Genomic DNA, 54,631 nt, shown 5'->3' with positions numbered 1-54,631 from the left:
TTGCGGGTTTGCTTGCGCTTGCCAGCGTACTCGGCGTCGGCGAAGGTCATCTGCTTCATCGGGAAACTCGGTGGGTGGGGTCGCGGTATTTTGCCAAATCAGAAAGTCTTTTTCAGAGTTTCCCTAGCAGCTATTTAACGTTCTTTTGACTACTCTTGTGACAACAATGTGGCAGTTGGCTGTATCGGTTGAGCGAGTGTTCATTTAGTTGAAACGGAAATGAAATTATATAGCGCGGGATTTTTCCACAAACTGAGTGGTCAGATCGCCATTGGTGGGCCTGTTCTCCAGGTTTCAGGGCGTTGTCCCTGATGCGCTGCCGGGTTATCCGGAACTTCGGTGATGGCTTTTTAGTGTCAATTTTAAGGTGGCTTGCATTTTGAATCGAACTTCCCCGCTTAACGCGTCTTCCTCTTCTGACGAAATTGACCTGTTTGAACTGTTTCACTCGATTTGGCGGCAAAAAAAGCTGGTAGTGGGTTGCACGATTCTGGCGGGTGTATTGGGAGCAGGGTATGCATTTCTGGCGCCCAAGACCTATGAAGTGAGCAGCGTGCTGCGCCCGGCGGCCATCAACGAGCTGGATGCACTCAACCGCTCCGAAGTCTATAAGCTGCCACCGGCCGATGCGTTGTCCAAGGTGGGGGCTCAACTGGACTCTTACGAGGCGCGGCTGGGGTTCTTCAAATCCCATGAACAACTGTTCGCGGCGTTCCAAAAGCCGGGGCAAAGTCTTGAGCAGAGTTTTGAAGACTTCAACCGCAACTCGGTCAACCTGATTCTGCCGGACCCGAAAAAATCTGACTCGTTAAGCAGTTACATCCGCCTGGAACTCCAATACCCGGCCGACATCGACGGCGTAGCGATTCTTAACGGGTTTGTGGACTACGCCATCGCCGCTGAGCGTGATCAGGTGGGCGCTGACCTCAAAGTGATCGTCAATAACCGCCTCAACGAACTCAAGGGCAAGATTGACGCAGCGCGCGCCAATTACGAAACCGATAAAGAGTCCAAGATTGCCAAGCTGCTGGAAGCCGACCGCCTCAAGCGCGCGCAATTGCAGGATGAGCTCAGTGCTTTACGCCTGCAGATGAAAATGGAGCGCACCAACCGCCTGGCCGAACTGGCCGAGGCGATTGCCATCGCTAAATCGATGGGGATTCGTACCCCGACCACGCCTTCCTCCATGGCCGATGCCGGTCGAAGTGGCTCAGGCCAGGTGATGCGCACCGAAGTCAACAACCAGAAAATTCCGCTGTATTTCCTCGGCACCGAAGCCCTCGAGGCCGAACGCGTGGCCTTGCAGCAACGCACCAGTGACGACTTCACCAACCCACGGGTGGCCGAGATCGGTAAAGAGCTGCAAATGCTGGAAGCGAACCGTGAAGTCGAAGTGCTGCGCAAGCGTGGCAACGAGGATATCTTCCTGCAGGATGTAGAGCCGCTGCGTGCGGAAGTCGCGCGGTTGCGCGGGCTGAATATCGATATGAGCAATCTCAAACTGGTTACCATCGACCGTCGCGCCCAGGAACCGCTGGCGCCGATCAAGCCGAAAAAAGCCCTGGTGATTGCCTTGAGCCTAGTGGGCGGCCTGGTACTGGGCTTGCTGATTGCGCTGTTCCGGCACTTTATGTTGACGCCGCGCCCGGCGGTGGCGTACTCGGCGTTGGACGATGGCCGCTTCGCCCGCCGTGAGCGCAAGGACGACGAACTGCCGTTGTAACGCCCACCCCGCAAGGGCTTGTCCTACGGCAAGCCCGCCCCCCTCAAAACCCGTCACTCGACAGCTTTTCACAATTCTTAGTTAACCTTTGGTTACATATTGTGGCTAAATAACGGCCGATGGGCATGAATCGGCGGAAGTTCCAGCCGGCCGTGCCGACTATGTGAATTGTGATTTCAGGTGCTGCTTATCATCCTCGGCCGTCGTGGGCCCGCAGGAGCAGCCTGTTCTCTTCTGACGTGTGACGAAATCCCTTGAAACTCATCATTGTTGTTCTTTACGTTGCCTCCATCGCGTATGTACACCTGCGTGGCCGGGTGCGACACAAGCTGAGCCGCCAGCTCAGCGATCATTCGACCTTTCTGGCGCCGATCAACTGCTTTCTGTATCTGTTCTCCAAATTGCCCGGCCGGCCTTACCTGGCGACCAGTGACTTTCCCGACCTGAGCCCCTTGCAGGAACATTGGCAGGAAATCCGTGAGGAGGCCCAGAACCTGCTGCAAGCCGGGGAAATCAAGCGCTCGGACCAATACAACGACGTTGGTTTCAACTCCTTCTTCAAGTCGGGCTGGAAGCGCTTCTACCTGAAGTGGTACGGCGACAGTCACCCTTCGGCGATGAAACTGTGCCCGCGCACCACTCAATTGGTACAAAGCATCGGTTCGATCAAAGCAGCGATGTTCGCCGAGCTGCCCCCAGGCTCCAAGCTCGTGCGCCACCGTGATCCATATGCCGGTTCTTACCGCTATCACTTGGGGCTGGACACGCCGAACGATCCGGGCTGCTACATCAATGTGGATGGCGAGGCCTATTATTGGCGCGACGGTGAGCCGGTGATGTTCGATGAGACCTATATCCATTACGCCGAGAACACCACGCAGCACAACCGCATCATCTTGTTCTGCGACATTGAAAGGCCGATGAAATATCGCTGGGCGGCGGCTTTCAACCGTTGGTTCAGCCGTAATGTGATGGCGGCGGCGGGCTCGCCCAACGACGCGGGTGACAAGACCGGGGGCTTGAACCGCGCTTTCACGCGGTTGTACAAGATCCGCCTGCGCGGCAAAGAACTGAAAAAGCGCAACCGTACGCGTTACTACCTGGAAAAGTGGGCGATTTTCGCGGTGCTGGCGCTGATCTTCATCCTGATCTGACCCGCCAGGCGCCCCTCACTGCGGTGGGCGGGCGCCCAACTTGTCCCACATCTTGCGGGTGATTTTCTGCCGGTTGGCATAGCCCGCCCAGGGATCAGCCTTCAACCCCTGCACCCGTTGCAACAGATTGGCGACTGTCCACTGTTGCGCGCCGCGCAAGCCTTTCAATTCCTCGCGACTGATCGGTACCGACACCGGCAGCCCTGGTCGTGCCCGCACGGAGTAGGCCGCCACGGTGCTTGCGCCTCGGGCGTTGCGCAGGTAATCGATAAAGATCTTGCCTACCCGGTTTTTCGGCCCGGAGGTGGCGGTAAAGCGTTCGGGCAGTTGCTGAGTCATGAACTGCGCCAGGGCCTTGGCAAATGCCTTGACCGTGTCCCACCCGTCGCGTCGCGCCAACGGCACCACCAGGTGCAGCCCTTTGCCACCGCTGGTTTTAACGAAGGCATCCAGTCCCAGCTCATCCAATACGGACAACGTCAGTTGAGCCGCTTCCACCATGGTTTTCCACGGCAATGCAGGGTCCGGGTCGAGGTCGAGCACAAACAAGTCCGGGGTTTCGATTTTGTCCGAGGTGGAGCCCCAGGTATGCAACTCGATGGTGCCCATTTGCACGGCGCCTACCAGCGCCTGCACGCTGTCGATTTCCATCAGCCGCGCGTGACCTGGGTCCAGCGCCGGGTCCAGCTGCGTAATGTGGCGGATAGCCAGGTGCTCAGCGTGTTTCTGGAAAAACTGTTCGCCGTCGACGCCCTCAGGTGCCCTGAGCAGTGATACCGGGCGTCGCTGCAGAAAGGGCAGAATCCACGGGCTGATGCTCTCGTAGAACTGCGCCAGTTGTTGTTTCTGCGTGCCGCTCTGGGGGTCGATGACGCGGTCGGGGTGGCTGATTTTGACCCCGACTGGGTTCTTCGCGGGTGTTGCGAATTGGGCTTTGCGTGGCACCTCATGCACGATCTGCTCGGCTGGCTTATCGGTGCGCATCCCCACAAAAGCGGCCTGGCGCACCACGCCTTCGCGGGTCCATTCTGCAAACTGCACTTCACCGACCAGTGTCGGTTCCACCCAATGAACGCCGCGCGCCTGGGCGCTGGTCAACGGCTTTTGCAGCGGCGATGTGTTGCGCTCCAGGGGTTTCAACTGCCCGTAGATGGTCTTCAACGCGGCCTGATCGAACCCGGTGCCCACGCGGCCGGCATACACCAATCCGCTATCCTCGTTGACCGCCAGCAGCAACGCGCCGAACCCGCTGCGCGAGCCTTGAGGGCGGGTGTAGCCAACAATCACGAATTCCTGGCGCAAGCGGCATTTGAGTTTGACCCAATCGTTGCTGCGCCGCGATACATAGGGGCTGCCCACGCGTTTGCCAATCACGCCTTCCAAGGCCAAGTCGCAAGCACTTTCGAAGATATCCCTGTGGTTGGCAGCGAAGGCCTCGGAGAAGCGCAGCAGCTTGCTTCGGCTACCGCGCAGCGCGGCCTTGAGGGCTGCGCGACGCTGTTCCACTGGAGCTTCTCGCTGATCCTGGCCATTGAGGAAGGGCGCGTCGAACAGGTAATAGACGATATCGAGGCTGCGGCCGATATCGAAAGCATTCTGCAAAGCCTGGAAATCCGGGAGCCCGTCACTATTGAGGCTGACGACCTCGCCATCTAACCAGCTGTCCTTGAGCTTAAGAGCTTGCAGCGCCTTGGCTTGACGCGGCAGACGCTCGGTCCAGTCATGGCCGTTGCGGGTAAACAGGCGCACCTCGCCGTCGCGGATACGCGCCAGAATGCGGTAGCCATCGAACTTGATTTCATACTGCCAATCGCCTTCGGGCGCGCGCTCCACCAGCGTGGCCAATTGCGGGGTGAACTGCTCGGGAAGGGCGCTGGCGGAGGCCGCTTTTCTGCTACGAGCTTTGGCTTTGGGTTTCTCTGGCGGCGGTTGGCCCACTGAGGCGTCGCTGAGCACGCTGTCGGGCTGGGCCTGCACGATGTCGAACTCCGTGGCGGGGCGGGCCTGGGCGTCTTTCTCCTTGATCAGCAGCCATTGTTGCTTGTCGCCGCTGCCCTTGAGGCGAGTACGCACCAGCGTCCAATCGCCGCTGAGTTTTTCGCCGACCAGGGTGAACTTGAGTTTGCCGGCGGCATACGCCTGATGCGGGTCATCGTGAGGTTGCCAGACGCCGCGGTCCCACACGATCACGTCCCCGGCGCCGTACTGGCCTGCCGGGATGCTGCCTTCGAAGCTGCCATAGCTCAGCGGGTGGTCTTCAACGTGCACCGCGAGGCGCTTCTGGCTCGGGTCCAGGCTCGGGCCTTTAGGCACCGCCCAGCTCTTGAGGACGCCGTCCAGCTCCAAGCGGAAATCATAGTGAAGGTGGCGTGCGTCGTGCTTCTGGATCACAAACGACAGCGCCGATGCCTTGGCTTTTTTTCCGGCCGGCGCACTGCCCGACGGTTCGGCGGTGATCTGGAAGTCACGTTTGCGGTTGTATTCACTCAACGGTTTGGCCATGGGGGCTCCATCCTATGGCAGGTTCAAGAGGCTTTTTTCGAAGACTTTTTCGCCGCCGGTTTTTTCGCCGCAGGCTTACCGGCCAGGCTGCGTTTGAGCAGTTCGGTCAGGTCGATCACGTCTGCAGACTTACGCTCGTCCTCGCCTTCCTGGGATTCCACGTCCTCGATCTTGCCGGCTTTGGCTTTTTTCTCCACCAGAGCCATGATCTTTTCCTGAAAGCTGTCGCGGTATTCCTCGGGCTGCCAGTCAGCGCTCATGTCTTCCACCAGGCGTTTGGCCATGTCCAGCTCGCCCTTGGCCAGGCTGGGTTTGGTCACCTCGCTGCCCAGCTCCAGCTCATCCAGGCCGCGCACCTCGGCGGGCCATCGCAGCATCACCAGCACCAGCGCCGATTCCAGGGGCATCAATGCTGCCAGGTGTTGTTTGGTGTGCAGCACTACATTGGCCAGGGCCACCTTGCCGGTTTTTTTCAGGGTTTCGCGCAGCAGGGCATAGACCTTGCCGCCGCGTTTGTCCGGCGCCAGAAAGTACGGCGTGTCGATATTTTGCAGGGGGATCTGCTCGCTTGCGACGAAGGCGATGATCTCGATGGTCTGGGTCGACTTGGGGTGGGCCGAGCGGATCTCGTCTTCGCTGAGCACCACATAGCGGCCTTTCTCATAGGCCACTCCCTTGACGATGTTCTCTTTGGTGACTTCCTTGCCCGTGGTTTTGTTGATGCGCTTGTAGCCCACCGGGTCCATGCTGCGCTTGTCCAGCCAGTCGAAATCCACGCCCTGATGGGACGTGGCCGAGACCAGCGACACCGGGATATGAACCAAGCCGAAACTGATTGCGCCTTTCCAGATTGCCCGTGGCATAAGTGCGATTCCTTGAGAAGAAGCAGTGTTCTGGTGACTCGGCGGCGGCGCGAAAAGTTTCCCCGGGCGGATACGTGGACAGATCGTGTTACACCTGATCAGAAACAATTTAGTTACCAAAGGCGAACCCAGGGCGTAGGGTGCCATCGAAAGCACGTACAGCTCGTTTCAGAGAGGTTTGCTTATGATCAGTTGCAGGCGTTATCTCGCATTGCTGGTGTTGGGCCTGGCCCTGATACCCCTGGCCCAGGCGCAAGACCTGCCCGGGCGTAGCAATAGCAACAACAGCCCGATTCACCGCGCCAACCCCAACAGCATGCAAGGCACCCAGTCCAATGCCCCGGCGCCGCGCGGTATTCAGACTGTGCCGACTCCGCGTACGCCGACGCTGGAAAACGGCGGCATCGGCAACCGTTATCCGCAGCGCCAGGCCGCCCCCAGCCGCCCGGCCACTGAAACCAAAGCCCCCACGTATGATGCCAACGGCAATCGCCGGTAAGGACCTGTCTTATGTTGATACGCAAAACCCTGCTGGCTGCGCTGTGCGCATCGACCCTGTTGCCTTCGATTGCGGCGCATGCCGCCGGGGCTCAACAGTTCCCCAGTGAACAAGGCAGTATCACGGCCACGCCGATAGCCCAAGGGCTGGATCACCCATGGGCGGTGGCATTCCTGCCGGACCGGCAAGGCTTTCTGGTAACCGAGCGGCCGGGGCACCTGAGGGTCGTCAGTACAGACGGCAAGCTGTCAGCGCCGTTAAGCGGTGTGCCGCAGGTGTGGGCCAAGGGGCAGGGCGGTCTGCTGGATGTGGTGCTGTCCCCGGACTTCAAGCAAGACCGCATGGTGTATTTATCTTACGCCGAAGGCGGCGGCAAGGGCGGGACAGCCGGCACGGCGGTCGGGCGCGGACGTTTGGCCGCCGACCTGAGTGGCCTGACCGACTTTCAGGTGATCCTGCGCCAGGAACCCAAGCTCTCCACCGGTAACCACTTCGGTTCGCGCCTGGCGTTTGACCGTGACGGCTACCTGTTCGTGACCCTCGGCGAAAACAACGACCGACCCACCGCCCAGGATCTGGACAAATTGCAAGGCAAGGTCGTGCGCATCTATCCGGATGGCCGCGTGCCGGACGACAACCCGTTCGTCGGTCAGGAAGGTGTACGGCCGGAGATCTGGTCCTACGGCCAGCGCAACCCTCAAGGCCTGGCGCTGAATCCGTGGAGCGGCACGCTGTGGGAAAACGAGCACGGCCCCCGTGGCGGCGATGAGATCAATGTCATCGAACGCGGCAAGAACTACGGTTGGCCACTGGCAACCCATGGCATCAACTATTCGCTGACGCCGATTCCCGAAGCCAAAGGCAAGACTGTCGAAGGCACCGTCGCGCCGCGCCATGTGTGGGAAAAATCACCGGGTATCAGCGGCATGGCGTTCTACGACGCCGATCGCTTCAAGCCGTGGCAGCACAACGTATTTATTGGTGCGCTGGCCAGTCAGGAACTGATACGCCTGCAGTTCGAGGGCGATAAGGTGGTGCATGAGGAGCGCTTGCTCGGTGGCTTGAAAGCGCGAATTCGCGATGTGCGGCAAGGACCGGATGGCTATCTGTACGTGCTGACGGATGAGGAAGAGGGCGTGTTGTACCGGGTGGGGCTGAATCCGGATTGACAAGGTTGAGCCGTCGGTGGGAGCGGGGTAGCCCACTCCCACCTCTTTACGCGGGTGAGGTTTACAGGCCCAGCGCCGACAAGCCGGGATGTTCATCCGGCCGGCGACCCAGCGGCCAGTGGAACTTGCGCTCGCTTTCCTTGATCGGCATGTCGTTGATGCAGGCAAACCGATGGGCCATCAAGCCATTCTCGTCGAACTCCCAGTTCTCGTTGCCGTAAGAGCGGAACCAGTTACCGGAATCGTCGTGCCACTCATAGGCGTAACGCACGGCGATGCGGTTATCGGTAAACGCCCATAATTCCTTGATCAGTCGATAGTCCAGTTCCTTGGCCCATTTGCGTGTCAGAAAACCTTTGGCTTCTTCGCGGTTGTGAGCGAACTCGGCGCGGTTGCGCCATTGGGTGTCCAGGGTGTAGGCCAGGGAAACGCGTTCTGCGTCCCGGGAGTTCCAGCCGTCTTCGGCCAGGCGTACTTTCTCGATCGCCGACTCGCGGGTAAACGGCGGCAGGGGCGGGCGCGGTTGTTCTGTAGATGACATGCTGCGACTCCTTTAACTCATTAAGGTTTATTGAAAGTTGCTCAGCCTGTGCGTTCACAGTCCCAATAACGTTCGCGCCATGCATTGCGCATTATCGGCAGCCGTTGAATCGCCCATTACCAGGGCAACGGTAATGGCGCCATCGATCAAGATCAGCAGGTGCGCGGCCTGCCGCTGGGGTTCGGGGGTGCCATGTGCTTGACACAGTTCGAGTACGTAATCGAACAGTTTCTGTTTATGAGCTTTGGCCAGCAGGCGGACTGGGTTGTGCGGGTCGCCAGTCTCGCCGCTGGTGTTGATAAAGGCGCAGCCGCGGAAGTCCTCTGAGCCAAACCAGGCCTTGAGCGCGCTGAACAGCGCCAGCAGGCGCTCGCCGCTGTCGGCCTGGCGCTCCACTTCGCTGCGCAGCCATTGGAGCCAGCGCGCATCGCGGCGTTGTAGCGCGGCGATCACCAATTCGTCTTTATTAGCGAAGTAGCGATAAATACTTTTTCTCGAGACGCCGGCGGTTTTTACCAGAAAGTCCATACCGGTGGCGGCAATGCCATGGCGATAGATCAACTTCTCGGTGACGTCTAGGATAATGTCGCGGGTTTCGTTACTGATGATTTCGTTCATGGAGCGAACAGTAGAACGATCATTCTCCTTGGTCAATTAATTTTTTCCATCTGTCACTGCGAGACCTGAGCATCTTCATGGTGTAAGCTCGGGACCTCTTCGGATTCGACCCTTTGCGAGCCTTATGCCGTCGTTCTTCAAACGTTCCCTGTTGCCCAAACTGCGCGGTTTTCCACTTACTCCCGAGGCGATTGAGGTGCTGTCCGGCGCTGCGGCGTTTCGCCGTTGCCTGCTGGAGAAAATCCCCCAGGCCACGCGGCGTATCTACATCGTTGCGCTGTACTTGCAGCAGGACGAAGCAGGGCAGGAGATCTACGACGCCTTGCACGCCGCCAAGGCCGCACGGCCGGAGCTCGAGATCGTGGTGGTGGTCGACTGGCTGCGTGCCCAGCGCGGGCTGATCGGCGCCGGCAAGCAGCCGGGCAACAGCGCCTGGTACCAGGAAATGACTCAGCGTCACAGCACTGAGGTGCCGGTATACGGTGTGCCAGTGCAGACCCGCGAGCTGTTCGGTGTGCTGCACCTCAAGGGCTTCGTGATCGATGACACGGTGCTCTACAGCGGTGCCAGCCTGAACAATGTGTACCTGCACAAATTCGACAAGTACCGCTTCGACCGCTACCACCTGATCCACAGCCCGGCGCTCGCCGACTCCATGCAGCATCTGGTGGAACATGGGCTGGTGGCGTCCAAGGCCGTGCATCGCCTGGACCTGCCGAACCCGCCGACTACCCGCAGCCTGCGCAACGACATCGGCGACCTGCGCAGCCGCCTCAAGCACGCCACCTACGACACCACGGCGGGGCAGTTGCCCAATGGCCAGTTGTCGGTCAGCCCGTTGCTGGGCGTCGGCAAGAACAACCCCTTGAGCCGGGTGATCCTGGAACTGATCGCCAGCGCCCAGCAGCAACTGACTATCTGCACGCCGTACTTCAACCTGCCACTGCCCGTCACTCGGGAAATCAACCGTGCCCTGGCCCGTGGGGTGAAGATCGACATCATTGTCGGCGACAAGACCGCCAACGATTTCTACATTCCGCCCAGCGAGCCATTCAAGGTGATCGCAGCGCTGCCATACCTGTATGAAATCAGCCTGCGCCGCTTTGCCAAGCGCCATCAGCGCAACATCGACAGCGGCCAGTTAAACCTGCACCTGTGGCGCGACGGTGACAACACCTACCACCTCAAAGGTATGTGGATCGACGAGCGTTACACCTTGCTGACGGGCAACAACCTCAACCCCCGGGCGTTCCGGCTCGATTTGGAAAACGCTCTGTTGATCGACGATCCCCAGGGCCAATGGCTCGCGCCGCGCCAGGCTGAACTGGAGCAGATCTTTCAGCACACCACGCGGATCGAGGCTTACACGCAATTGCAGACGCTGCCGGATTATCCTGCAGCGGTCGGCAAATTCCTGCGCCGTGTGAGCCGGGTGCGGATTGAGCGTCTGCTGTATCGCATTTTGTAAGGCGCCTGAAACTATCGGCAATGCTCCATCGGGCGGTCGTCGGATCAGGCTTACATCCAGGCGGCCGACGCTGTTCTTACATAGCTGCTCACTGTTTTCAGAGCGAGCGTGGATATGTCGAAGATCGCGTCAGGTGCTTTTTACGAGGTGCCCAGTAGCTTTGTTCCCATGGCGGATCGTCCGTCCGCTTCAACGCCTTTGCCCACGCTGTCGCGAGCTCGACGCTCAACCGCTGATTCAAGCCCCGTACTCAGTTATCCCTGGACCCGCAAAGCGGTCCCCAGCAGTAACGGCGTGGCGGCTGCCGACACGCTGCTGGAACAACGCCTCACGTCAGCCACGCAAAGCGGCCACGGCATGGTCGAGGTGCCTGAGGGCAGCACGCTGACCCCTGCGCTGGCGGTGTACCGGCACTTGCTGAACCAACCGCCGTTGCAAACCTGGCTCAACGACCAGGGGCTGGAAACCGCCACGCTGACCCTGCATCACGACTTTATCGAAGGGTTCATCACCCGCGAGGGTGTGCGCAGTGCCGTCAGGTTTACCTACACCGACGCGTCGGGGTGGTTAGAGGCCTCGGCCAGTCTGCGCCCGCTGTTGCACCTGCTGGACCCCGGCGATAAAGGCCTGACCTTTATGGGTGAGGACGACGGGTGGGTGCCGTTGGCGGTGGTCGAGCAAGCGAAGACCCGCCATGGCTTTCACGTCGGCGATGTGGACAGCGCTTGGCGGGTGATCGGTCAGATCGAGCAGCGTCGCTACTTGGCGGACACACTGGAGGCGGCCCTGGGAGATTGGCCTGACGCCACGCCCATGCAATGGTCCGAACACCCCTGCGAAGTGAGCCCGGCGTTAACCTTGGGCGAAGCCAGCCAGGCCGCCCGCGAGCGTCTGCAGCGCCTGGTGGTGCAACCGGACATGACGGCGCTGCTCGAACGTGAAGGCTTTGACTGGCCCGGCAAGCCGTTTCGGATAACCGAGGGCAGGCTGGAGCGTCTGAGCCCAGTGGGAGGTTGGGTCGATCTCACCCGTTATGTCGAACAGCACCCCGCCCTGGAGGCAGAGCGCCAGGCGTTGGTCGGGCTCAGCGAACCCTTGGGCGGTGCGGTTTATTCCACTCCCCGCTATGACGTGCGCCAACTGGTCGAATACCTGGGGCTGGGCTCGATGGCAACTGCCGGCGAAACCCGCAATGTCATCCAGTGGTTGCGTACGTACTTGCCGCCGGCACCGCCACTCGGCGATTACAACGGCCTGATGCGCCGCGAGTGGGCCCCCGGCACCCTGACGCCCGAAGATCGCCTCGCCCTGAACGATCTGGCGCAAGCCCGCTTGGGCGGCAGCAGCGCCAGAGGTTTCAGTGCACTGGTGCACAGCACCCCACAGGCACTGCACACCGACCCCCAGGCCCATTTGACCGCGCTGCTTGAAAGCCCCGAGGCATTGGCGTTTGGCGAGCAATTGGCCAGAGCGCTGAATTGGTTTGGCGCGAGCGGCGCAGGCTATGAATTGCCCAAAACGGTGTGCCAACAGTTGGTGGTGGCGGCGATCAAGTTGCACGCCGGTATCGACGCTACGGACAAGCCTGGGCATGTGGCCGGGTATTCGGTGTACCAACCGGCGAACATGGGGCGCACATTCAATGCCGTGCGCCGCGACATCGAACAGCATCTGATCGCGCACAAGGGCGTCGACCCCAAGTTGGCCGTGCTGGCGGCACACCTGGGCTTGGCCCAGGCAGCACCGGAATTTCTGGTCAAAGATGTGCCGGGCACGGTGCACATCGGTACGCCGGCCTGGATGGAGTTGCGTCTGGGCTGTGCGATGGCCGATCAACATGCACCCGGCACGTCCCGGGCGATGAATGAAGAGCAGGTCACCCACCTCACCACGCTGGGCCCCACCAGCGATGCCCAGGCCGAGTTGATGCAATTGTCAGCGTTGAAAATCATGGCCGATTGGGGCGTGCTCAATGGAGTCGTCCGTTTGCGCAGCGATGGAGAATATTCTCGTACGGATATCCAGATCGCCTCCGAAGCGTTCTTCAAACAGCGCGAAGAGGCCAGCCTTGCCTTCACCGACGCGAGCGCCGAGCTGCCTACCCGCAGGACGCTGGCCATTAAGGAGCTGCTGCGGGTCTTTCCGGACACTACCCCGGCGGGTCTGGAGGCCATGACCGTACACATCGCCGAGGCTTCGGAGCGTCGCAACATGGCGTCGGGCGAACCCAGGACACGTCCGATCATTGAGGCGTATATGACCGGCGATCTGACACCGGGCAAGTGGGCGCTGAGCAGCGATTTACGTGGTACTTACCGAAGCGGCAGCACCCCTTATCAGCAGGGCCAGGCCCCGCAGGCTTCCCCTGAGGCACGCGCTCAGTTGGATCAACGTATTCGGCGCTTGCCCGCATTGGATGGGCTGCTCAAGAGCGCGGTCGACCGGCATCGGCACGCGTTGCAGAACGCCTATGCCACCCGCTTGAAGCTGATGCTTGCCGAGTTGCCGCTGGCGGATCGACAGGCGCTGGAACTCGGGACTGTCGAGCTGTTCACCTTACGCGGGGAAACCGGCACCACCCAGGCCCGCGAAACGGCGAGCAGCAGGCTGGCACAGCGCGGTCGCCAAGGCACGGTGATGCGCCTGGAGCATAACAACCAAGTCACGTATTACGAGCTGTTTGCCAACGGCAACGTCGTGCGACGCACCGACTTGCCACAGGATCTGATACTGGGGGGGCTGATCAAGCACGAGCGCTTTCCCACCCCGCATGGTCATGTGCACTTGCCAGTCAACCGTGGCACGCCGGTCCCGTTCGATGCCGACGCCTATACCCTGGGAACGGCACCGAGGTCGGACGTTGCCTCGGAGGCCATTATCATCGAGCAACTGGGCACGCCGTTCGCCGCCAGCGCTTTACCGGCCAGCTACACCCTGCAGAACTATGTGCCGAACACTTACGGCTCGCGCAAAACCGCGCGCATCGTGGAGGCGATCGCGCAGGGGAATTTCTACGAGTCTCCAGACGCCTTGCTGCAAAGGGCGACCGAACAAGTGCCGTTGGAACGCCGTCGCGAAGCACGCACCCGTGCGCACAATTTTTTGCTGGGCTTCGTGCCCTTTGTCGGTGCCTATCAGGAATTCAAAGCCGGCAATATCGGCAGCGGCTTGGCCAACCTGGCGGTGGACACCGTCGGGGTGGCCATCGGTGCAGCGGGCCCGGCGCGGGGGTTGATACGCTCAGCCAAAGCCCTGGCATTCAAGCCTTTGAAGGGGATTGCCAGGCGTTTGACCGCCGCGGTAAGCCCCATGGTGTCGACATCAGCCAGGGTCAAACCGGCGGCCACCTTCAGTGATCGCGCATTTGATTTTCTCAAGCATTCGGGGCTGTTCGCCAATGCCGCGCTGAATCCGCTGGATGGCTACCCGCAGATGATCCGGGCGGCGACCAAAGGCGTATTTAACGTGCACAAGCTGATCCTGCACGGAGCGAAGAGTTCGAGCAAAGTCGCTCCGCACTTGCTCACGGCCGAAGAAAAACTGCGCAGTTACTTGATTATCGCGGCCGGGCAGGTCGACCGGCAGGAGCCCGGCGCTCAGTCGCCCGTGGGGAGCCGCACAGGCGTATACCGAGGAGCCGAGGTTCAAAGCGTGCGCTACGGTGGTCACTGGTATGCCTTGGACCCGCTCAATGGGCGGCCGGTTGGCACGCCCCTGAGCGGGTTTGTCGCCGATGCCACCCCGTGAGTGCTGATCCTCAGTTCAGGCCCAGCTTGCCGCGCAGCATGGACAGGTCTTCAGCGAGGGTGTTGACCGGACCCACCAGCGCTTTACGGTCGCTGTCCTTGACCTTGTCGTAGGTCTCGAAGCCGCCGTCTTTGGTTTTGTACTTGGCCAGCACCTTGTCCACGGTGGCGAAGTTTTTATCGACTTTGGCCAGGAAGGCCTTGTCCTGCTTCTCGATCTGGCCGCGGAACAGGTCGACGATTTTTTTCGCGCCGTCGATATTGCCCTGGAAGTCATACAGGTCGGTGTGGCTGTAGCGATCTTCTTCGCCGGAGATCTTGGTGGCGGCGACTTCCTCCAACAGCGCGGCGGCACCGCCGACGACTTTTTCCGGCGGGAAGGTCAGGCCGTCCACGCGGGTCTTGAGGTCATTGACATCGGTGTTGAGCTTGGCGGTCAGCGTCTCCAGGCCCTGAGTCGAGTTCTGCGAGAACAGCGCGTACTCGATGCGGTGGAAGCCGGTGAAGTCTTCGGCGGTTACGCCTTTTTCGTGGTCGTCGACGCGGGAGTCGATGGAGGCGTCGAGGTCGCTGAACAACTCGGCAATCGGCTCGATGGACTCATAGTGCACGCGGGTAGGCGCATAGAGCTTCTTGGCGGTGGCCAGGTCGCCTTTGTTGATCGCGTCGGTAAAGGCCTGGGTCTGGGTCACCAGTTCACCGATCTCTTCGGTGACATAAATCTTGTAGTCCGACACCGGCCCGACCAGGTCCAGCGGTGCGGTGGCGGCGAAGGCGGCCAGGGGCGAGAGGGGCAGCAACAACGACAACGCGAGAGTCGACTTCTTCATGGGACAGTTTCCGCTGTGGGGGTGGGTTTCAGGTATTGGCAGAGGTGCGTGGGTGCGTGGCAGCCAGCAGCGTGCGGCCGAGGAAATCCTGGGGCCCGCTGACCCCCGGCAAGGTGAAGAAATACCCGCCGCCGACCGGCTTGAGGTATTCCTCCAGGGGTTCGCCGTTGAGTCGGGTCTGTACGCTGATAAAGCCTTTTTCCAGGTCGGCCTGGTAGCAGATGAACAGCAGCCCCATGTCCAACTGACCGTTCTTATTGACGCCGTTGGAGTAGTTGAAGGGCCGGCGCAGGATCAGGTTGGCCTGGGTCTGCGGGGTGCGCGGGTTGGCCAGGCGGATATGGGCATCGAGCTTGGTCAGCTTGCCTTCCGGGTCTTTGCTGTAGTCGGGCACCTGGGTTTCTTTGTGGCCGTCCATCGGCGCGCCGGTGGTTTTGATGCGGCCGATGATGCTTTCTTGTTCCTGCAGGGGCGTGCGGTCCCAGCGTTCGACGAAGTTGCGGATGATGCGCACCGCCTGGTAACTGCCATGGGCGGCCCAGGCCGGTTCATCGCTACCGGGCTGCACCCACACGATCTGGTTCATGGTTTGGTCGTTATTGGAGTCGGGGTTGGCCGAACCATCCCGGAAACCCAGGAAGTTACGCGCGCTCTGCGCCGGCTCGCCGGGGCGGGCAGGGGCCTGGGGCGGCACGCTGCCTTCCTGTTTCCAGCGCACCAGCAGCAAGTCCGGCAAGTTCTTCACGATGTCGCGCAGGGCGTGGATATTGGTGTCCGGCGTGTTGGAGCTGAATTGCAGGCTGAGGTCGCCATGGCACTGCGCCGGCTCCAGCGCATCGTTGGGAAACCCCACCATACGGATCAGACGCTTGGGCTTGGCGGCGGCGAGGCCGAAGCGTTCGTCGAACAGCGATTCACCCACCGACACAGTGATGGTCAGGTTATCCGGCGTGACCACTGGGCCCAGAATCCCGGAATCGGTGGGTGGCAATTTCGGGTCGACTTGGGCCACCGGGCCACCGGTCATCAGGAAATGGATACGCTCGTTCAGGGTGCGGAACAGGCGTTCCAGGTCTTGGCGATCGCTGGCCAATACATCGAAGGCCACCAGCATGCCGCAGGCCGGGCGCGGGGTGACGATGCCTGTCTGATGCTGGCCGTAAAAATCGTGATGGTCCTGGGTCTTGTCACTGCGCGGCGCGGTGGTGACTTGTTCCGCAGCGGCGGCCATGGCCGGGCAGGTCAAGCTGCTGCCGGCAATCGCCGCGCCAGTGGCGGCCATGCCCAGCAGGACACGGCGACGCTGAAGGTTAAGCTGTTCTGAATCACTCATGGGGCGGTTGTCTTCATTGCAGGCCGGATAGGCCGAGGGCGGGGTCGATTCCATCGAGTACGGCGGCCAGAGCCTTGGCCTTGTCAGCGATCTGCTTGCGCTGACCGTCGGTGACGCTGTCGTAGCGGCGGTACTGGCCGTCGACTTTCAAACTGTCCAACTGACTGTCGAATGCGCCGAGGGCGTTATCGACCTTGGGCAGCAGGTCGGCGGCGGATTTTTCCAGCAGTGGACGCATCAGCTCGACCACCTTGTGAGCGGCGGCCAGGTTGGCGGCGAAGCCATTCAGGTCCAAATGGCTGTAGCGTTCCTCCTCACCGCTGAGCGCCCGTACATCCGCCAGGCTGTTGAGGTTGCGCACCACGATGCCGACCAATTGCTCGGGCGGCAGCGACTGGGCCAGCAATTGCTGCTTGAGGGTGGTGACGTCACTGAGCAGGCGCTGCGCTACCGGCGCCAGGCCGTCGAGGCTGCGTTGCTGGAACAGGCTGTACTCAATGCGATGGAAGCCGCTGAAGGCTGGGTCTTGTTCGCGTTTTTCGAAATAATCGGCCCGCGCATTGATTGCATTATCGAGTTCAGCCATGCGTTGTGCGGCCGGGGCCAAACCCTGATAGGCCACGCGAGCGGTGGCATACAACGCCTGTGCCTGCGTCAGGTCGCCGGCGTCGATGGCCTGTTGCAGTGCGGTTACGGCCTTGATCAGCGCGCTGCCCTGGCTACTCAAGTACACCCGGAACTCCGACAGCGGGCCGATAAAGGCCACCATCGACGGCTTGGCTTTGGCCTGGGCTTCGGATTCGGCGGTTGGCGTTACATGCAAAGTGCCCCGTGGATTGCTCAGCAGGCCGCAAGTAATTGCGTAGTCGCCGGGTTGCAGGTTGGCATTGATCACCTGGCTCAAGCCGGGGGCGATGTTCTCGCGCTCCTCGACCACCAGCACGCCGTCGAGGATTTCCCATTCCACCGCCCGGTCGGAACGGTTGATGATCCGAAAACTCGCCGGCCCGGCGGGCACGGTCAGCGCATTGGGTTCGCAGGCGTGGGCATGGATGCTCACTGCAATTTCATTGCTGTGGGTCTGGCGCTTGGCGGCGGCCAGTTGCGAAGCGTAATAGAACAGGCCGCCGGCGGCGATCATCACGACCACCGAGCCGGCCACCGCCCAGCGCAGGGCTCGGGGTGGCGAGGCGGGTTGAGGCGTTGGGTTGGTCAAGAGACGGTCCTTACTGGCTGGAAACGGAAGAGGGCGCGGCGACCGGTTTGGCCGCAGCGGCGGGCAGGAAGAACATCACCAGCGCCACCACCAGGTAAATCAGATAGGCGCCCAGGGTGCTCACGGTCGGTGCTTCCTGATAACCGAACATGCCGGCGAGCACCGAGCCGAGCGGGCTGTCCATCGGCAAGGCAGTGCTGAAATCGAACAGCACGGTTTGCAGGTGATTCCACACCCCGGCTTCATGCAGGGCCTGCACCGAGTTGGCGAGGATGCCAGCGGCGACCACCAGGATAAACAGCCCGGTCCAGCGGAAAAACGCTGCCAGGTTCAGGCGCATGCTGCCGGTGTAAATCAGGAAACCCACAATGATCGCCAGTACCAGCCCGAGCAGTGCACCGATCGGCGCACCAGGGCCTTCGCTCTGCTGGAACACCGCCAGCAGGAAAAACACCGTCTCCAAACCTTCACGGGCCACGGCGAAAAACACCATGAGGATCAGCGCGGTGACCTGGTGTTTCGAGCCGGTCAGCGCCTGATCGAGGGAGGCATGCAACGAATGCTTGATGGAGCGGGCCACCTTGCGCATCCAGAACACCATGGAACTGAGAATGCCTACGGCGACGAGGCCGACGATGCCTTCAAACAGCTCCTGTTGTTTCTGCGGAAACTCGGCGCTCATCAATTCCAGACCACCGCCCACCAGCAGTGCCAGGGCCGCAGCGAGGAAAACCCCGATCCACACCGCCGGCATCCATTGACCACGACCGGTCTGCTGCAGGTAACTGGCGATGATGCCAACGATCAACGCTGCTTCGATGCCTTCGCGCAGCATGATGAGAAAGGGGACAAGCATCGCGCACCACAAGGTAACTAGATAGGAAGCTAAGTTGTAACATAATGATACTCATTGCTAAACAGCAAATATTGACATTAGCTGAACGCTCGCTGAACGGTGGTGACGAATCCTCGCGGCCCTTATGATGCAGGCCACCTCAACAGCTGTCGGATCGCCTGAAGCCTCATGTCCGAAAAAGACACCATCTCCCTGCACCTTGTGCGCGAAGCGCTGCTGCAAAGCTGCCCCCCCGGAGCGGCCAGTGCACAGGTGCTGACCAAGGTTGGCATCGACCCAGCGCTGCTGGCGCAGCCCGATGCACGGGTGTCGGCCACCACCTATGCACGGCTGTGGCGGCTGCTGGCCAGGCGCTCGGACGACGAGTTCTTCGGTATGGACCCACGCAAGCTCAAGTCAGGCAGCCTGGCGTTTCTGTGCCGCGCCTGCATGGCGCAACCCACATTGGCTGCCGGCCTGGAAACCGGCCTGGGGTTTCTCTCGCTGATGCTGGAGCATCTACCCGCGCAGCTGGTGCGCCAACAAAGCCTGGCAGAAATTGTCCTGCTGGAGCCCGAGACCGAGCCGCGTCGGGCGTTCACCTATTTCACCTACTGGATGATCGTGCACGGCGTCGCCTGTTGGCTGGCCGGGCGCCGCATTCCGATCCTGGCCATCGAACTGCGTTGCCCGCCGCCGGATTTCTGCGACGACTACCGCGTGATGTTCTCCGACAACCTGCGCTTCAACCGGCCACGCACGCGCATGATCTTCTCCGCCGACTGCCTGGACCTGCCGATCAAACGCAGCCCCCAGGAGCTTCAGCGCTTCCTCGCCCACGCTCCCGCGAACATCCTGGTCAAATACCGCGACCCCGAGAGCCTGGCCACCCGTATCAAACACGACCTGCGCCAACTGCCCCCCGACACCTGGCCGGAAACCGAAGCCCTGGCCGCCAGTCTGTGCATCTCCGCATCCACCTTGCGTCGTCGCCTGGCCGAGGAGGGGCAGACATACCAGGGCCTCAAAGACAGCGTGCGCAAGGAGTTGGCAATTGTCTGGCTGGCCGAACCGCAGATCAGCTTTGCTGAAATTGCCGTGCGGCTGGGCTTTGCGGATGTGAGTTCTTTCTATAAGGCGTTTCGCAAGTGGTCTGGGTCGAATCCGGGGCATTATCGGAGTTTGATACTTAACGATATTGGCTGAAGTTCAGCCGTACAAGGAGATAGGTAATGCGCACGTCATGGTTATGGTTGATTTGCTGCGCGCTTTTCCCGCTGAGCAGTTGGGCGCAGTTGGGGATCGGTGATTTCACGCTGGGCATGCCGCGCCAGCAGGTCATGGACATCCTGCATCGTCACTTCCCTTCGGTGGAGTTGGAACACAACCTCTCCTATCCGGTGCCTATGCCTTACTACCGCGCGCGCGAACCGTCCCGTCCGTATCTTTTAAAGGATGTACCGATCCATACCGTAGCGGCCTATTTCGACGAGGCAGACCGGCTCAAGCAACTGAGCATCAATTTCGATATCACCGACCCCGAACGAATCAAGCCGTTGATACCGCTTATGCACGAGGCACGGCTGGCGCCCGACACCCAAGGACGTCATGAACTCTTCAACAGTGATGGCGAGTTGACCTATTACGTGTCGCAACCCTATGGGTGGACAGTCGTGGAGATCGCCGACAGGGCCGCGTCGAAGGTTAATATTCCGATGCGTGCGCACGTAGACCAACAGATCAGGGCATTCAAGTAGCAAAGATGGGGGCGGACGTAGAGAAACGTTTAAAACTACATGTCCCCGCTTGCCTGCATCACTGTTAAATATTGTCTGGTAAGTTTCTGGAATATAAAGCTCAAGCTTCTTGCTTTATTGACGGCTTTTTTGTGCGCGCTAACAGTAGCGTCGTGATAACACCCAATAAGCCAATAAGGCAGAAGACTGCAACAATAACCAAAGTCGACGAAAAGCCGTATCTATCAACTAATCCTCCGAAGACAGTGTAGGAGGCGCCGATAATAACCGAATTGACTAAATTTGCAGCGGACAGGCATGAGGCTCGGATGCGGGAATCGACATTATCGTGAATATATGTTTCATATGACGTTTCATAGATGGCGGGGAGCGACATTATCAGGAGGAAACTTGCTGCTGAGGCATTCACGCCGATGTCCATTGATAAGATTAAAAGAAGTAGGGTGATAATAAATGTTGTGCTGAATGCAACAATGCCGAGAGAAAATCTTGAGCAAACATAACCCGCAACCATAAACACTACAGCCGATATGGCTTCTACTGCAGCATATATTCCAGCAATCAAAGTGACATCTAAGCCTTGCAGCGAGAAAAAAGGTTGGCCGTAGATAAATAAAGGTACGGTTGAAAGCTCAAATAAAGCGAACCCAATGAACAAGGGTATAAGGAAAGCGCCGTTTTTTGAGCGGAAAAAGCGTACCAGTGAATTGAAAACGCCTTCTGCTTCCCTATTGGGCACCCTACTTTTTGCACTGGGATTGAGGGAGGTGGAAAGAGGATTTTTTTCGGTCATGAATGAAACCATGATGGCTCCAATAAGTTTGGATATCGCAAAAATATATAAACGCAGTTCCACGACATAGCCTCTTGCAAGGCGCCGCCAAGAAGCATGGATAAGCCTAATGAAACTGCACCGATAGCACGGGCGCGGGATATTATCCTTGGGTATTCCTCTGTTCTATTTTCGGCCAGTAGATTGTCATATAACAACGCTCTGTCCGCACCGGAGCCCATAGCAATACTGGCGCCGAAGAGGCAAAAGATAAACGCGAAAGGAATAAAATCGGAGAACAATAAAAATCCAATTCCGCTTATGAATAATCCCAAAAAACCAAGTATTAGAGAGTGTTTACGTCCGTAGCGATCTGCAAGTAGACCGGATGGTATTTCCAAGGCTACACAAGAAAAGAATAAAAAAGACTGAAGAATGCCTATTTGTCCTTGGGTTATACCGAGTTGCAAAAGATAGAGTACAAATAAGCCTCTCTGGACATCCAGATTCATAAATATTGACAGCGTGTAATATGGGTTGTTGTTTTTCAAGGCGTTCCATGCTCTTTTTTATTTTAATGCTGATGTTTCGTAATTTTAAAAAAACAGGCGGCTTTGGCTGTCCGGATCGAATGATGAGCGTTGACGAGGTCTTCCTGCGGCAGGAGTTTACCGATGCGATCTCTTTCCAGCAGCAGTTTAGTAAGTAGTCAGCATCAAAATTTTGAGGAAAGTGAGTCACGATTTTGTATGAAATAGTGCATGGAATGTAGTAATGGCCAGGGACTAGGAATTAACTCACAACATCATTCTCCTGAGTATTACAGAACCTTCCTTAATATTTTTAGGACGCGGCTGGCATACGCGCATAAAAAAATCGTGCATTGTTTTAACCGTGATCCTACTTGGGCGTCGGGTTAAGCAAGCCAGACGCTGGATCTGTAAAGGGTCGCTCACTTAACTGCGAAGGTTTGCTGCGGAGGATTGAAAGCGTGGCGTGATTGCCTTCATACGTTAAGTCTCCAACCAATACTCTGACGGTGAACTTATAAAAATTTCATTGCGTTACCTTTTGCGGCGTTGATGTTGGTGTCGGTTCAGGCGTCTGCACTGTGCCTGAATATTTCCGAAAGTTTCGGCGGGATTGTGGAACCAAAGGAGGAAATTACCGTTAAAGGTCCGTTCACAATCACGGGCAGTAACGGGTGCTCCAGTGCGAATATTGAAGCAATGATTTCAGTTGGCGGTGTGGGAAGAGTTCCACAAATTTCTATTGAGCAAGAAGTGGGTTCTTCCTGGAGAACGGTAGCGGCCAACCCACTGTCGCCTCGTGCGTCTTGGCTGGGCCCTTTAGGTACCTATCGAGTGAGGGTATATAATCCTGACGAGCAATCCAAGGCCTACTCGGGGACTGTCAGATATGGACGCTGATTAGCTTTGGGCGCAGTGTGCCAGGGAACTCTGGCACACTGCTACCTTGCTGATGGTCAGACTCGTTCCTCCACCGATAAATCACTTTTTGATGAGTTTGCGAAATACGCGAGCGCATTAATTGCTCGATTGGCGTCTACCATGCCTCGTATGTACTCGGGAATACCTTGTGAACGTGCAACATCAGGCCTGCTATCCACAAAAGCAAGATAGTCCTCCAGTTTTTCGTCGAACAGCGCAATTGCGTTGAACTTGACGTGCGTGTTCGTTTGCCGGCCGTTAGCATCAGACGCACCATCTCCCGATATAAACATCCGAAAAGCCTGATCATCTATTATTTTACTGTCGAATAATCGACTACCCACCTGCTTAAGCTCATCGGTACTGATAGACGTCATATCATATTTCTTCAAGAAATCCTTTAAGTCCGCTAACTCGTCTTGACGCCACATTCTCAGTTCATCAACGGCTTTCGATTCATCAGTGATAGTGAACGCGTTCGTCACCTTGTCCGGGTTCTTGATTACGATCGCATTCGTCTGCATGGAACGTACATTAGGTATCGTCACTCTCATGTCCATATCCGTCTCCTTATTGGATAAAGGTTACGTCCCGTTATCGACTTCGCATAAACGATATTTAGGCAGTTGGAAAATTTGGGAAGTGTCTGACGGATGTGATTACCAATAGGAAAGTGTTATTCATTACTATCAGCGCAAAAAAAGCCCCATATCCGAATGGACCATGGGGCTAAAAATTGGCTGGATGCGACCAACCAAAGGAGCTCTTTACATCACTTGGCGGTAGCGACCACCGTATCCGGCTGCCAGCCACCCCCCAGCGCTTTGTAGATCGCCACTATCCCGCGATACAGATCCACTTCGGCCTGGGCCTGGGCGTCTTCGGCGGCCAAACGCTCACGCTGGGCATCGAGCAGGACGAGGAAGTCCACGGTGCCTTCGCGGTAGCGGATGGCGGCGAGGTCGGCGGCGGCGCGGCTGGATTCGCTTTGGCGGATCAGCGAGACCAGGCGCTGCTGGCGTTTGCCGTAGTCGCTGAAGGCGTTTTCGGATTCTTCCAGGGCCAGTAACACTTGCTGTTCGTAGGTGGCCAGGGCGCCGTCGGCTTCGGCGTCGGCACCGCGCAGGCGGGCGCGCACGCTGCCCAGGTCGAACGCGGCCCAGGTGATGCTCGGGCCCAGGGCCCAGGCGTTGGCGGCGGACGATCCGATTTGCGAGCCGCGCCCGGCGGTAAAGCCGAGGAAGCCACTGAGGCTCACTCTTGGGAACAGGTCAGCCTTGGCCACACCGATGCGCGCGGTGGCGGCGGCCAGTTTGCGTTCGGCGCTTAGGATGTCCGGGCGCCGTTGCAGCAGTTGGCCTGGGTCGCCGATCGGCAAGGCTTTGGCAATCGCCGGCAGGTCTTTCGGGCTCAGGTCCACGGTCAGCTTGTCCGGACGCTGGCCGAGGAGGGTGGCGATGCGGTTACGCTCGCGCACTTGTTCGGCCTGCAGTTGCGGCACGCTGGCTTCCACCGAAGCCAGGCGCGCGTCGGCCCGTTCTACATCAAGCTGATCCCCCACCCCGGCATCCCGCAGGCTGACAGTGATGGTGCGCGACTCCTGCTGATTCTTCAGGTTGTCCAAGGCGATGCGCTCACGCAGTTGCGCGCCGCGCAGTTGGCCGTAGGCGTCCACCAGTTCGGCAATCAAGGTGACTTGCAGCTGGTACAGGTCCGCTTCGGCCGCCTGCTGATCGGCGTCGCTGGCTTCCAGGTTGCGCTGGATGCGGCCGAACAGGTCCAGCTCCCAGGCCATGTCCAGGCCCAAGTCGTAGCGCTCGCTGTTGACCCGTTTGGTGGTCTGGCCGGGGATCTGCCCCTTGCCCAGGTCGCTGCTGGCGCGGCTGGTGATGGTCGGCATTGCGTCATTGCTGGCGTCGTCGCGGATCGCCCGGGCTGCCCGCAGACGGGCGAAGGCCACGCGCAGGTCACGGTTGCCTTGCAACGATTGAGTCACCAACTGGTTGAGGGTCGGGTCGTCGAACTGCTGCCACCAGATGCCTTCGAACTTGGCGTGGTCGTATTGTTTGGCGTCCGCGGCGGCGGCGATGTTCGCCGCCTCCGGGGTCTGGGTCTTGTAGTCCGGGCCCACGGCACAGGCGGCGAGCGCCAGTACCAGCAAGCTCGGCAGGAATACTTTTACACTCATTGCTGTGTCTCCAGCTTCAAAGCCTTGGCTGCTTTGCGCGCTTCGCTGCGCTCCACATAGCGACGGATCAGGACGTAGAACACCGGGGTCAGCAACAGTCCAAAGAAGGTCACACCGATCATCCCCGAGAACACCGCCACACCCATGGCATGGCGCATCTCGGCACCGGCACCGCTGGACAACACCAGAGGCACCACACCCATGATGAAGGCGAACGAGGTCATCAGGATCGGCCGCAGACGCAGACGGCAAGCTTCCAGCACCGCCGCCAGCGGGTCGAGGCCTTCCTGCTGTTTGTCCTTGGCGAATTCGACGATCAGGATCGCGTTCTTGCACGCCAGGCCCACCAGTACGATCAGCCCGATCTGGGTGAAGATGTTGTTGTCGCTACCCGAGATGATCACCCCGGTGATGGCCGACAGCAGCGTCATCGGTACGATCAGGATCACCGCCAGTGGCAGGCTCCAGCTTTCGTATTGGGCGGCCAGTACCAGAAACGCCAGCAGTACGCAGAGCGGGAACACGAACAGCGCGGTATTGCCCGAGAGGATCTGCTGGTAGGTCAGGTCGGTCCACTCGTAGGTCATGCCGTTGGGCAGTTCCTCCTTCAGCAGTTTTTCAATTGCGGCCTGGGCCTGGCCGGAGCTGTAGCCCGGTGCGGCGTTGCCGTTGATTTCTGCGGTGATAAAGCCGTTGTAGTGCATCACGCGGTCCGGGCCCGAGGTGTCGCTGACTTTGATAAAGGTCGCCAGCGGGATCATCTCGCCTTTGTTGTTACGCACTTTCAGCTGGCCGATCTGGTCGGCGTCCTGGCGGAACTGCTGCTCGGCCTGCACGTTGACCTGGTAGGTGCGCCCGAAGCGGTTGAAGTCGTTGGCGTACAGCGAACCCAGGTAGACCTGCAAGGTGTCGAAGATGTCGCTGATCGCCACGCCGTGGGTCTTGGCCTTTTCGCGGTCGATGGCGGCATCGACCTGGGGCACATTGACCGTGTAGCTGGTGAACAGGCCAAACAACTCCGGCACGCTGCGGCTCTTGGCGATCACGTTCTGCACTTCTTTGTACAGCTCGTCATAACCCAGGTTGCCACGGTCTTCGATCTGCAGGCGGAACCCACCGATGGTGCCCAGGCCCTGGACCGGCGGCGGCGGGAAGATCGCCATATAGGCTTCTTCAATGCTGCTGTACTGGCCATTCAAGGCCCCGGCAATCGCGCCGGCGGACATGCTCGGGTCTTTGCGCTCATCGAAAGGTTTCAAGGTCACGAACACGATGCCGCTGTTCGGGCTGTTGGTGAAGCCATTGATGGACAGGCCCGGGAAGGCAATCGCGGCTTCCACGCCAGGCTGTTTCAGGGCGATCTCCGACATGCGCTTCATCACGTTTTCGGTACGGTCCAGGCTCGCGGCGTCAGGCAATTGCGCGAAGGCCACCAGGTATTGCTTATCCTGGGCCGGGACGAAACCGGTCGGGGTGTGGGCGAAGCCGAAGAAGGTCAGCACCATCAAGCCGGCGTACACGAACAGGGCAATGCCGCTGCTGCGGATCACTCGGCGCACAGTGCCGACGTAACCATGGCTGGCCTTTTCGAAAAAGCGGTTGAACGGACGGAACAACCAGCCACCAAACAGCTTGTCGAGGAACTTGGAAAAGCGGTCCTTCGGCGCATCGTGGCCGCGCAGCAACACAGCCGCCAGGGCAGGGGACAGGGTCAGCGAGTTGAACGCCGAGATCACCGTCGAGATCGCAATGGTCAAGGCGAACTGCTTATAGAACTGCCCGGTCAAGCCGCTGATAAAGGCAGCCGGAATGAACACCGCACACAACACCAGCGCCGTGGCGATGATCGGCCCGGTCACTTCACTCATGGCTTTTTCGGTTGCCGGGAACGGCTCCAGGCCCAGCTCGATATTACGTTCGACGTTCTCCACCACCACAATGGCGTCGTCCACCACGATGCCGATGGCCAGTACCAATCCGAACAGCGACAGCGCGTTGAGGGAGAACCCGAACAGGTGCATCACCGCAAACGTACCGATCAACGATACCGGCACTGCCACCAACGGAATGATCGAGGCGCGCCAGGTCTGCAGGAACAGAATCACCACCAGCACCACGAGGATCAGGGCTTCGAACAGGGTGTGCACCACGGCCTCGATGGAGCCGCGAACGAAGATCGTCGGGTCATAGGCGATGCGGTAATCCATGCCGGCCGGGAAGCTCTTTTTCAGCTCGGCCATCTTGCTGCGCACATCGTTGGAGATGTCGATGGCATTGGAGCCGGGACGCTGGAAGATTGGGATCGCCACCGCCGGTTGGTTATCGATCAGCGAGCGCAGCGCGTATTGGCTGGACCCCAGTTCGACCCGGGCAATGTCTTTGAGGCGCGTGATTTCACCGTTGGCACCGGCGCGAATCACGATGTTCTCGAACTCTTCTTCGGTAACCAGGCGGCCTTGGGTATTGACCGACAACTGGAAGCTGGTATCGGACGGCGCGGGCTGGGCACCCAGGGCACCGGCGGCCACCTGACGGTTCTGCTCGCGAATCGCGGTGACCACATCGGTGGCGGTCAGGTTGCGCGAGGCGGTCTTGTTCGGATCCAGCCACACGCGCAGGGAGTAGTCGCCCATGCCGAACAACTGCACATCGCCGACGCCGCCCAGGCGCGCCAGCTCATCCTTGATATTGAGGATCGCGTAGTTGGACAGGTACAGCATGTCGTAGCGCTGATCCGGGGAGGTCAAGTGCACCACCATGGTCAGGTCGGGGGAGGCCTTGTCCACGGTGATACCGATGCGCGTCACTTCTTCCGGCAGCTTGGGCTGGGTCCGGGTCACACGGTTCTGCACCTGCACCTGCGCGTTGTCCAGGTCGGTGCCCAGGGCGAAGGTGATGGTCAGGGTCAGCTTGCCGTCAGCGGTGGACTGCGAAGACATGTACAACATGTTCTCGACGCCGGTGATCGCCTGCTCCAGCGGCGCGGCTACGGTTTCGCCGATGACCTTGGGGTTGGCGCCGGGGAAGTTGGCGCGTACCACCACGGTAGGCGGCACTACTTCCGGGTATTCGCTGATCGGCAATTGGAACAGCGAGATCGCACCGGCGATCAGGATCAGCAGCGACAGCACCGCTGCGAAGATCGGCCGCGAAATGAAGAACTTGGAAAAATTCATCTTGAGTCGTATCCCTTAACCGCGTGGAGTCGCAACACTGGCGAGCTTGGGCGCGGTTTTTTCCGGCGCCACTTGCTCAAGGTTGCTGGCTTCAAGCGCTTGTCGTTGTTGGGCCAAGGCGGCGAGGGTTTCCTTGCTGGCCATCGGAATGGTTTCCGGGGTGACCGGTGCACCGGGGCGCGCACGCTGCAGGCCCTTGACGATAATGGTGTCGTCCTTGTTCAGGCCGTTGCGCACGATGCGTAACCCTTCGATCTTTGGCCCCAGTTCCACTGCGCGGTAGGCCGGCTTGTCGCCTTCCATCACCAGTACGAACTTCTTGCCCAGGTCGGTGCCGACCGCTTCGTCGTTGATCAGCACGGCGGAGTAGGTGCCGCTGCCTACCAGCTTCAAGCGCGCATACAGGCCAGGGGTGTATTCGCCTTTGCTGTTATCGAACACCGCGCGCCCACGAATGGTGCCGGTGGCCGGGTTGACCTGGTTGTCGATGAAGTTCATCTGGCCCAGGTGCGGGTTGCCGGCTTCATTGGACAGGCCCAGGTACACCGGGGTGGTTGCGCCGCGACGGCCCTGGCGCGCCAGTTCGGTGTATTTGAGGTACACGCGTTCGTCGGCGTCGAAGTAGGCATAGACCTTATCGGTGGAGACCACGCTGGTCAGCGCGGTGACGTCGGCGGTGACCAGGTTGCCGGCGGTGATTTCGGCACGGCTGACGCGGCCGCTGATCGGCGAGGTCACGCGGGTAAAACTCAGGTTCAGCTTGGCCAGGTCCAACTGCGCCTGGATCCCGGCGACGGCGGCGCGGGCTTCCTGGGCGGCGGTGGTGCGCGAGTCGGCGAGTTCGGCGGAGATCGCATTGCTCTGGCGCAGGCGCTCGCCACGCTGGGCTTCGTTTTCGCTGCGGGTGGCGGCGGCCTTGGTTTGTTGCAGTTGCGCTTCAAGGCGGCGCACTTCGGCTTGGAATGGGCGTGGGTCGATCTGGAACAGCAGGTCGCCTTTCTTGACCAAAGCGCCTTCGGTGAAAGCGACTTGGTCAATCTGGCCAGACACCCGTGGACGAATCTGTACGGTTTCCGGCGCTTCGAGACGGCCGGTGAATTCATCCCACTCGTTGACCGGTTGCTCCAGCACCTTGGCGACGCTGACTTTCGGCGCCGGCATGGCGGCCGCTTGTTCCGGGGTTTTGCCGCACGCGCTCATCACCACCATGGCCAAAATCGCAAGGGGCACGCGCAAAGGTTTGAGTGACTGTTCCATAGGGTGCATCCGCCAATGTATTTGAGATGGGCGGATCATGCGCGGGGACGCGGTATGTCACGAATCGAATGAAGCAAAGGTAACTATCATTCGGAATGATATAAGCGCCGATTAAGCCCTCTAGCATGGGGCTTTCGTTAGGGAGCTATCAATGCCCTTGATGACAAGAGTGTTTTGCGTGGCGTGCAAGGAAGCGATTTCTCAACTCGCACTGTCGGCAGATAGGCGCGCCGCGATGCGTTCCATCAACAGGCTGACCCGGCGCGGCTGGGCGCGACTGGCCGGGTAGACGATGTTCAGGGCGGTGCGCCCGAGGTCGTAGTCCTTGAACAGCTCCACCAGCCGTCCGGCGCGCAGGTCGTCACGCACGTCCCACACCGATTTCAAGCACAGGCCATGGCCGTCCAGGCACCACTGGCGCACCAGCGCACCGTCGTTCGCCACGCGACGGCCGCGCACCAGAATGCGCTGGGTATGCCCGTGCTGGCTGAAGGTCCACTCCCGCGCCAGATTGATGCCGAAGCGCATCACCAGGCACTCATGTTCGGCCAGGTCCGCAGGCTGCAACGGCGTGCCGTGGCGTTTCAGGTAAGCGGGGGCGGCGCACACCACGCGGCGGTTCTCGCCCAAGGGTTTGGCGTGCAAGCTGCTGTCGACCAGGGCGCCGTAGCGCACGGCGAAATCGATACCCTGGCCGACCGGGTCGACATAACCGTCGCTGAGGTGCAGGTCGATGCTGACCTGCGGATGCTCTTCCATGAATTGCTCCAGGATCGGTTCGAGGTACTGACGCCCCAGATCCTGCGGCGCACTCAAGCGAATCAACCCGGAAACCGTCTGGGTACCCAAGCGAATGCTGCTGTGCAACGCCTCGGCCTGATCCAGCAGGCGCCGTGCGCCTTCAGCCAGCACGCGCCCTTCGTCGGTCAGGTGAATAGCGCGGGTGGTGCGGTTGAGCAGGCTGGCGCCGTAGAAGCTCTCCAGTTGCGCCAGCCGTTCGGATACCGAGGCCGGTGACAGCCCCAACTCGCGCCCGGCGGCGGACAGCCCACCTTTCTCGATGATCAACAAAAACAGCTCAAGATTTTTCAGCGGCATTGTTCGGAGTTTCCGAAAGGGGTTTTTGAAAATGGCTCAATTATCAAAATAATCCAAAAGTCTTAGGGTTGCATCCGTGCTTATCCAACGGAGTCACGCGATGTCATTGATCAACACGCAACGGCGTACCTTTCTCGCCCAGGCCGGCGCAGGCGCAGCGGTGCTGGCGGCGGGTTCGATACTCAACCCGGCCGGCGCCGCCACCGCGCCAACGGGCCAGGCAACTCGCGCCACGACGGCGTCCAGTCAGCGCAACGGACGGTTCTGGCCCGGCGACACGCGGCTGGTGGTGTCGATTTCCATGCAGTTCGAAGCGGGTGGGCAGCCGCTCAAGGGCACTGATAGCCCGTTCCCCAAGGTGGATTTCCCCGACAGCGTGCCGGCGGATGTGGCCACCAACACCTGGTTCGCCTACGGCTACCGCGAGGGCATCCCGCGCATGCTCGACCTGTGGGACCGGCACGGCGTGAAGGTCACCAGCCACATGATCGGCGACGCGGTGCAGCGTCACCCCGAGTTGGCCCGCGAGATCGTCGCCCGTGGCCACGAAGCGGCGGGCCACGGCCCGCGCTGGAGTTCCCAGTTCGCCATGAGCCGCGATGAGGAGCGCACCTTTTTGCGCCAGGCCGCAAGCATGCTACAGGCGGTCACCGGCCAGGCCGTCACGGGCTACAACTGCAACTGGCTGCGGCGCGGCCCCAACACCTTGTCGCTGCTGCAAGAGCTGGGCTACGTCTACCACATCGATGACGTGAGCCGCGATGAGCCCTTTATCGAGCAGGTCAATGGCAAGGATTTCGTGGTGGTGCCCTACACCCTGCGCAATAACGACATTGTGCTGATCGAAGGCCGCAACTATTCGCCGTCCCAGTTCCTGGAGCAGGTCAAGCTGGACTTCGATCAACTCTACGAAGAGGCCGGCACCCGGCGCCGCATGATGTCCATCAGCGCCCACGACCGCATCAGCGGTACGCCGCAAATGGTCAAGGTGTGGGATCAATTCCTGCGCTACGCCAACAGCCATCCCGGCGTTGCTTTTATGCGCAAGGACGCGATTGCTCAATACACCCTCAATAGCCCGCAGAGCCTTCGGGAAACCGAGACGATCTAGGCGCCAACCCCCTTCATTCAAGGACATAACCGATGAAACCTTTTGCCCGTTCGCGCTGCGCCATCGCCGCTACCGCGTTGCTACTCTCGGGAGCGGCTGCGGCTGCCACGACCGAGTTGGTCAAACCCTCTGTGTTGGTAATGGATAAGAGCCTTACGCCGAAGCAACAGGCGATGATGGAAACCGTGGCGCGCCGTTACGACACCTTCTGGCACACCGGCGAGGAGCGCCTGGCGCGCGAAGCGTTGGCGGATAACTTTGTCGACAAAACACCCCCCGAGGGGCGCAAACAGGGCCCGGAAGGTCCGCTGCTGGCGTCGCGGGCCTTCCGTGCGGCGGTGCCGGACCTGAGTTGCGCAATCGAACAACTGATCATCGCCGGCGACCGCGCGGTGGTACATCTGCATTTTCGCGGGCACTTCACCGGCACTTTTGGTCAGCGCCAGGGCAGTGGCCAGGCGGTGAATTTTATTGCCACCGATATCTATCAGATCGACAACGGCAAAATCGCCGCTAACTGGCATATCGAAGATAACCTGACCTTGATGAAGCAGTTGGGCGCGCTCTAGTGCTGGGCGGGATCGACGCGGATGTAGGTACGGAATACGTGATCCCATAACGGCGAAGAGACCCCGAAATTCTTCTCGATGCCCTGGCGGTGGTGCAGGTCGTGATTGGCCACCAGCCCGCGCATCCATCCATAAGCCCAATGCTGCGGGCGGTGCATCACGTAATGCACCGAGATATAGAAGAAGTAGCCGGTCACCGCGCCGATAAACACCGAGACCAGGCCGGTGTACCAGGCCAACAGCAAGAGTGCGGCAAAGGTCGAGCTGGTTTTCCAGCTCGACACGCCGATATAGGCCAGCACATCCACATGGTGGGTCCAGTGTTCGCGACGGTACAGCGAGTGAAACAGGAAACGGTGCGCCGAATACTCCACCAGCGTCCAGGCCAGCAGGCCCACGAGGGCGAGCCCTGGCTCGAACGGCGCCAGGCATAGCGCAAAGATCACGAAAGCGGGAACGGTGAAAAAATCGAGGTAGTACGCGAGCGAAGACATCAACCATTTATTCGAAACGGCCATGTGCGGAATATCCCTGTAGTGCGCGATGGAAAGGCAAGCGATGGGGGCGTGGGGCTGCCACGCGCGCCATCATGCAGGTGCGCTGGCGCTAAGTCACCATGGCTCCCGCGTATATCGGCGGCATTTGTGGGGTGTGACACATCCACACAATGGCGCCGCCGCCACTGCTCAAAAATCCAGCGTCACGCCGCTGTACACCGCACGTCCGTCACCGGGGGAGTGCAAAGCGGCGCGGGCACCGTCCGGGTCGTACCAGGCGTACTCGTAGTAGCGATTGGTAAGGTTTTTGAGCTGCAGGTCGACACTCACCGACTCGCTCACGCGGTAGGTGGCACCCAGGTTCATCAATACATAGCCGCCGTAGGTGCCCTGGGTGTTTTCCCGTTCCAGATAGTAGTGGGTCTGACCGTTCATCCATGCGCTCAACTGCAAGGCTGGGGTGGCCTGGTAGCTGACGCCGGCGTTGTACAGGTGATGGGGGACGTGGTCGATTTCCCGGCCCTTGCTATTGGGCGAGGTGGCACTGGGTTTGAGAATTTTGGAGTACTGCCAGGCGTAGGCCAGCCACATTTCGGTACGCTCGTTCGGATGCAGATTCAGCTGCGCGTCATAGCCCCAGCGTCGGGTTTCGCCGACATTGTCCGACTCACCGCTGGGGTCGTTCAAACGCCGGCTGACTTCACCGCTGGCTTCCTGTTGCCAATAGGCAATACGCCCGTCCATCCAGGCGGTGGGGGTGAACTTGATGCCGGTTTCCCAACCGTCGTTGATGGACGGCGCCAGGTCGCTGTCCCGTGGCGGGATCTTATACGCCGCCGCCCCGGTGCCCACCTGGAAGGTGCGCCCCCAGTTGGCGTACAGGCTGGCGACGGACCAGGGCGAGTAGACCACGCTGAGCTTGGGCTGCTTGATCAACCCATAGTCATTGATGGCGTAGTCCAATCCGGTCATTTCGTTGCTGAAGCTGCCGCGGATCTTGTCGACGCGATACGCCGGGATGATTTTCAGTGATTCGAACGGCTTGATCTCCGCCTGAAGGTAAGCGCCATAGGTGTCGAAATCGAACTGTTGATCGCGGGTCTGGGCCAGGCGCGCGCGGTCCCGGGTGCGATAACGCTCGCTGGTGTTGCGTTGCTGTTGGAAGTCGCTGCCGCCTTCAAGGGCGAAGTCATACAGCCAGCTGACGTCGGGCCGCCAGGTCAGCGAGGTGAGGGCGCCGTACTGGGTTTCGTAGGCGTCGCGTTCCTGTTGGGGGCTGGTGCGCCAGTATTGGGTCCAGCGGCGGTCGTCGAAGGTGTTGAGGTAGGTTTTCGTCGACCAGGCCAAGGTCTCGCTCAGCTCCGTATCCAGATGCACGCTCAGTTGATTCATGCGCCGCGTACCTTTGTCGCTGGCGTTGAAGGGGTTGGTCATGGACGGGTGATGGTGCGCGTCCTGTTCGCTCAGGTAGCCGGGCTCCTGGGCCTCGGTTTCATAGTGACGGGCGATCAGGCCGAGGCGGTAGCGGTCGTCGTCCGGGGTGTAGAACCACTTGCCGGACAGCGAAAACTTGTCCACCTGGGCGTGATCGCGAAAGCCGTCGGCTTTCTGGTAGGCGAAGAAATAGTTCTGGGTCCAGTTGCTGCCCTCGATGCCTTTAGCCAGTTGGGTTTCCTGGGTGTTGTAGCTGCCGTAGCGCAGACGCGCCTTGGTGTAGTCACCGCCGGTTCTGGTGAACATATTGACGTTGCCGGCAATGTTGTTCAGGCCATAGCGCGCATCGCTGGTGCCGCGCACCACTTCGATACTGTCCAGTTCCAGGGGGAAAATCATGTCCATAAACGGCATGTTGCCGTCGTTGCTGTTGCTGGGGATGCCGTCGATCAGCAGCTTGACCGCATTGACTTCGCCTTCGCCGTTGAAGCCGCGAAAAGAGATTTTCCCCGAGGTGGTGCCTTGGTTGAACGGCGTCAGCAGCACCCCCGGGGCGCGGTTGAACAGTTCCCAGCTGTAGTTGACCGGCATTTTTTCAAGTATGTCGCCACCCAGGATATCCACCGAACTGAGCACGCTGCTGGTGCTCAGGGGGCCGCTGGCAACGCTGTCGCCTTGCACGGTAACGGTGCCCAGGGTCAGGGCTGAGGTTTCGCTGGCATCGGCCAGCGGGTTAAAGGCGAACAGGCCGACGCAGAGCAATGGCCAGGACGGGCGCGGTAGAGCCCTGCGTTTGGCGCGCAGCAGCATGAATGGAGCAGGCATAGGGCAAGCTTCCTGATAACCGGAAAATTCTCAAAGACGTGGAGCCGCGCGCGCAGGCGCGACTGAGTACAGGGAGTACGACGGCGATCAGGCGACAGGGGAGGCGCGCGGGCTCAGGCTCGGCCAGCGCACCCTGGGGTGCAGCGAGGTTAACAGCGGCGCGTCGAAGGCGATATCCGGCGCGAAGCGTGGCAGGTAGTGGCGGTAGTAGTCCGACGGCAACGCGGCCAGGCCCGCGTGCCCGCAGCAGCAGTCGGCGTGGTGCATGGGGCTGGTCGCGGGGCCAGACTTGAGCGGAGCGAGCAGTTTGTCGATGCCGGACGGCAAGGTGTTCGCGGTGCCGCCGGAGCAGAATCCGCCCCACAGCATCAGGCGCATGTCCGGCGGCTGCATGGCGCGACTCAGCGGCATGGCCAGCAGGTTCAGCAGCAAGGCCAGGCAGGCGATCCAGGGGCTGAGGCGTCGGAACGTGGCCATCACAGCAGTCGCACAAAGGGGGCGGCTATTTAGCCGCAGTCGGGCGACGAAGTAAAAGCGCTTCGCCGTGCCATTTTGCCGCATGGGCTCGCACGCCAGAAAACCGCAGCGTTACTGATAAAGGTCAATGTATCCCCACTGGGAACGCGCACCCTTGGACTATCACTCACCCACTGGCCGCGTGCCGAGGTGCTTTATGTCTGCGTCTGCCCGTTTACTGTTGATCGCCCCCCAAACCATGACGCGCACACCTGCGTTCGAGCGTGCCGCGGCGCTGGCGAAGGCGATGCAATTACCGCTGCATATCGTCGCGTTCGATTACCTGCAGGCCTTGGCCTTTGCCGGGCTGTTCGCTCCCGAGCAGGTTCGCCAGGCGCGCGAAGGCTATCTGCACACCCATCGCCAATGGCTGGCAGCCCAGGCGCAGGCGCTGAGTGAACAGGGCCTGACAGTGACCAGCGAAGTGGTGTGGGTGCAGCATCCCTATGAAGAGATCCTGCATTTCGTCAACGAGCTGTCGCTGGCGTTGATTATCAAAGATGCCGAGGACGATTCCGGGCTGAAGCGGGTGTTCTTCACCCCGCTGGATTGGCAATTGCTGCGCGATTGCCCGGTGCCGGTGCATTTGGTCACCGGGGATGCGCGACCACGGCCTCGCCAAGTCTTGGCAATTGTCGATGTGCTGCGCACTGAAGAACAGGACACCGTGTTCAACGACCAGATTATCGCCGCTGCGCGAAAACTGGCGACCGAATGTGCGGCCACCCTTGAACTGGTGCATGTGTATGACTGGACAGCCGCCTATGCCATGGACATGGGCGTCGGTGTCCTGCCCCTGGCCACCGGGATCTACGAAGCACTGGGTTCGGCCCAGGAGGAGGCGTTCGCGGCCTTGGCCGAACGCCACGGTGTGCCGCCGCAACATCGCCACTTCCTGGAAGGCACCCCCGTACCGCGCATCTGTGAATTCGCCGAGGCCCATCGCACCGATGTGATTGTGATGGGCACCGTGCAGCATGGCGGCCTGGACAAACTGCTGGGCACCACCGCCGAATTGCTCTTGCAGCGGGCGCCGTGCAGCGTGTTGGCGATCAAACCGGGCAAAACGTTGTAGTGCAGCGCAGGTGGGTTCAGAGCGTCGGTGGACGATGACAACCGGCAACGAGCTGCGTGAGCCCGCACAGATCGTGGATCTCGACATTGCGGCTGTTGATGGTGACGAGCCGCAAGTCCCGCAGGTGGGCGATGCTGCGGCACACCGTCTCCAGGCGCAGACCCAGGTAGGAGCCGATCTCCTCGCGGCGCATCTTCAACACGAAGCGTGTGCCGGAATAACCGCGCACACTCAGGCGTTGCGACAAGTTCAGTAAAAATGCGGCCAGACGTTCGTCGGCATTCATGTTGCCCAACAGCATGAGCATGCTGTGGTCGCGCACGATTTCCCGGCTTAACAACCGATTGAGGTTGTGCTGCAGGGAGGGCAGGGTTTGTGCGAGCTTTTCCAACTGAGCGAAGTGCATGGGGCAGACTTCGCTGTCTTCGAGGGCGACGGCACTGCATGCGTGTTCGTCGGCGCTGATGGCGTCCAGGCCCAGCATCTCTCCAGGGATCTGGAAACCGGTGACCTGCTCACGGCCGTCCACTGAGACAATACTGGTCTTGAATGAGCCGATGCGGATCGCGTAAAGCGAGCGCAAGGGGTCGCCGGCGCGGTACAAGGCCGCGCCTTTTTTGACTCTGAAGCGTTGCACGATGAGGTCGTCCAGGCGATCGACTTCCTGGCTGGAGAGGCTTATCGGCAGGCACAGCTCAACGACGCTGCATTGGGCGCAGGCCGACTTGAGGTGCTGAACGCTGATGGGCTGAGTATCCGGCAAGTGGCGTGCCTCCCCAATGATCACCGATCAAGTCTAGGTACTACGTCATGCCTTGCCAGCCTATTACTGTCATTCCTGAGAGAAACCGACGAGCGGAAAAGAAGCCTGATCGAATAGATTGAATAGGGGCTATCGGCGAATTCGCTCGACTGGCTGGGTTAACTCCTATGCACCCGTCCAGTCAGTTCGGTGGGTTTACTTGATAAAAATCAGCACCTGCGCGGGCGAGCACTCGATACTGAGGTTGGCGCCTTGCCGGATACACCCGTTCAACGGCAGGACGCGCCCACCACACGCACTGCTCAGGTCATCGTTTGCCGGAGTATGGGATGCTAACGCTCAATCGGATTCTGTTGCTTGCATCGACCGACACGGCCCATACGCCAGCCTTTTTACGCGCCCATTCGCTGGCCCATGCCACCCATGCCACGTTGCAGATCCTGAGGTTGGAGGGTGTTGACGCGTTCAAGCATCACGTGGGCAGCGCCGCAAATGCGGCGCGGGTCGTTGAATATGTGAACTGCTTCCAAGCCGATCTGGTACTTACCGACTGCCTGTATGTGCCCGCACTGGACCGTGCGTTTCATCGCCCGTTGGATAGCTGGCTGCTGCGCAGTGGTTCGGCGCCGTTGTATCTGGTCACCCAGGCCGCGCCACCCAAGCCTCTGAAGGTGCTGGCGAGTGTCGACCTGTCCCATCTCGAAGACATGACCTGGGGCCTGAACGAACGCATCCTCGAATTGGCCCAGGCCGTGGCGGCGCCATGTGGTGCTGCGTTGCACCTATGCAATGTCAGCGGTTGGACCGTTCTGGGCGACAGTCCCACGAGCGTACCGACCCGTAGCCTGGACACGCACTTCAAAAAAGCCGTGCGGGACGCCCAGCACGAAGCGCTGGAAGGGCTGACCGAGCGTTACGGCATCGAGCGTGAGCGTCAACATGACCTCAACGGTGTGCCGCACCAGGAGATCACTCGGTTCGCCCGTTGCAATGCTTTCGACACGCTGGTGTTGGGCGCGGCGGCGCTCGGCACTGACGGTGTGCTGGGCTCCACCGCCGAACGCGTGCTTAACCGTACGCCGTGCAACCTGCTGTTGGTCCAACCGCCGTCACGGCGTCGCTGACTGAGCCTGTAACCGCGCAAAAAAAGCCCCTTGCCGAGAGGTCGGCAAGGGGCACCGTGGCTAAACCTCAGTTGCTTTTGATCGGCACCACTTTTTTATCGGCCTTCATGGCTTCGGCTTTTTTCGGCAACGAAATGCTCAGCACGCCTTTGCTGAAGCGTGCGTCGATCTTGTCGGAGTCGATCCCTTTGGGCAGGTTGAACGCCCGTTCGAAGGCGCCGTAGTGACGTTCGCTGAGGTGGTAGCCTTTGGTTTTTTCTTCCTTGTCCGCCTGCTTTTCACCCCGGATGATCAGGCTGCCGTTGGACAGTTTGATCTCGATGTCCTTCTGATCCATGCCGGGCAGTTCGGCGGTGATTTCGTAGCTTTTGTCTTTCTCGGTGATATCCACGGCAGGCATGCCATGACCGATCAGCTCGCGGCGCCAGAACGGCTCGACATCGAACAGCCCGCGCCCGAAGGGGGACGGCACGGGGCTACGGTTGAAGTCGTCGAACAAGTGGTCTACCTGCTGGCGCAGTTTCTCCAGGGGGCGCCAAAGGTCGGCGGACAACGGATGCTGGGTGCCTTTCTTTTCGGTAGTCACCGGCATTTTCTTTGCGGAATTGCTCATTGCGGTACTCCTCTTCGAATGAACGGTAAGCGGCGGGCAATCTGCCCGCCGCTTACCAAGACAGAACACAAGCGGCTATAAGCTCAGCGCTCCGGACCACAGCATCCAGCCCGCATACGCAGCGGCCGCCCAGATGATGATCAGCAGCCCGGTTTCGGGGCCGTTGAGGGGTTGGCCTTGGCGCGCTTTCATAGTGCCCAGGTAGATCAACGAACCCGGGGCGTACAGCAACGCGCTGAGCAACATGTACTTGGGCCCGGCCGCGTACAGCAGCCACAGGCAATACAGCGTGGCAACCGCCGCGATGGCCATATCGCGCAGTTGCAGGGCGCGGTGCCCAGCGTAGGTCTGGCCTTGCCAGGCCATCTTCAGGGCATACAGGCCACTGAACAGATACGGCAGCAGGATCATCGAGGTGGCCAGGGAAATCAGCGCCAGGTAACTCGCGCTTGAGTAGAGCGTCAGCAGCAGGAACAGCTGAATGCAACCGTTGGTGATCCACAACGCATGGGCTGGCACGCCTTGGTTGTTTTCCACCGCCAGCGCACCCGGCATGACCTTTTCCTTGGCTGGGGTGAAGATCGATTCCGCTGCCAGCAGCGTCCAGGCGAGCAGGGCGCCACCCACCGAAATAATCAAGCCGACACTGATCAGCACCGCGCCCCAGGGCCCAGCCGCAGCCTCAAGCACACCGGCCATCGAGGGGTTTTTCAGGGCCGCCAACTCAGGCTGCTTCAGAACGCCCAGCGACAGCAGCGACACGGCAATCAACAGAACCAGAGTGATCAGAAACCCCAAGACCGTGGCGCGACCGACATTCGCACGCTCCGCCGCACGGGCAGAGAACACGTTGGCCCCCTCAATGCCAATAAACACCCACACCGTCACCAGCATGGTGCTCTTGACTTGATCGAGGGTGCTGCCCAGCGCTGGCGCGCCCCAGAAATCGACACTGAATGTCTCGCGCTGAAAGGCGGCGATCACCAGGCCGATAAACAGCAGCAACGGCACAATCTTGGCCACCGTTGTCAGCGCATTGGCCCGCGCGGCGGTGCGCATGCCGCGTAGGATCATCCAGTGCAAGGCCCACAGCACCACAGAGGCGCCAAGGATCGCCGCTTTGTTATTGCCTTCGCCGAACAACGGGAAGAAGTAGCTCAGCGCAGCGAACAGAATCACCAGATAACTGACGTTACCGATCCAGGCACTGATCCAGTAGCCCCACGCGGAATTGAAGCTCAGGTATTCACCGCCCAGTGCGCGGGCGTAGGCGAACACGCCATTGTCCAGCGCCGGTTGGCGGTTGGATAACGTCTGGTAGACCAGCGCCAGTGACAGCATGCCGATGCCGGTAATCAGCCAGCCGATCAGAATCGCCCCGGCCCCGGCACTGGCGGCCATGTTCTGCGGCAAGCTGAATATGCCGCTGCCGATCATTGACCCGACCACCAGAGCGATCAACAGACTCAGGGATAAGCGCTTGGTTTCGACCTTTTGCAACCCCCCCGCAAGCGGTTGTGGGGCAGTCGTCGGCGCGATGGGTTGAGTGTCTTGCAGGTGCGTAGCCATGGAAGCCTCCACAAAAACCAACGTTTCTGCAGCCATCGAGTGCGATGGCGCGACTGCTGCTCATAATGTGTGAGTGAATCGCCAGGGCCTGCTTGATTTATATCAAGAACAACGCAAACGTAGATTGAGTAACCGCTGTAGACGTGCCTGGGGCAGGGTGTAGATCACTGATCTGTCAGGTTTTTTTATCCGGGCTTTGTTTCATAAAGCCGCCACTCGACCTTGCATCGACGCGCTCGGGTCTATATATTCCGAACCCTGCTGCACCGCGCTACCGCCCGAATGGCGAAACTGGTAGACGCATGGGACTTAAAATCCCCCGCTCGTAAGGGCGTGCCGGTTCGATTCCGGCTTCGGGCACCATCTTACATTCCACTGAGAGCTTTCGAGTTCCGTGGAAGCCTTGAAAAACCTGCCTTCTGGCGGGTTTTTTAGTTTTTGCATTCTGTCGGTTGGATGCTCGCAGATGGCACCGCGCGAACTCATCCCGATGGTTGATCAGAAACCACTGCTGCTGTTTGCCGGGAATTTGCGTCTTGACCAAATTCCCAATGCCGCCAAGCTTCTCTCCCAGCAACTCAAATTTCAGTGGGGCTTTAGCGTAGAGCCCACAGCGGGATCTGAGAAGAGGACTACGATTTTCGGTGAAAGACCGAACCATCTTGTCCTCTCCGATTATTATATCGAGGCAGTCAACACGCTGGAGCTTCCGTCGGATTCCGGCAAAGCGATGTGGCTATCGCCAGGTGTCAAAATGACTTTTCTGCAGTCCTCTTCTTTCTTATCAAAGATTTTATATCCTTCGGCCGCCTGTTCCAGTGACATGCGATGGCTGATGATAACTTCAGGTGAGAGACGGCCTGTCTCAATGTGATCCAGGAGTTCAGGTAGGAACCGATGGACATGAGTCTGCCCCATTTTGAAGGTCAGGCCTTTGTCAAAGGCGTCTCCGAAAAGAAATCCATGAATGAAACCTGAATAGACTCCAGGAACGCTCACAACGCCCCCCCGTCTTACTGCCGCTATACACTGGCGTAGGGCTTTGCCGCTGCTACCTTCAAGCTTGAGCGTCGCGAGAACGGTTTCCGTTGTACTACCCTTCGCTTCAAATCCAACAGCATCCACGACCCCGTCAACTCCCCGCATCCCTTTGGTTTGCCGAATGATCGTATCTGCAGGATCGTCGTCTTCATCGAAGTTGATCGGAATTACACCGTATGTTTTCTGCGCGTATGCCAAACGGTAAGGATGGTGATCGACCATAAAAATTTGGTCGGCACCGAGCATTCTTGCACACGCCGCGCTCAACAATCCGACCGGGCCTGCACCATAAATGGCGATGCTTGAACCGTTACCAATCCCTGCGTTAGTTACAGCCTGATAAGCGGTTGGAAGGATGTCTGATAGGAAAAGAACCTTTTCATCCGACAGCGTCCCCGGTACTTTGAATGGGCCGGTGTTGGCTTTCGGAACGCGCACGTATTCGGCTTGCCCGCCAGGAACACCACCATACATATGACTGAAACCGAACAGCGCGGCTCCTGGTGGTATTGCCTTTTTATTTATGATCGCCCCGCGCCCCGTATTTGTTGTCTCGCAGGCCGCAAACAGATCCATTGCGCAGAAGAAACAGCTGCCGCAGGCGATTACAAAAGGAATTACCACACGGTCGCCGGGTTGCACTGCGGTCACCGCTGAGCCTGTGTCCTCAACGATCCCCATAAACTCATGGCCAAAGATATCGCCATGCTCGACAGTCGGAATCTTTCCTCGATAGAGATGGAGGTCAGAACCGCATATCGCCGTCGCGGTAACTCGAAGAATGATGTCATCACTTTCCTCGATAATCGGATCAGGAACCGTGTCGACTTTGACGCTGTGCGCGCCATGATAGGTGAGTGCTCTCATGACTTCATACCTGCTTCAGCTGGATGGTAAGTGGGAGAGGTGAATCAAAGAAAGTAAGTTCAGATTGATGAAGGCGCAGATGACTAGCGGTTGCGTATGAAGCACGCGCGTAATTTTTTTAAACCTAATGGAGCGCAAGAGGGTCGACTGCTGAAGTCCAGAACTTAGGTAGTCGGAGGATCGGCGTTGTCATGCCTGCCAACAATGGGGAGCGCCACATCGCTGAGTGTCTATCCTCTGTTCTGATCGCGACTGAGCATCCCGCATGGCGTTCCAGCCAGTCACCCTAGTCGTTCTGTTACACGATTGCTCGAATCAAACCGAACGAATCGCTTAAGCGCACGGCGTTAGCGGATTAGGTTTTCTTTTCATAAGTGAGGGTAAGGCGAGAGCAACCGGTGCCGATCGTCTCCTGGCTGCTCATTCGCGATAGCGCCTGGTCTAGATAGAGATCGTTGCTTTAAGGGTGAACCAGTGAGCAAAATCATCAGCGCACATGACTTACAAATCGACCTTCAAGGTGCGAACGAAGCCGGGTTGTTCAAATGGCTGCTTGCCAGTTTCCTGATGGGCAAAAGAATCCAGGGGCAGATTGCGGCTAACGCGTACCAGGTGATCGTCGAGAAACACCATCGGGATACGCCGCACAAACTGGCGAGCTGCACTCACCGCCAGTTGGTCACGATGCTTGGAGAGGCTCACTACGTGCGTTACGACGAGACTACGTCGTCGCGGTTACTCGCATTAGCGAACAAAGTGAATACTGAATACGACGGCAAGGTCAGCAACATTGTTGCGGCGAGCGCTGATCGTCGCGCGTTCGAAAAACGCTTGTCTGAATTCGAAGGGATAGGGCCAAAAACTATTGAAATTTTTCTGAGGGAAGCGGCTGCGGTGCTCTTCGAATCTTCCACCTAGCTCTCTTTCACACTGCCTTCCGATTGCTTGCAGCGAGGTGAAGTCAATGATAACTCGCACGCCATCTACCACTCAGGCTATCTTCGACAGGCCCAGTACCCCTCGAGTGGGGATGTACGCTCCATGAGCCTTGCCGATGAAGGGGCTGCATGTGATGCCCACACAATGAACACTGTTCGATGTCGCGCACGATGACCATTTCTTCATTTTGCGATTCGAACAATGCGCCATTGATCAATTCCTCCAGACTCATTGTGTAGCCATTGCACACGTACTGCATCGCTTTGGCTTCGCGCTGTGGGGGTATCCAGCAGTCCTTCACGCTCTGGGTTCTCACCTACGCCGAGGAGAATTTCACGATAATGTTCGACTGATGATGGGTTCATCTTGAATCCCAGCAGCGACGCTGCGCTTTATGGATCGGCAATCCTTGGCGGTAGGAGAGTATCTACTGCGCACTATCTGACGCAGATGACACAGGCTTCGCCGGATCAGCTATGACCCAGCTTATGCGTCTGCGACATGACAAGGCGAAGCTGTCTAGGTCTGCTTATTTTTCAGAGTGGACTGCTCGTCTGATGCGGGTTTTGACGCCGGCACTGCGCAACGGTTATCGACACAGCGGCTGCCGCTATCTGGGTGAGGTAACCACGCCAAATGGGGGCGTATACGGCAAAAAAGGCGATAGCCGAATTCAAGCAGCGGGCGGAGTACATTCCAAGTCAGTGGCGTTGCCCAAAAGCCCAAGCCGGCGGCTCGCCAGCTCCACAGGGTGGCATCCAGGCCGGTTATCCAGCGTCCATCAGCGAAGCGGGCGTGCAGCGAGGACTGCATCTGCTCGAACGTGAACCCGAGTGCATTTGCGTCGAATTCACTGTTGCTGATGTCCACGAAAAGCAGATGATCCTTTACGGCATGCCCGCGCAGGAGCTTGATTTCGCGCGCACATAGAGGGCATTCACCGTCAAAGTACAGCGTCAGTGGCCAATTCATTTCCCTGTACATCGTCGACACTCTTGTATAATTCTTGTACAAGATATGCTGAAAGCAACAGGCTGACAATGGGCGCTATTTTCCGTTCTGCTATGGACGGTCATGTTTGCTTTCGTGAGCAAATCGCCCCGTGCTTTCGATCTCGATATCCAGTTTGGTGGCGGCAAGCTATGCGAAGGCGTACACGCTTGCGTAACAGATTCACTAAGTTTGAAACAGGTCAGGGCTGCAGTCATGTAACCCACCTCGCCATCAATATTTCGCTCAGACAGAGCTTTTTTGGGCCTACAGTCTTGAGTGTCGCTCACTGCAAGGAATACAAATGAATGGGTTCCCTTCAACCCCTGCGCCAAAGCACGTCACCCTGCTGGGTTATGGCGGTCTGTTGCCGTTTATTGTTCTGGCACTGCTGATTCCGTTCTCTCTCGACTATCGGACGCTGTTTGCGATTGCACTTGTCAACTATGGCGCAGTCATCCTGAGCTTCGTCGGAGCCTTGCACTGGGGCTTCGCCATGACCATGCGAGATATGAGTGCCAAGCAGCGCAGCGACCGGTTCATCTGGAGTGTTATACCTGCTCTTATCGCTTGGATCGCCACGTTACTGCCAATGCCCTTGGGCTGCTTGCTGTTGGTCATAGGCTTAGTCGTCCACCTTCGGCAGGACAGGAAGCTGTTGCGGGTTATAAGCTTGCCCGCTTGGTACATGCCGATGCGATTACGGCTTACCCTTGTGGCGAGCGTCTGCTTGCTGCTTGCGGCGCTCGTTGAGGCGCTTCCTTCATGAAGCCTCTCGTGCCCGGCCAGGATTTCCTCACCTTTAAAATAGCCTCGGTCAGCCACCACCGACAAAGTAACCGATGCCATGGCCTCGCGTGCCTGCTTAGTTATTGAGCTGAGCTGATCGCGGTCGGAACCGATATTGGTCACCTCATGAGCAACGATCAAATGGTGCTGCGTGCAGCGGCTAAAAGCCGCTCCAAGACCTCACTATTGGTCGGCCCATCAGGGTTTCATTAGTCATACGGCATTCCCTGCCGTGCCATGTCCGGCGTTGGAGTAAATTGATTTGAACTGCTGATTCCGCCAGGTGCCGAAAACAGCTACCACCCGAGGACATAGCGATGACTGACGAAAAGAAGAAAGAGCCCGAGCAGGAAACCCCGGCGCATTCCACCGAGCAAGAGCGTGAACGCTTGAAGGACTTCAACAAGGACGGCATTCCGCCTGGTTCAAGCTGATCGTCAAGCTGCGCGCTCTTCGCTGTCATGGTGGAGATACGAGGTTCGAGGCGCGGAGGCTGCAGCAGAATCTTTGCCTTGGCGCCCAGAGCATGCGGGTGATGAATTTGGACGGCCCCGTGCGCAGCACGCAAGCTCATTAGACATTGGTGGTATGCCTTGTAAACTTAGTATTCATAAGCGCCTAGATCGTCTGAATACCTGTAAGGAAACCGCCATGCTTGAAATCGAACCGCTCTGCTTTTCGTCCGACTGTCCTAGCCGGGCCTTGTTCGATCAGATTGCTGATAAGTGGTCGATGATGGTGCTGGCGGTGCTTGATGACGGTCCGCAACGCTTCAACGCGATTCGTCGCCGGTTGCAAGGCGTGACCCAGAAAGCGCTTACCCAATGCCTGCGCAAGCTGGAACGCAACGGCTTGGTCTCGCGAGAGGTCATTTCGCTCTCGCCGGTTGCGGTGCAGTATCAGATCACCCCGTTGGGTCGCACGCTGCAAGCGCCTTTTCGGGCACTGCACGAGTGGACTGTCGCCAAGCTGCCCGAGGTCGATGCGGCCCGGCGATCGTTCGACGCCGCCAGCGGCGCGGGGAGCCCGGACGGAAGGCTGCTTGACTCGATGTCATGAGCGCGGCGTCCACTGTCGTGGATCGGCCATTCTATGTTCGAAGTGCTACCGCGACTCATATGCGCAAGACCATCTATCGATGGTTCAACCCCCAGCGCCACTGAATGTTCTCAGGCAGTAGGTTTCCTCAAACCTACTAGGGCGACAAAAGGTGCCTAATAGACACCAGGTTTATTCCATATACCATCTTCATAGTCCTCCCTGTCGAGGCATGCGCGCCGAGCCTTCACTCTGTTTCGTTGCGCTTGCCGGCGAGCTGCAGTCCGCCAATTGTTCATACGACAGGAAGCACCTTATGGGTGAATCCGCGCCAACTAAACATCAAGCGCGCGCTGGACATCAATAAACGCACTGGATGGAGAGCATATGGAAAACCTGAAGCTGTTGACCCCCCTGAGCAATAAAGCGCTTAACTTCAAGAATCGAGTTTTTATGGCGCCAATGACCAGAGGTCGATCTAAGGATCAGGTCGCCAACGAACTGACCGCAACGTATTACGCGCAGCGTGCATCAGCAGGACTGATTTTCACGGAAGGCACCCAGATCAGCGCCCAGGCGGTCGGTTGGACGAATACCCCAGGAATCTATACTCCCGAGCAAATTGCAGGGTGGAAGAAGGTAACTCGGGCAGTTCATGAGGCGGGCGGTTTGATTTTTGCGCAACTTTGGCATACGGGGAGGGCATCTCACCCGGACTTCCATGGTGGAGAACTGCCGGTGGCGCCATCGGCCGTCCCGTTCAATAGCCAAGCCTTCACGCCGGAAGGCATCAAGCCTTCTGTGACCCCACGCGAAATGACCCTTGATGAAATCAAAGCCACCATCGCAGATTATGAAAAGGCTGCGCAGGCTGCAAAGGATGCGGGTTTTGACGGCGTTGAGGTACACGGTGCAAATGGTTACCTGCCGGCGCAGTTTCTCGAAGATGGATCAAACAAACGAACCGACGAGTATGGCGGCACCGTTGAGAAGCGGGCAAGGTTCCTGCTGGAAGCCACTGATGCCGCGATAAAGATCTTCGGGCCGGAACGTGTCTCGGTCAGGCTGTCGCCGCGCATTCCGTACAACGACATGGGCGACTCCAATCTCGAGCAGACCTACATGTACGCGGTGCAAGCGCTGGAAAAGAAACACGTTGGTATTCTGCATTTCATGGAACCGTCGACCCTGCCGGAAGGTGTTAAACCTTTAGCGCCGGGGGCCCGCGAGCGATTCTCAGGGATTTTCGTGTTGAATGTTGGCTACGACCGCAAGTCTGCGGAGCAGCTGCTGGAAAGTGGGCTGGCTGATGCAGTCTCATTTGGCACGCTATTCATCAGTAATCCTGACCTGCCTGAACGCTTGCGCCAAGACGCGCCATTGGCGACAGCGGATGCTTCTAAGTACTACAGCGGTGCAGAAGAAGGTTACACAGACTATCCGCTGATGGCGTGAGCAACCCCAATCGGAGCGTGTAACGTTAAGTTCAGGTCTTGAACTTAACCGGTTCGCTCCATCACTCGCCGTGCCTTCTGGGCACGGCGCACAGCCGCCAGGATCAATAGTCGAGGATGATCTTCATCGCCTTCTCAGCGGCCGCATGCTTGAAGACATCGTAGGCTTTCTCGATCTGGTCGAAGTCGAATCGGTGCGTCGTTATCTTCTCGACCGCTAGCGTGCCGGACCAACACGACTTCAGCAGCATACCGGTGGTATTGGCGTTCACCAGCCCGGTTGTGATCTTCGTGGTCCACGATCACCCGTTCGCCGCCCATGGCCAGTGTGGTGGTGAAGAGCGGACGCTTGAACGACTTGATATTGGCGGCTTCCATGTTGTGGCGCATGTAAGTCGCTGATCCAAGAAACGCTGTTTGACTCGATGCGCTTGAGTTCGGCCAACGGCCAGCTAACGAGCCAGGCCGTCAGCAAAATGGATCGTTACTCCACTGAGCAGATCCAGCGGTGATTTTTCCGATACGGGGCACGGATGAAGTGGACATCAGATACCAATTTCAGCCCGCGCTCACGGAGTGCTTCGGTCAGTTGTACGAGCGTCTCTGCTTGGATAGTCATTGCTGTTACCTCGCCAGATTTACTGCGTTCATAATTCTTGACCTGACGGACAACTGGCTAATTCAAATTTTCTTCAACGTTGATGGGGTCATGCCGAGATAAGGCAAAAATTAGGACATTCGTTCTGTAACTTGCTGTATTTAAAGGAGTAAATTTGAGAGGCGCTGCTCAAGTAAAGGCCGCTTCAGCCATCCAGAAAAAAGGATGATTCACCCGCTTGGTTGCACTCGCGGAAGAACGTTAAAAACGATGCGCAACTTGCCTGTGGCGGCTAGATATTGATCAATTATCTATGCCGAGATAATTGCAGATAATTCCCCCAGTCTGTGGCCAGCGCGAGTCCATAAAATTGGAGAAAATGCCGAGTTAGAGGGCCTGCGAACAGCTTTGGCCGAGGCTTTACGCTTCGACGCGTACACAAAGCTGCGGGCTGCTTAGCACTGAGGCCTCTCCCAAAAGCGACAAAGGCGGCCTCAACGAGACCGCCTCAAACCAAGTTTCATCACCGGTATCTATACCCGGGAGAGGAAGCTCTTGGGCAGACGTCAAGGATAGCACCGGTAAAAGCGCCACGGCTAATGCAGCCTCGCCCTGCTGAGCCCCTTCAGCTAGGGTGCTCATTTGGTTTGTCTCGAAGCAGCGGTGTGAATGGCTCAAGACCATCATGCGAACACTCGCGGCCTAGATGGCATTATCAAAAGGCCAATTATTCTGGAGGCGGATATGGGCATGCTCCACGAAAAACTGGGTTTGCCGAAAGGCCACTACTATCTGCACGTCGCTGTGCTGGCGGGACTGCCGGCTTCGTTGGTTTCTGATTTGGCAAGCGAGCTGGAGCGATCGCCAGCGCAGATCGCGGAGTGGATCACTGTGTCCCACGGCAGTGCCGTAATGTCTATACAGGCTGGTGAGGTGTTCTGTCGTCTTATTGAGACCCTCGATGCTCTATTGGAGCTGCACGAGGGGGATCTAGGAGGTACGCTCCGCTGGCTAACGACGCCGAATGTGGTGCTGTCCAATGAGGCGCCGGTCGAGCTGCTGGTAACCGAATTTGGTAAGCGCGCTGTGCGGCAAGCTATTCGTGCGATTGAATATGGACTGCCAGTTTGATCCCTGCCGATGGCGGCTTCGCGCTAGAAACGCTGGGTCATGTACCTGTTTCATTACCGCTGGTAGTGAGCGGCGTATGCCCGAGCAGTTTCAGGTGCGTGATGGCTTCGGCCAAGCGCTCCTGCAGGATCTGCGCTTGCTGCGTCTGGGTCGCGGAGGTCTCGCCCAACCGAGACACCTCCTCCTGCAATGTGCTGCAGCGCCGTTCCAGGGCCTCATTCGCGCGTTCAGCTCCGGTTAACGTGCGCTGAGCGGTTTCCAAGGCCTGGATCTTCTGCGCCAGTAGCTGTTGCTGCGCATACAGCTCTTTTTGCAGCTGCCGCGCCTCTGTGAGCAGGCGCGCATTGTCGCGGTTCAGTTGGGTCAACTCGTCCTGTTTGACGATCAGGGTCTGCTGCAATTGCCGTAGTTCCACTTGCAGTTGCTGCATCTGCGACTCGTGCCGACGCTGCTCCTGCTCACGCTGTTCCTTGCTGGCCTGGCGATAATGCTCCAGGGCATCACGAGCATGTTGATGCTTATCTTCCAACGAGAGGATCTGCTCGTCGCGATCCCGCAGGCGCGTTTCTTGGTCTTGGTTGGCTTGCTGTAGGCGGGCATTCCCAACCTCAGCCTGCTGGCGCATCTGTCGTTCCTGCTGTAGCGCTTGCTGGGCAGTCTGGAGCTGCTCCGTGAGCTCAATACACTGACCTTCTAACTGCTGGATACGGCTTTCTGCCTGCTGAACCTGATTCTGGTAATCAAGTCGTTCCCGAGCCAGTTGCTCGCGCTCGTGCGCCACCTCGGCCTTCGCTTCCTCCCTGAGCTGATCCGCCAACTGGCCTACCAGGTTGGCCAACTGCTCGCTGAGCGGCAGTACGACAGCGCTCTGATCGGAGTCAGCGTCTTCGAGTTCTTTCAGGTAGCGATGAATGGTGGTTTTCGAGCCAGTGTTTCCCAGTTCGACCCGTATCGCATCGATGCTGGGGTTCTCTCCTCGCGCCAGGATGGCCTGGCGGGCTTTCCGAACCAGCGCCTTATTGATGCCGCCGCGGGCCATGGTCTGCTCCTACGATTTCGTATTATATTACATACCACGTATTTACATACTAATTTGTTCTGAAGTAAAGCGGGATTTGAGATGTAAATTAAGATAAAATAACCGAGGCTTATTCAATTAGATGGGCAAAAATGACTGCTTCGCGGTCGTTTCCCAGTACACAAAGGGCAAACCCAGGCGATGAAGAACGTCGAGCGCTATCTGCAAGCCGGCACGCGGGAAAACACCCGCCGCAGCTACCAGTCGGCCGTCGAACACTTCGAGGTGACCTGGGGCGGCTTCCTGCCGGCGACCGGCGACAGCATCGTGCGCTACCTGGTGGACTACGCCGACACCTTGAGCCTCAGTACGATGAAACATCGTCTGGCCGCCCTGGCCCAGTGGCACATCAGCCAGGGTTTTCCTGATCCGACCAAAACACCTACGGTGCGCCAGGTACTCAAGGGCATCCGCACCCTGCATCCGGCGCAGGCTAAGCAGGCAGCCCCACTGCAGTTGCAGCACTTAGAAAAGGCGGTTCAGTGGCTGAGTCAAGAGGCCGAACGCGCTCAGCAGTCGGGCGATTTGGCAAGCCTGCTGCGAAGCCGGCGCGACATGGCGTTATTGCTGATCGGCTTCTGGCGGGGATTCCGCAGCGACGAGCTCTGCCGCCTGCAGGTTGAGCATGTCCAAGTCGAGGTCGGCGCCGGTATGGCTTTGTTCTTGCCGCAGAGCAAGGGTGATCGGGAGAACCTTGGCACGACCCATTACGCTCCAGCCCTGAAACGCCTCTGCCCGGTACAGGCTTATCTCGACTGGATCAGTGTCGCCGGCATAGCACGAGGGGCCGTGTTCCGCCGCCTGGATCGCTGGGGGCACCTGAACGACAGAGCGCTGCACCCCGGTAGCCTGATCAGCTTGCTACGCCAGATATTGCAACGCGCAGGTATCCCGGCCGAGCTCTATACCAGCCATTCGCTGCGCCGCGGCTTCGCCACTTGGGCCACGGCCAATGGTTGGGATCTCAAGGCACTGATGACCTACGTGGGTTGGAAGGACATCAAGTCAGCCATGCGCTATATCGATCCCGCCATCTCCTTTGGCGGCCTGGCGGCAAAGCCCGCCCTTGAACTGAATGCTGGCACTTTGACTCTGCTGGCAGCTTCTCACTAACATCGACGCACGACAGGAGTAAAGGTGCAATGAGTACGCAGACCAGCATCGAATGGACGGAAATGACCTGGAACCCGGTGGTGGGCTGCACCAAGGTATCTCCAGGCTGCAAGCATTGCTATGCCGAGAACATGGCGCACCGGCTACAGGCTATGGGCACATCCGGCTATGAAAATGGATTTCGTCTGAGCCTGCGACCGGAGAAGCTTCAAGAACCACTACAGCGTAAGAAGCCGACCATCTACTTCGTAAACTCGATGTCCGACCTGTTCCACGAACACGTACCAGACGATTACATCGATCAGGTTTTCGAGGTAATTCGGAAGGCGTCTCAGCACACATTTCAGATACTCACCAAGCGCGCCGAACGCTTGGCCACATATTTCAGTACTCGGACTCCGCCTGCGAATGCGTGGCTGGGTGTGTCGGTCGAGGATCGCGAATATGGAGTGCCCAGGATCGACTGCCTGCGCCGTATAGACGCCACGATTCGTTTCCTCTCTGTTGAGCCACTACTGGAGGACTTGGGCGAGTTGGACTTGACCGATATCCATTGGGTGATTGTTGGTGGTGAGTCTGGCCCCAAGGCTCGACCAATGAAGCAAGAGTGGGTCGACAGTATCCATAAGCAGTGCGATGCCTTCGGCTCAGCCTTTTTCTTCAAGCAATGGGGTGGCTGGGGTGCCGATGGTGTAAAACGCTCGAAAAAGGCCAACGGGCGGCTGTTGAACGGCCAGACCTGGGATGAAATTCCGCTGCTCAACCTCGCCTGACACAAAATAAGGAATAGCGATGGCCAAGGATGACGAGAAGTATCGTTGGGACTGGTTAACTCAGACATTCCCGACCATTGATCCGCACAGCAAGATCAAACACCAGATTATTGATGAGTACATCCAGGCCTACATCGATGTACTGATGCGGAACCAACTGATGCCGGAGCTGGGCCTGTCCATCGTTGATGGCTTCAGCGGTGGCGGCATTTACCATGACGGTGCTGGCGGCACCCATTTCGGTTCTCCAGTGATCGCACTGGAAGCCATTCAAGAATCAGAGGTGCGTAATAACCAGGATCGCATCAAGCCCCGCACCATACGCTCGCAGCACCACTTCGTGGATGTGAAGCCTGAGAACATTGCTTGCCTGCATTCTGTGCTGGCCACTCGAGGTCATGCTCCTCGAGTGGGTCAAGATGTACACCTGCATACCGCCGAATTCACTCAGGCCCTGCCAATCATCGCGCAAAAGCTGAAACAGTTCGGTAAAGGTGAGCGTGTGCTCTTCCTGCTGGATCAGTACGGATACGGCGACGTTCCTTTCCCCAGAATCAAATGGATCTTCCAGAACCTGAGCAGTGCCGAGGTTCTGCTCACTTTCAACGTCGACTTCCTGGTGACGTACCTTGCTGACCGACAAGCCAATCGCAAAGCCATTTCCAATATTGGCCTAGATCACCATGTGCCATGGAGCACGCTGAAGGATTTGAAGGCTCATCAGCCTCGAAACTGGCAATACATCATCCAGCGCTTTCTGTCAGAGGGCATCAAGCAAGAAAGTGGCGCGGAGTACATGACGGTTTTTTTCATCCGCCCAGCCGGCAACAACCCGATGGCCTATTGGTTTATCCATCTGGCAAACAACTACCGTGCTAATGATGTGATGAAGAAGATCCACTGGAAGTACGGCAATAATTTTTCCCATATGCTGTCACCGTCCAGTTTTTTCGGTTACGACGCCAATCGCGATATCGCCGTAACTGGGCAGCCTGATCTTCTGTTGGATGAACACCACTTTGACGATGCTACGGACGACCGTATCCGTGGCGAGCTATCAGAGCTCCTCCCCAGGCAAATTTATGACCGTGAGCGGCAGCCGTTCCGCGGACTAATGACCGGGCTGACGAATTACACAATGGCGGACGAGCTACGTGTAAAGCAGGCCCTGGATATGGCGATCGCTACAGGTGATGTGCTTGCGGTCGACAAAGATGGAAAAACGAAGCGTCGCAAAGGCACAAGCATCAAGTCCACTGACACACTGATTGCCCCTCCACAAAGGCCAATGTTTTTTCTGCCGCCTGTTAAGAAGGCCAAGCCCGAAAGCTGATTGCACTCAACGAGTCCGCGCGAAAGCAGATCACGATTTATGGTTCTGCCGGTCCCTGTAGGCTGCCGGATCGCTCTAGAATGCACTTTATAGACGATTATAAAGTGAATATAGAGCGATTATAGAGCGATTATAGAGCGATTATAGAGCGATTATAGAGCGATTATAGAGCGATTATAGAGCGATTATAGAATCTGATTTTTGGCACGAATTGTAGACCCCTCTCTGACGAAAATTCGTTCCGATAGCGGTTCGATCTGCAAATGGGATCGGAACCAGCGCCTGTTGTACTGACGACAGGCAGAGAAAGATCAACAGCGGACTGGTTTCGTGCTGCTCAATGCCTAGAGTTTCATGAGGTAAATCGCGGCTAAATGCCCTAGATAGAACCAGTAACCCCAGCGGCCAACGGGCCAGACTGTGCAGGACATGGGTTGACGCAACAGGGCCACCCCCAGCAGTACGGCTGCTCCAGCTATGGCGAACATAGCCAGGGCTGCAGGCAATAACCACCAGCGTACGCCCTTTAGCCCGAGAACACAGGCGGCAGGCAACGTCACGCCGATCACCCCATACATCAGCTGTCGATGCAGCAACAGGGCGACGACCAGCGCAGTGGCAGCCAGGAACAGACTGTTGCGATCGGCATGATGAATGCCCCAGGCCAGCAGCAGGCCGAGCGACAAGATCGGCATCACGTTGAGCGTCGCGCTCTCCGGCGAGAGCAGACGGTAAGGCAACTCGGAGAGCAGGGAGAAGGCCAGCAGCCAGCCGAGATAGCGTGCATTACACTCGCTGAACAACTTGAATCGCCCCTAGTTTCGTAGACACCTCCAAGCCTTAAAATGAGGCCCATTAGGAGGTGCCATGAGCAACCAGCGATATCCCGAAGAATTCAAAATCCAGGCGGTCAAACAAGTGACCGAAAAGAAGCTTCCTGTCTCGGAGGTGGCTGCACGATTGGGTGTGTCCGTGCACAGCCTCTATGCCTGGGTTAAGCGCTACACCAAGCCCCAGGAACAGCGCGTTGAGGAGGATGATCAGAGCGCTGAGGTTCGTCGTCTACGGGCCGAGCTGAAACGGGTGACGGAGGAGCGAGACATCTTAAAAAAGGCCGCCGCGTACTTTGCCAAGGAGTGCGGCTGAAGTACGCCTTTATTAAGCAGCAAGCGGGTCATTACGCGATTCGACGGCT

45 protein-coding genes, 1 tRNA gene and 5 pseudogenes are annotated in these 54,631 nt (G+C 58.6%); 23 read left to right on the top strand and 28 right to left on the bottom strand.

Annotation, left to right across the window (positions count from 1 at the left end; all coding sequences use genetic code 11):
* Positions 1 to 379: 379 nt before the first annotated feature.
* Positions 380 to 1,723 (top strand): Wzz/FepE/Etk N-terminal domain-containing protein, encoded by a 1,344-nt coding sequence (locus FIV35_RS26665; protein WP_034138197.1) that lies wholly within the window; start codon positions 380 to 382, stop codon positions 1,721 to 1,723.
* 254 nt (positions 1,724 to 1,977) lie between these two features.
* Positions 1,978 to 2,877, top strand: coding sequence for a lipid A hydroxylase LpxO (lpxO, locus tag FIV35_RS26660; RefSeq protein WP_034113541.1), 900 nt, complete (start codon positions 1,978 to 1,980; stop codon positions 2,875 to 2,877).
* Positions 2,878 to 2,892: 15 nt separating this feature from the next.
* On the opposite strand, the gene ligD is transcribed toward lpxO, so the two are convergent.
* Both ligD and ku read right to left on the bottom strand, forming a co-directional pair.
* Entirely contained in the window at positions 2,893 to 5,379 is a 2,487-nt protein-coding gene (gene ligD, locus FIV35_RS26655; protein ID WP_034138196.1) for a DNA ligase D, read from the bottom strand.
* Positions 5,380 to 5,402: 23 nt separating this feature from the next.
* Positions 5,403 to 6,242 (bottom strand): non-homologous end joining protein Ku, encoded by an 840-nt coding sequence (ku, locus tag FIV35_RS26650; protein WP_034138195.1) that lies wholly within the window; start codon positions 6,240 to 6,242, stop codon positions 5,403 to 5,405.
* A 184-nt stretch (positions 6,243 to 6,426) separates the two neighbouring features.
* Between ku and FIV35_RS26645 the strand changes: the two genes are divergently transcribed.
* Positions 6,427 to 6,741 (top strand): hypothetical protein, encoded by a 315-nt coding sequence (locus FIV35_RS26645; RefSeq protein WP_034138194.1) that lies wholly within the window; start codon positions 6,427 to 6,429, stop codon positions 6,739 to 6,741.
* Between the two features lie 11 nt (positions 6,742 to 6,752).
* Positions 6,753 to 7,910, top strand: coding sequence for a PQQ-dependent sugar dehydrogenase (locus FIV35_RS26640; protein ID WP_034138193.1), 1,158 nt, complete (start codon positions 6,753 to 6,755; stop codon positions 7,908 to 7,910).
* A gap of 61 nt (positions 7,911 to 7,971) precedes the next feature.
* Here FIV35_RS26640 and FIV35_RS26635 read toward each other — a convergent pair whose 3' ends face one another.
* Together FIV35_RS26635 and FIV35_RS26630 are read right to left on the bottom strand one after the other, a co-directional pair.
* A complete protein-coding gene (locus tag FIV35_RS26635; RefSeq protein ID WP_034113550.1) occupies positions 7,972 to 8,451 on the bottom strand; it encodes a nuclear transport factor 2 family protein in 480 nt (159 codons plus the stop codon).
* A gap of 54 nt (positions 8,452 to 8,505) precedes the next feature.
* The gene (locus tag FIV35_RS26630; protein ID WP_034138192.1) at positions 8,506 to 9,069 is read right to left on the bottom strand and encodes a TetR/AcrR family transcriptional regulator; all 564 of its coding nucleotides are present in this window, start codon (positions 9,067 to 9,069) and stop codon (positions 8,506 to 8,508) included.
* Between the two features lie 124 nt (positions 9,070 to 9,193).
* Here FIV35_RS26630 and pssA point away from each other — a divergent pair, with 124 nt between their 5' ends.
* Complete coding sequence (gene pssA / locus FIV35_RS26625; protein ID WP_034138191.1) at positions 9,194 to 10,537, top strand: CDP-diacylglycerol--serine O-phosphatidyltransferase; 1,344 nt, start codon at positions 9,194 to 9,196, stop codon at positions 10,535 to 10,537.
* A 294-nt stretch (positions 10,538 to 10,831) separates the two neighbouring features.
* Positions 10,832 to 14,284 (top strand): hypothetical protein, encoded by a 3,453-nt coding sequence (locus FIV35_RS26620; RefSeq protein ID WP_034138190.1) that lies wholly within the window; start codon positions 10,832 to 10,834, stop codon positions 14,282 to 14,284.
* 10 nt (positions 14,285 to 14,294) lie between these two features.
* Here the strand turns inward: FIV35_RS26620 and efeO (FIV35_RS26615) are convergent, their stop codons facing one another.
* The 4 genes from efeO (FIV35_RS26615) to efeU are packed head-to-tail and all read right to left on the bottom strand — an operon-like array spanning position 14,295 to position 18,518.
* A complete protein-coding gene (gene efeO, locus FIV35_RS26615) occupies positions 14,295 to 15,113 on the bottom strand; it encodes an iron uptake system protein EfeO (protein ID WP_034138189.1) in 819 nt (272 codons plus the stop codon).
* Between the two features lie 28 nt (positions 15,114 to 15,141).
* Entirely contained in the window at positions 15,142 to 16,446 is a 1,305-nt protein-coding gene (gene efeB, locus FIV35_RS26610; protein WP_034138217.1) for an iron uptake transporter deferrochelatase/peroxidase subunit, read from the bottom strand.
* Positions 16,447 to 16,459: 13 nt separating this feature from the next.
* On the bottom strand, positions 16,460 to 17,662 hold the full coding sequence (gene efeO / locus FIV35_RS26605; RefSeq protein ID WP_034138188.1) for an iron uptake system protein EfeO: 1,203 nt from the start codon (positions 17,660 to 17,662) through the stop codon (positions 16,460 to 16,462).
* A gap of 10 nt (positions 17,663 to 17,672) precedes the next feature.
* Positions 17,673 to 18,518 (bottom strand): iron uptake transporter permease EfeU, encoded by an 846-nt coding sequence (efeU, locus tag FIV35_RS26600; protein WP_034138187.1) that lies wholly within the window; start codon positions 18,516 to 18,518, stop codon positions 17,673 to 17,675.
* Between the two features lie 168 nt (positions 18,519 to 18,686).
* Here efeU and FIV35_RS26595 point away from each other — a divergent pair, with 168 nt between their 5' ends.
* A complete protein-coding gene (locus FIV35_RS26595) occupies positions 18,687 to 19,703 on the top strand; it encodes an AraC family transcriptional regulator (RefSeq protein WP_034138186.1) in 1,017 nt (338 codons plus the stop codon).
* A 26-nt stretch (positions 19,704 to 19,729) separates the two neighbouring features.
* Complete coding sequence (locus tag FIV35_RS26590) at positions 19,730 to 20,254, top strand: hypothetical protein (RefSeq protein ID WP_034138185.1); 525 nt, start codon at positions 19,730 to 19,732, stop codon at positions 20,252 to 20,254.
* Positions 20,255 to 20,354: 100 nt separating this feature from the next.
* On the opposite strand, the pseudogene FIV35_RS30175 reads toward FIV35_RS26590, so the two are convergent.
* Positions 20,355 to 21,538, bottom strand: a pseudogene (locus FIV35_RS30175) (MFS transporter).
* A gap of 47 nt (positions 21,539 to 21,585) precedes the next feature.
* Here FIV35_RS30175 and FIV35_RS29730 point away from each other — a divergent pair.
* Positions 21,586 to 21,735, top strand: coding sequence for a hypothetical protein (locus FIV35_RS29730; RefSeq protein ID WP_156796367.1), 150 nt, complete (start codon positions 21,586 to 21,588; stop codon positions 21,733 to 21,735).
* A 777-nt stretch (positions 21,736 to 22,512) separates the two neighbouring features.
* Here FIV35_RS29730 and FIV35_RS26580 read toward each other — a convergent pair.
* From FIV35_RS26580 to FIV35_RS26560, 5 genes are all read right to left on the bottom strand, one after another.
* A complete protein-coding gene (locus FIV35_RS26580) occupies positions 22,513 to 23,037 on the bottom strand; it encodes a hypothetical protein (protein WP_034138184.1) in 525 nt (174 codons plus the stop codon).
* Between the two features lie 212 nt (positions 23,038 to 23,249).
* Entirely contained in the window at positions 23,250 to 24,665 is a 1,416-nt protein-coding gene (locus tag FIV35_RS26575) for an efflux transporter outer membrane subunit (RefSeq protein ID WP_034138183.1), read from the bottom strand.
* Complete coding sequence (locus tag FIV35_RS26570) at positions 24,662 to 27,841, bottom strand: efflux RND transporter permease subunit (RefSeq protein ID WP_034138182.1); 3,180 nt, start codon at positions 27,839 to 27,841, stop codon at positions 24,662 to 24,664. Before FIV35_RS26570 ends, FIV35_RS26575 begins: the two co-directional genes overlap by 4 nt.
* A 15-nt stretch (positions 27,842 to 27,856) precedes the next feature.
* On the bottom strand, positions 27,857 to 29,098 hold the full coding sequence (gene mexE / locus FIV35_RS26565) for a multidrug efflux RND transporter periplasmic adaptor subunit MexE (RefSeq protein WP_034097603.1): 1,242 nt from the start codon (positions 29,096 to 29,098) through the stop codon (positions 27,857 to 27,859).
* Positions 29,099 to 29,299: 201 nt separating this feature from the next.
* Positions 29,300 to 30,196, bottom strand: coding sequence for a LysR family transcriptional regulator (locus tag FIV35_RS26560; RefSeq protein WP_034138181.1), 897 nt, complete (start codon positions 30,194 to 30,196; stop codon positions 29,300 to 29,302).
* 100 nt (positions 30,197 to 30,296) lie between these two features.
* Between FIV35_RS26560 and FIV35_RS26555 the strand changes: the two genes are divergently transcribed.
* Both FIV35_RS26555 and FIV35_RS26550 read left to right on the top strand, forming a co-directional pair.
* Complete coding sequence (locus tag FIV35_RS26555; RefSeq protein ID WP_034138180.1) at positions 30,297 to 31,307, top strand: polysaccharide deacetylase family protein; 1,011 nt, start codon at positions 30,297 to 30,299, stop codon at positions 31,305 to 31,307.
* A gap of 32 nt (positions 31,308 to 31,339) precedes the next feature.
* On the top strand, positions 31,340 to 31,876 hold the full coding sequence (locus FIV35_RS26550; RefSeq protein ID WP_034138179.1) for an ester cyclase: 537 nt from the start codon (positions 31,340 to 31,342) through the stop codon (positions 31,874 to 31,876).
* Here FIV35_RS26550 and FIV35_RS26545 read toward each other — a convergent pair.
* The 3 genes from FIV35_RS26545 to FIV35_RS26535 all read right to left on the bottom strand — a co-directional run bounded on the left by FIV35_RS26545 (position 31,873) and on the right by FIV35_RS26535 (position 35,109).
* Complete coding sequence (locus FIV35_RS26545; RefSeq protein ID WP_034138178.1) at positions 31,873 to 32,394, bottom strand: sterol desaturase family protein; 522 nt, start codon at positions 32,392 to 32,394, stop codon at positions 31,873 to 31,875. The genes FIV35_RS26550 and FIV35_RS26545 overlap by 4 nt on opposite strands.
* A gap of 168 nt (positions 32,395 to 32,562) precedes the next feature.
* Positions 32,563 to 34,632, bottom strand: coding sequence for a TonB-dependent receptor (locus FIV35_RS26540; protein ID WP_080761433.1), 2,070 nt, complete (start codon positions 34,630 to 34,632; stop codon positions 32,563 to 32,565).
* An 87-nt stretch (positions 34,633 to 34,719) separates the two neighbouring features.
* A complete protein-coding gene (locus FIV35_RS26535; protein WP_034138177.1) occupies positions 34,720 to 35,109 on the bottom strand; it encodes a DUF2946 family protein in 390 nt (129 codons plus the stop codon).
* 196 nt (positions 35,110 to 35,305) lie between these two features.
* On the opposite strand from FIV35_RS26535, the gene FIV35_RS26530 reads away from it, so the two are divergent.
* Positions 35,306 to 36,223, top strand: coding sequence for a universal stress protein (locus tag FIV35_RS26530; RefSeq protein WP_034138176.1), 918 nt, complete (start codon positions 35,306 to 35,308; stop codon positions 36,221 to 36,223).
* 16 nt (positions 36,224 to 36,239) lie between these two features.
* Here FIV35_RS26530 and fnr read toward each other — a convergent pair whose 3' ends face one another.
* Positions 36,240 to 36,986 (bottom strand): fumarate/nitrate reduction transcriptional regulator Fnr, encoded by a 747-nt coding sequence (fnr, locus tag FIV35_RS26525; protein WP_034138215.1) that lies wholly within the window; start codon positions 36,984 to 36,986, stop codon positions 36,240 to 36,242.
* 329 nt (positions 36,987 to 37,315) lie between these two features.
* Between fnr and FIV35_RS26520 the strand changes: the two genes are divergently transcribed.
* A complete protein-coding gene (locus FIV35_RS26520) occupies positions 37,316 to 38,110 on the top strand; it encodes a universal stress protein (RefSeq protein WP_034138175.1) in 795 nt (264 codons plus the stop codon).
* Positions 38,111 to 38,177: 67 nt separating this feature from the next.
* Here the strand turns inward: FIV35_RS26520 and FIV35_RS26515 are convergent, their stop codons facing one another.
* Positions 38,178 to 38,723, bottom strand: coding sequence for an Hsp20/alpha crystallin family protein (locus FIV35_RS26515; RefSeq protein WP_034138174.1), 546 nt, complete (start codon positions 38,721 to 38,723; stop codon positions 38,178 to 38,180).
* A gap of 75 nt (positions 38,724 to 38,798) precedes the next feature.
* On the bottom strand, positions 38,799 to 40,292 hold the full coding sequence (gene arcD, locus FIV35_RS26510) for an arginine-ornithine antiporter (RefSeq protein WP_034138173.1): 1,494 nt from the start codon (positions 40,290 to 40,292) through the stop codon (positions 38,799 to 38,801).
* Positions 40,293 to 40,568: 276 nt separating this feature from the next.
* On the opposite strand from arcD, the gene FIV35_RS26505 reads away from it, so the two are divergent.
* Positions 40,569 to 40,655, top strand: a tRNA-Leu gene (locus tag FIV35_RS26505).
* Positions 40,656 to 40,970: 315 nt separating this feature from the next.
* Here the strand turns inward: FIV35_RS26505 and FIV35_RS26500 are convergent.
* On the bottom strand, positions 40,971 to 42,200 hold the full coding sequence (locus FIV35_RS26500) for a zinc-dependent alcohol dehydrogenase (RefSeq protein ID WP_034138172.1): 1,230 nt from the start codon (positions 42,198 to 42,200) through the stop codon (positions 40,971 to 40,973).
* 474 nt (positions 42,201 to 42,674) lie between these two features.
* On the opposite strand from FIV35_RS26500, the gene FIV35_RS26495 reads away from it, so the two are divergent.
* Entirely contained in the window at positions 42,675 to 43,118 is a 444-nt protein-coding gene (locus FIV35_RS26495; protein WP_034138171.1) for an HhH-GDP family DNA glycosylase, read from the top strand.
* A 75-nt stretch (positions 43,119 to 43,193) separates the two neighbouring features.
* Here the strand turns inward: FIV35_RS26495 and FIV35_RS26490 are convergent.
* Positions 43,194 to 43,504: pseudogene (locus tag FIV35_RS26490) on the bottom strand (GTP cyclohydrolase I); the annotation flags it as partial.
* A 154-nt stretch (positions 43,505 to 43,658) separates the two neighbouring features.
* On the bottom strand, positions 43,659 to 44,123 hold the full coding sequence (locus FIV35_RS26485; protein WP_080761432.1) for a thiol-disulfide oxidoreductase DCC family protein: 465 nt from the start codon (positions 44,121 to 44,123) through the stop codon (positions 43,659 to 43,661).
* A gap of 310 nt (positions 44,124 to 44,433) precedes the next feature.
* On the opposite strand from FIV35_RS26485, the gene FIV35_RS26480 reads away from it, so the two are divergent.
* Positions 44,434 to 44,898 (top strand): DUF3429 domain-containing protein, encoded by a 465-nt coding sequence (locus FIV35_RS26480; RefSeq protein WP_034138169.1) that lies wholly within the window; start codon positions 44,434 to 44,436, stop codon positions 44,896 to 44,898.
* A 5-nt stretch (positions 44,899 to 44,903) separates the two neighbouring features.
* Here FIV35_RS26480 and FIV35_RS26475 read toward each other — a convergent pair.
* Positions 44,904 to 45,071: pseudogene (locus FIV35_RS26475) on the bottom strand (IS5/IS1182 family transposase); the annotation flags it as partial.
* A gap of 498 nt (positions 45,072 to 45,569) precedes the next feature.
* Here FIV35_RS26475 and FIV35_RS26465 point away from each other — a divergent pair.
* Positions 45,570 to 45,977: a winged helix-turn-helix transcriptional regulator gene (locus FIV35_RS26465; protein WP_034138168.1), complete on the top strand. Its 408-nt coding sequence runs from the start codon at positions 45,570 to 45,572 to the stop codon at positions 45,975 to 45,977.
* A 366-nt stretch (positions 45,978 to 46,343) separates the two neighbouring features.
* Positions 46,344 to 47,411 (top strand): alkene reductase, encoded by a 1,068-nt coding sequence (locus tag FIV35_RS26460; RefSeq protein WP_052198956.1) that lies wholly within the window; start codon positions 46,344 to 46,346, stop codon positions 47,409 to 47,411.
* Positions 47,412 to 47,514: 103 nt separating this feature from the next.
* Here FIV35_RS26460 and FIV35_RS26455 read toward each other — a convergent pair whose 3' ends face one another.
* Together FIV35_RS26455 and FIV35_RS30405 are read right to left on the bottom strand one after the other, a co-directional pair.
* A complete protein-coding gene (locus tag FIV35_RS26455) occupies positions 47,515 to 47,682 on the bottom strand; it encodes a hypothetical protein (RefSeq protein ID WP_231980947.1) in 168 nt (55 codons plus the stop codon).
* A gap of 16 nt (positions 47,683 to 47,698) precedes the next feature.
* Positions 47,699 to 47,855: pseudogene (locus tag FIV35_RS30405) on the bottom strand (siphovirus Gp157 family protein); the annotation flags it as partial.
* Between the two features lie 822 nt (positions 47,856 to 48,677).
* On the opposite strand from FIV35_RS30405, the gene FIV35_RS26450 reads away from it, so the two are divergent.
* The gene (locus FIV35_RS26450) at positions 48,678 to 49,139 is read left to right on the top strand and encodes an antitoxin Xre/MbcA/ParS toxin-binding domain-containing protein (protein WP_169880574.1); all 462 of its coding nucleotides are present in this window, start codon (positions 48,678 to 48,680) and stop codon (positions 49,137 to 49,139) included.
* 37 nt (positions 49,140 to 49,176) lie between these two features.
* On the opposite strand, the gene FIV35_RS26445 is transcribed toward FIV35_RS26450, so the two are convergent.
* Positions 49,177 to 50,178 carry a DNA-binding protein gene (locus FIV35_RS26445; protein ID WP_034138166.1) on the bottom strand — a complete coding sequence of 334 codons (1,002 nt, stop codon included), beginning with the start codon at positions 50,176 to 50,178 and terminating at the stop codon, positions 49,177 to 49,179.
* Between the two features lie 180 nt (positions 50,179 to 50,358).
* On the opposite strand from FIV35_RS26445, the gene FIV35_RS26440 reads away from it, so the two are divergent.
* Genes FIV35_RS26440 through FIV35_RS26430 form a run of 3 tightly spaced genes read left to right on the top strand, consistent with a single transcriptional unit; the run spans position 50,359 to position 53,436 of the window.
* Entirely contained in the window at positions 50,359 to 51,330 is a 972-nt protein-coding gene (locus FIV35_RS26440; RefSeq protein ID WP_034138165.1) for a site-specific integrase, read from the top strand.
* Between the two features lie 29 nt (positions 51,331 to 51,359).
* A complete protein-coding gene (locus FIV35_RS26435; RefSeq protein WP_011077900.1) occupies positions 51,360 to 52,103 on the top strand; it encodes a phage Gp37/Gp68 family protein in 744 nt (247 codons plus the stop codon).
* 19 nt (positions 52,104 to 52,122) lie between these two features.
* The gene (locus FIV35_RS26430) at positions 52,123 to 53,436 is read left to right on the top strand and encodes a three-Cys-motif partner protein TcmP (RefSeq protein WP_017246426.1); all 1,314 of its coding nucleotides are present in this window, start codon (positions 52,123 to 52,125) and stop codon (positions 53,434 to 53,436) included.
* Between the two features lie 344 nt (positions 53,437 to 53,780).
* On the opposite strand, the gene FIV35_RS26425 is transcribed toward FIV35_RS26430, so the two are convergent.
* Entirely contained in the window at positions 53,781 to 54,239 is a 459-nt protein-coding gene (locus tag FIV35_RS26425) for a TraX family protein (RefSeq protein WP_052198955.1), read from the bottom strand.
* 64 nt (positions 54,240 to 54,303) lie between these two features.
* Here FIV35_RS26425 and FIV35_RS26420 point away from each other — a divergent pair.
* A pseudogene (locus FIV35_RS26420) lies at positions 54,304 to 54,631 on the top strand (transposase); the annotation flags it as partial.

This window comes from Pseudomonas rhodesiae (assembly GCF_007858255.1).
Taxonomy (GTDB): Bacteria; Pseudomonadota; Gammaproteobacteria; order Pseudomonadales; family Pseudomonadaceae; genus Aquipseudomonas; species Aquipseudomonas rhodesiae.
Note: the sequence above shows the minus strand (reverse complement) of the source record. Positions and strands in the feature narration are given on the sequence as shown.

What these genes read in the sequence shown, in the direction of transcription:
- FIV35_RS26575 (WP_034138183.1), bottom strand. Translation starts at nt 24,665, where the DNA reads ATGAGTGTAAAAGTATTCCTGCCGAGCTTGCTGGTACTGGCGCTCGCC.
- FIV35_RS26500 (WP_034138172.1), bottom strand. Translation starts at nt 42,200, where the DNA reads ATGAGAGCACTCACCTATCATGGCGCGCACAGCGTCAAAGTCGACACG.
- FIV35_RS26530 (WP_034138176.1), top strand. Translation starts at nt 35,306, where the DNA reads ATGTCTGCGTCTGCCCGTTTACTGTTGATCGCCCCCCAAACCATGACG.
- mexE (WP_034097603.1), bottom strand. Translation starts at nt 29,098, where the DNA reads ATGGAACAGTCACTCAAACCTTTGCGCGTGCCCCTTGCGATTTTGGCC.
- FIV35_RS26485 (WP_080761432.1), bottom strand. Translation starts at nt 44,123, where the DNA reads ATGTACAGGGAAATGAATTGGCCACTGACGCTGTACTTTGACGGTGAA.
- FIV35_RS26560 (WP_034138181.1), bottom strand. Translation starts at nt 30,196, where the DNA reads ATGCCGCTGAAAAATCTTGAGCTGTTTTTGTTGATCATCGAGAAAGGT.
- FIV35_RS26535 (WP_034138177.1), bottom strand. Translation starts at nt 35,109, where the DNA reads ATGGCCACGTTCCGACGCCTCAGCCCCTGGATCGCCTGCCTGGCCTTG.
- efeO (WP_034138189.1), bottom strand. Translation starts at nt 15,113, where the DNA reads ATGAAGAAGTCGACTCTCGCGTTGTCGTTGTTGCTGCCCCTCTCGCCC.
- FIV35_RS26645 (WP_034138194.1), top strand. Translation starts at nt 6,427, where the DNA reads ATGATCAGTTGCAGGCGTTATCTCGCATTGCTGGTGTTGGGCCTGGCC.
- FIV35_RS26460 (WP_052198956.1), top strand. Translation starts at nt 46,344, where the DNA reads ATGGAAAACCTGAAGCTGTTGACCCCCCTGAGCAATAAAGCGCTTAAC.
- FIV35_RS26580 (WP_034138184.1), bottom strand. Translation starts at nt 23,037, where the DNA reads ATGGACATGAGAGTGACGATACCTAATGTACGTTCCATGCAGACGAAT.
- FIV35_RS26450 (WP_169880574.1), top strand. Translation starts at nt 48,678, where the DNA reads ATGGCTCAAGACCATCATGCGAACACTCGCGGCCTAGATGGCATTATC.
- pssA (WP_034138191.1), top strand. Translation starts at nt 9,194, where the DNA reads ATGCCGTCGTTCTTCAAACGTTCCCTGTTGCCCAAACTGCGCGGTTTT.
- FIV35_RS26445 (WP_034138166.1), bottom strand. Translation starts at nt 50,178, where the DNA reads ATGGCCCGCGGCGGCATCAATAAGGCGCTGGTTCGGAAAGCCCGCCAG.
- FIV35_RS26480 (WP_034138169.1), top strand. Translation starts at nt 44,434, where the DNA reads ATGAATGGGTTCCCTTCAACCCCTGCGCCAAAGCACGTCACCCTGCTG.
- FIV35_RS26635 (WP_034113550.1), bottom strand. Translation starts at nt 8,451, where the DNA reads ATGTCATCTACAGAACAACCGCGCCCGCCCCTGCCGCCGTTTACCCGC.
- FIV35_RS26590 (WP_034138185.1), top strand. Translation starts at nt 19,730, where the DNA reads ATGCGCACGTCATGGTTATGGTTGATTTGCTGCGCGCTTTTCCCGCTG.
- FIV35_RS26570 (WP_034138182.1), bottom strand. Translation starts at nt 27,841, where the DNA reads ATGAATTTTTCCAAGTTCTTCATTTCGCGGCCGATCTTCGCAGCGGTG.
- FIV35_RS26440 (WP_034138165.1), top strand. Translation starts at nt 50,359, where the DNA reads ATGAAGAACGTCGAGCGCTATCTGCAAGCCGGCACGCGGGAAAACACC.
- FIV35_RS26465 (WP_034138168.1), top strand. Translation starts at nt 45,570, where the DNA reads ATGCTTGAAATCGAACCGCTCTGCTTTTCGTCCGACTGTCCTAGCCGG.
- efeB (WP_034138217.1), bottom strand. Translation starts at nt 16,446, where the DNA reads ATGAGTGATTCAGAACAGCTTAACCTTCAGCGTCGCCGTGTCCTGCTG.
- FIV35_RS26520 (WP_034138175.1), top strand. Translation starts at nt 37,316, where the DNA reads ATGCTAACGCTCAATCGGATTCTGTTGCTTGCATCGACCGACACGGCC.
- FIV35_RS29730 (WP_156796367.1), top strand. Translation starts at nt 21,586, where the DNA reads ATGCTCTTTTTTATTTTAATGCTGATGTTTCGTAATTTTAAAAAAACA.
- FIV35_RS26595 (WP_034138186.1), top strand. Translation starts at nt 18,687, where the DNA reads ATGTCCGAAAAAGACACCATCTCCCTGCACCTTGTGCGCGAAGCGCTG.
- FIV35_RS26630 (WP_034138192.1), bottom strand. Translation starts at nt 9,069, where the DNA reads ATGAACGAAATCATCAGTAACGAAACCCGCGACATTATCCTAGACGTC.
- arcD (WP_034138173.1), bottom strand. Translation starts at nt 40,292, where the DNA reads ATGGCTACGCACCTGCAAGACACTCAACCCATCGCGCCGACGACTGCC.
- FIV35_RS26540 (WP_080761433.1), bottom strand. Translation starts at nt 34,632, where the DNA reads ATGCCTGCTCCATTCATGCTGCTGCGCGCCAAACGCAGGGCTCTACCG.
- ligD (WP_034138196.1), bottom strand. Translation starts at nt 5,379, where the DNA reads ATGGCCAAACCGTTGAGTGAATACAACCGCAAACGTGACTTCCAGATC.
- FIV35_RS26545 (WP_034138178.1), bottom strand. Translation starts at nt 32,394, where the DNA reads ATGGCCGTTTCGAATAAATGGTTGATGTCTTCGCTCGCGTACTACCTC.
- FIV35_RS26435 (WP_011077900.1), top strand. Translation starts at nt 51,360, where the DNA reads ATGAGTACGCAGACCAGCATCGAATGGACGGAAATGACCTGGAACCCG.
- FIV35_RS26430 (WP_017246426.1), top strand. Translation starts at nt 52,123, where the DNA reads ATGGCCAAGGATGACGAGAAGTATCGTTGGGACTGGTTAACTCAGACA.
- efeU (WP_034138187.1), bottom strand. Translation starts at nt 18,518, where the DNA reads ATGCTTGTCCCCTTTCTCATCATGCTGCGCGAAGGCATCGAAGCAGCG.
- ku (WP_034138195.1), bottom strand. Translation starts at nt 6,242, where the DNA reads ATGCCACGGGCAATCTGGAAAGGCGCAATCAGTTTCGGCTTGGTTCAT.
- FIV35_RS26515 (WP_034138174.1), bottom strand. Translation starts at nt 38,723, where the DNA reads ATGAGCAATTCCGCAAAGAAAATGCCGGTGACTACCGAAAAGAAAGGC.
- FIV35_RS26555 (WP_034138180.1), top strand. Translation starts at nt 30,297, where the DNA reads ATGTCATTGATCAACACGCAACGGCGTACCTTTCTCGCCCAGGCCGGC.
- FIV35_RS26550 (WP_034138179.1), top strand. Translation starts at nt 31,340, where the DNA reads ATGAAACCTTTTGCCCGTTCGCGCTGCGCCATCGCCGCTACCGCGTTG.
- FIV35_RS26640 (WP_034138193.1), top strand. Translation starts at nt 6,753, where the DNA reads ATGTTGATACGCAAAACCCTGCTGGCTGCGCTGTGCGCATCGACCCTG.